This window comes from Actinosynnema sp. NPDC037264 (genome assembly GCF_055603705.1).
The window spans coordinates 1-42510 of sequence record NZ_JBVJVK010000065.1 but is presented as its reverse complement, the minus strand read 5'-3'; the positions used below and the strand labels follow the sequence as shown (position 1 = coordinate 42510).

Sequence of the window (42510 nt, the reverse complement as noted above, 5' to 3'; positions counted from 1 at the left end):
CCCCCCCCCCCCCCCCCCCCCCCCCCCCCCCCCCCCCCCCCCCCCCCCCCCCCCCCCCCCCCCCCCCCCCCCCCCCCCCCCCCCCCCCCCCCCCCACGGCCCGGGGGAGTTCCGTGCCCAGCATCTTCGACCCGCTGTCGGCCACGATGCTCGCCGACCCGCACACCGTCTACGCGCGGCTGCGCGACGAGGACCCCGTGCACCGGCACGACGGGCTCGGCGCCTGGGTGCTCACCCGGCACGACGACTGCACGCGCGTGCTCAAGGACACCGACTCGTTCGGTTCGGACCCCGCCGCGCTCGGCAGGCCGGTGCCCGAGTCGGTGCGCAACCTCCACGTGCTCGACCCGCCCGAGTCCACGCCCGTGCGCCACCTGTTCCTGGGCCTGCTGCGGTCGCGGGAGGCGTTGGTCGGGGAGTCCGTGCGGCGGTTGGCCGACGACCTCGTCGAGGACCTCGACGGCGTGGTGGACTTCGTGCACGACGTCGCCGAACCCCTTGCGCTGCAAGCGGTCGCGGACCTCTACGGCATCGGGTTCCCGGCCGACCACCAGCGCTACCGGGAGACCTCGCGCACGATGGTGCTCGGCATGGACTCCGGTCTCGACCCGACCCGGCTGGAGCCCGCCCTCGCCGCGCGCGGCGCCCTCAACGAGCTCATCGCGGGCTGGCGCGGGGGCGCGGCGGCCGGTGGCGTGCTCGACGCCGTGCGGCCGGGCGACGACCGGGTGCTCGTCAACTCGTTGCGCGCGGTGTTCGACGCGGGCTACTCCACCACCGGCGACCTGATCGCCAACGCCCTGCACTGGTTGACCTCGCGGCGGTCGTGGACCGGCGCCGAACTGGCCTCCCTGGACGGTCGGGCGGTGGACGAGCTGATCCGCCTGGCCGGTCCCGTGCAGGCGGTGAGCAGGCACTGCAAGTCCGATGTGGACCTGCGCGGCCGGCGGTTGCGCCGTGGTGACGTCGTGGTCGTCGTGCTGGCGGGCGCGAACCGCGACCCCCTGGTGTTCCCCTCGCCCGACGAGGCGGACTTCACCCGCTCGCCCAACCCGCACCTGGGCCTCGGCCGCGGTGTGCACGCGTGCTTCGGCGGGCCGTTGGGCAGGCAGGTGCTGCTCACCCTGTTCCGCGCCCTGGCCCGGGTCGGTCGGCTCGACGCGGCCGGCGAGCCCGTGCGGCGGCCGACGGCGACCCAGCGCGGCCTCGACCACCTGCCGCTCCGGGTGGCCTGACCCGGCGCGGGCCGGCGGCCGCGGGCGATCCCGTCCGGGCTACCGTGCACGCGTGGAGATCCGACGTGGCGACTTGGACGACCTGCCCGCCGTGATGGCGATGCTGGACGGCGCGGTGGCGTGGCTGGACGCCTCCGGTCGCACGGGGCAGTGGGGCAGCGAGCCCTTCTCCGGGCAGCCCGGCCGGGTCGAGGGCATCGCCGAGAAGATCCGCGAGGGCACGACGTGGATCGCCGAGGTCGACGGCACTCCCGCGGGCGCGATGACGCTCGCGCCCGGACCACCCCGGTACGTCGAGCCGGCCACCGAGCCCGAGGTGTACGTGAGCCTGCTGGTCGCGTCACGGTCGCACGCCGGCCTCGGCGTCGGCAGCGCGCTGCTGGCCCACGCCCGCGAGGAGACCCGACGCGCCGGCGTCGAGCTGCTCCGCGTCGACTGCTACGCCGGTTCCGCCGGCGAGCTGGTCGCCTACTACCGCCGCAACGGGTTCGAGCCGACCGAGTCGTTCACCGTCGGTACCTGGCCCGGACAGGTGTTGGCCCAGCGGGTCGAGGCCCGGGACCGCACTTCGTCGGAGTAGCGACCCGACCGGGTGGGCGGACCACCCGTTCGGCCGCGAAGCGACACCTCGCGACTCCGCACTTCCGCGCCTTCACCCGGGAATTCAGCGCATCCGGCGACGACTTGCCTCACCCCATCAGGGCGTTGGCCACGGGTTTGGGGCCGAGTACGGTCGGATTACCGAGGATGGCCACCTCTTCTGCCAAACAGTCCGCGGCACGACCGCGGGTACGACCGGGTGTAGGTGGTCTCGATGCCGTTGGATGCTCTCGACCTGCTCAAACAAGGGTTGCCGGACAGTTCCGCGCCACGGCGGCGGATCGTCGTCGTCGGCGCCGGGATGGCCGGCCTCACCGCGGCCATGCTGTTGAAGGACGCCGGCCACGAGGTGACGATCCTCGAAGGCCAGAACCGGTTGGGCGGGCGCATCCTCACCCACCGCGACTTCGCGGGCGACATGTACGGCGAGTTCGGCGCGATGCGGTTCCCGCACCAGCACCCGCTCGTCTCGTACCTGATCGAGGAGAAGTTCAAGCTCGCCACCAAACCGTTCCCCATGTACGACGAGGACACGTTCGTCTACCTCCAGGGGAAGGGCGTGCGGCGGCGCGACTTCAGCGCCGACCAGTTCTCGTTCGACCTGCAGCCCGGCGAGGCGGACCAGGCGCCGCACGACCTGCTGCGGCACACCGTGCAGCCGTTGATCGACATCATGGAGCAGGAGGACGAAGCCAAGGCGTGGCACCGCCTGCTCACCGACTACGACCGGTACACGCTGCTGGGCTACCTCAAGGAACGCGGCCTCAGCGACGGCGCGCTCGCCATGCTCGGGCCGCTGTTCAACCTGGAGGGTCGTTACCACTTCTCCCTCGTCGAGTGGTTCTCGCACTTCTACGAGGACGTCTTCGGCCACCTCGTGTACATCGTGGACGGCGCCGACTCGCTGCCGCGCGCGTTCGAGCCCGAGCTGATGGACGACATCCGGCTCGGCGCCCTCGTGCACGGCATCGACCAGGACGACACGGGGGTGCGCGTGCACTACCGCGCCGGCCGCCGCACGCAGACGGTCGCCGCGGACGAGTGCATCGTGACGGTGCCGTTCGCGAGCCTGCGCCACATGGAGATCCAGGGGCTCGACCCGGACAAGTGGTACGCCATCCGCAACACCTACTACGGCCGGGCGCACAAGCTCTTCATGCAGTTCAGCGAACGGTGGTGGGAGACCGCGTACGGCATCACGCACGGCCTCACGGTGACCGACCTGGCGATCCGCAACATCGTCTACCCGCCCGCGGGCCAGGACACCCGGTTCCGCAAGGGCGTGATGATCGCGTCGTACTGCTGGGAGCAGGACAGCATGCCGTACACGCCGCTGGCCGGCGAGGAGAGCGTGATGCAGGCGCTGGAGGACCTGGTCAAGATCCACCCGGAGGCGCGGGACACGTTCGAGTTCGGCGTCTACAAGGACTGGGCGCTGGACTGGTTCGCGTGCGGCATCGGCCCGCTGTTCCGGGCGTTCGAGATGAGCGAGACGTTCTACGAGGACGTGATCCGGCCGGTGAACCGGGTGTGGTTCGCCAACGACGCGTGCGACCGGCGGCACCGGCGGTGGGTCGAGGGCGCGCTCAAGGCCGCGGTGAAGAACGCCTACGCGATCCACGAAGGACTGCGCGACGAGATGCCCTGGAAGGACTGAGCCAGGCTCAGCGCAGCGTGGCGGAGGCCAGCGGCACCGGCGTCCCCTGACCGTCCCACGTGCCGGTCAGGACGGCGCCGGTGAGCTCGCCGCCGCTGTCGAGACGGCGGCGGACGGTCAGCTCGACGGTCTCCGTCACGACCAGCGTCGGATCGGCCTCGGTCACGCGCTCGACCGCACCCGCGGCGGGCGCACCGCCCGACCCGTGCCCGGTCACGGCGATGCCCATGTTGGGGTCGCGGCGCTCGAGCCGGTCCTCGTGCTGCACGAACTCCTCGACCTGGCCCGCTCCGGTGAGGATCGCCTCCGCGAGCGCCGCCACGTACACCGGGTCGCCGAACCCGTCGTAGACCCAGCGCTTGCCCAGCACCGAGTGCTCCGTGGTGCCGATCAGCCACTCGTCGCCACCGTCCAGCGGCGCGCCGCGGTAGGTGAGGGGCATCTGGAGCACCGGCCCGTCGCCGACCCGCACCAGCATGGTCTCGATCCCGACCTCGCCCGCCGGGTCGTCGAAGCGGTAGGCCGCCACCCGCAGCACCTCGCCGGTCGGCCCGGTGTACCAGTCGCGGCCGGGCAGCCAGCCGGCCAGCAGCTCGAGCTTGGTGGGGGTGACGGTCGCTTGGTGGATCAGGGCCATGCGGACATCGTAACGACCGTGATCGCCGCGTCAGCGCGCCAGGTGCGCGGCGTCGCGCAGAGCTTCCGCGACGCGGTCCGGCGTCCAGCCCAGCTCGGCGGCGAGCCTGTCCGCGCCCTCCGGGGTCACGGTGCGGACGAGCGCGCCCAGCACGGTCACCACGTCGGTGCTCGGACCGCCGGACATGTCGTCGGCGAGCTGCGCGAAGAACCGGCGCATCCGGTCCATCCGGACGCCCGCGGGCGTGGCGGGGTCGAGGACCTCCACCCCGCGTTCGGCCGTGCCGGCGAGCACCGCGTTGGTGCGCGCGCTCGTCAGCCACGTCCGCAACCACATGTCGTCGTCGATGAAGTACCGCTCCCGACGGCGGGCGTCGCGTTCGCGGCGCAGGAGTTCCAGGCCTTCGAGGTAACCGACCGCCTTGGACACCGACGCCGGGCTGACCCGCAGCCTGCCGACCAGTTCGGCGGCGGTCAGCGCGCCGGCGTCGGTCGTGACCAGGCTCGCCAGCACGCGGGCCGCCATGCGCGGCAGCCCCATCCGCACCATCTGCCCGGCGAACTCCTCCGCGAACGCCAGCACCGCCGCCGGGTCGCGGCCTTCCGCTCCGACGGCGGCGGGCGGCTCGTCGTGCGTGGCGGACCTGCGCCGGCGGGCACGTCGGAGCGTGGCCCGGTGGGCGCGCTCGGCCCGGTAGTCACGGGGACCGCCGTTGCGGCTCACCTCACGGGTGACGGTGGACGTCGGCCTGCCCAGCCGTCGCGCGATCTCGGCGTACCCCAGACCGCGGGTGAGCCCCGCCGCGATGTCACGGCGGTCCTCGTCGGTCAGCCTGCCACCCGGCATCGCCCGTCCCCTCTGTCCTCGGTGGGCCCAGTGTGCGTTCACGGGCAGCACAGTGCAACGAGCCCGGTCGGATCATTGCGTTCACCAGCACCACGGTTGCAATGATTGGAAGCTTCACACCAGCTAGAACGTGTCTGAAGCACTTTTCGGCCGTTGCCGGTCCACAAAACGCAACGTAGCTTTCGCTCCCTCTTGAAGATCGACCTGAACAGACAGGGGGAGGAATGGCGAGCGAGCAAGTCGCGCTCGACGTCGACGGCCTGCGCATGCGCTACGGCACCACCGACGTCCTGCACGACGTCACGTTCCAGGCCCGCCACGGCGAGGTGCTGGCCCTGCTCGGCCCGAACGGCGCGGGCAAGACCACGACGATCGAGATCCTGGAGGGGTTCCGGATGCGCTCGGCGGGCCGGGTGTCGGTGCTCGGCGTCGACCCGGCCCACGCCGACGAGCGGTGGCGCGCCCGCGTCGGCGTGGTCCTGCAGTCCTGGCGCGACCACGGCAAGTGGCGCGTCCGCGAGCTGCTGCACCACCTCGGCGTCTACTACTCGTGCTACGCCACCGACCGGGTCGCCCGGCCGTGGAACCCGGACGACCTCGTCGCGGCCGTCGGCCTGACCGCGCAGGCGGGCGCGAAGGTCCGCACGCTGTCCGGCGGCCAGCGGCGCAGGCTGGACGTCGCCGTCGGCATCGTCGGCCGCCCCGAGCTGCTGTTCCTGGACGAGCCGACCACCGGGTTCGACCCGGTCGCCCGGCGCGAGTTCCACGAGCTCGTGCACCGGCTCGCGGCCCGGGAGTCGACCACGATCCTGCTCACCACGCACGACCTGGACGAGGCCGAGAAGCTCGCCGACCGCATCGTCATCCTCGACGGCGGCCGGATCGTCGCCGACGGCACGGCCGACGAGCTGGCGCAGCGCATCGCGGGCGAGGACGAGGTCCGCTGGACCCACGCCGGGCAGCGGCACGTCCGGCACGTCCGCGAGTCCACGAGGTTCGTGCACGACCTGTTCCGCCGCCACGGCGACGGGATCACCGACCTGGAGGTCCGCCAGGCCTCGCTCGAAGACACCTACCTGTCGCTCGTGCGGCGGGTCGAGGCGGAAGGGGCGGGCCGGTGAACCCGACCACCACCGCGTTGCGCGCGGGCAGGCAGCGCGGCCTGATCGAGCTGCGGCAGTCGCTGACCAACGGCGCGGACCTGTGGAACCACGCGTTCTGGCCCGTGCTGATGCTCGTCGTCACGTTCTTCCTGCGTGACGTGTCGTTCGGGCAGACCGGGTTCTCCGTCGGCGCCCTGGCGCTGCCCAGCATCCTGGGCATGAACGCCGCGATGGCCATGGTCACCATGAGCCAGCTGCTCACCGCCGACCGCGAGGACGGCACGCTGCTGCGGGCCAAGGCCACGCCGAACGGGATGCTGGGCTACCTCGTCGGCAAGCTCGTGTCGGTGTCCGGCGGCCTCGTCGTGGACCTGGCGATCTTCCTGGTCCCCGGCATGTTCCTGGTCTCCGGCCTGGTCACGGGCAGCCTCGACGCGTGGCTCACCCTGGCGTGGGTGCTGGCGCTCGGCATGCTCGCCGCCCTGCCCATCGGCGCGGTGCTCGGCTCGGTGTTCTCCAGCGCACGCGCGCAGGGCCTGCTCGTCCTGCCGATCCTCGCCCTGATCGCGATCTCCGGCATCTTCTACCCGGTCACGGTCCTGCCGGGCTGGGTGCAGTGGGTCGCCCAGGTGTTCCCGGTCTACTGGCTCGGCCTCGGCATGCGCTCGGCGTTGCTGCCCGACGCCGCCGTGGCGGTGGAGATCGGCGAGTCCTGGCGGCACCTGGAAACCGTCGGCGTGCTCACCGCGTGGGCGGTACTGGGCCTGCTCGTGGCCCCGGCCGTGCTGCGCCGGATGGCCCGCCGGGAGTCCGGGTCGAGCCTGGCCGAGCGCCGGGAGAGGTCACTCCAACGGGTCAGATAGGGGAACGGCCCCCACCGAGCGCAACGAAAGGGCGGTTCCGTGCGACCAACCAGATGAGTGCAGGAGTGACGTGCCCCGGACCGGAGGGCGTGACCATGACCATCTTCGTCAGCTACACCCGTGCCGACGAGACCCTGGTGCGCGCCCTTCGGGACGACCTCGGCCGGATGGGGCAGCAGGTCTGGCTCGACCACGAGATCCACGGCGGCGAGCTGTGGTGGCGCGAGATCATCCGCACCATCCAGGCCGCCCGGGTGTTCGTGTTCGCGCTGTCGGAGGCGTCCTGGAAGTCGGTGCCCTGCCACGCCGAGTTCGACTACGCGCAGCAGCTCGGCGTGCCGGTGCTCCCGGTGCAGGTCGGGCCGCTGGACAACCTCCGCATCCCGATCATGGAACGGCAGCTGGTCGACTACCGGGAGCGCAGCGCGGACGCGATCGTGTCGCTGGCGGGCGCGCTCACCGAGCTGGCGGCCCAGAAGCGCGTGCCGCCGAACCCGATGCCCCCGCCGCCCAAGGTGCCGTTCGAGTACCTCTACCGCATCGCCGAACTCCTCGGGCCGCAGCCGATCGCGCCGGAGCGGCAGGAGATCATCATCGGCCAGTTGCGCCGGCACCTGCGGACGGAGCGGGACGAGATCGCCCGGGCCGACATCCTGAAGCTGCTGCGCGAGTTCCGCGAGCGCGGCGAGATCACCAACCTGAACTCGCGGGAGATCGACGAGATCCTGGCGGGCGTCGAGCCGGGGGAGGGCGAAGGGCTGCCCGAGGGCGTCACCTGGCTCTCGGCCGCCGACTACTGGCAGAAGAACCCGGTGGTGATCGGCCCACCGCCGGAGCCGGAGGGCACGGCCGGCACGTCGGCCGCGGCGGAGGCCGGGAACGCCGGGAACGCCGGTGCCGGTGCGACGCCGGCCTGGCTGCGGAACGTGATGGAGACCGAGGCGCGGCCGAATCCCGCCGAGCCGAAGCCCGCCGAGCCGGACACCGCCAAGCCGAATCCCGTCGGGCCGTCGACTCCGCAGTGGTGGCAGGGGGAGAAGCCGACTCCGTCCACAACGGAACCACCGCCGTCAGGCTCTCCCGAACCGCAGCCGCACGCGTCACACGCACCCGGCGCGGCCGAGCCGGATCAGTCCTGGCCGCGACCGCACGCGCCTCGGCAACCCGTGCCGCCGCAACCGGTCTCGCAACCGGGCACGCCGGAGCAGTCCACGCCGGAGCCGCCCACGCCGGAACCGCCCACCTCCCCGCCGTCGAACGACCGCTCGTTCCTGAGCGCGGCCCTGGGCGCGACCGGCATCCCGTTCCTGCTCCAGGCGGCGGCCGGCGGCTCGCCGGTCGCGTCGCTGGTCGGGGTGGCGGTCCTCATCGGCCTGGTCCTGGGCGTCGTGGCGATGAGGAAGCACGAGCCACGAGCCCGCCAGGCCCTGGTCATCGCGTCCGTCGGGCTGCTCGGCGTGGTCGTCTGCCTGGTGGCGGCCTAACCCGACCGGTTACGCCGGATCAACCCGACCGTGACCGCGAACAGCGCCGCCACCAGCCCCAAGAACACGCCCAGCCCCGCACCCGCGTCCGCCGTGGCGACCAGCCCCAGCAGGACGCCGATAGCGACAGCCACCACGGAGATGCTCGCCAGGGTCGGCCGCTTGTCCACCGGTTGCGGCGGCACGGGCGTGTTCCGCGGCGCCTGGTCCACGGCGGCCCACCAGTCGCCACCCGGCTGCTGCGGCCGGGTGGCCGGGGCGGCGTAGGGCTCGGCGATCGGCGGGCGCGGAGCCGGCACGGCGACCCGCTCGGGCCGCGCCACGACCACCGTGGGCGTGCGCTCCCACCACGGCTTGACCCGGGGGGCGAGCAGGTCGTCCAACGCCGAGTCGGCGACCCACCCGGGCGTGCAGCACTCCTGGAGCCGCTGAGCCACCTCGTCCACCCGCGGGTCGCCGATCGCGGCCAAGTGTGCCCACGCGGGCGTGGTGAACGGCGGCTGGAAGTCTTCGCGCCGCAACAGCAGGTTCTCGCCGGTGTAGCACGTCCGCCAGCCGGTCGGGTCCTTCGCCAGCGCCAGCAGCGACAGGTAGATGACCAGCCCGGAGAACGTGTCCATCCACCGGCCCCACGGCCGGTGCTCCGGCTGGTAGTTGCGGTGCCCGGTCTCGCTCGGCGCGAGCGCGCCGGAGAACCGGTCGATCCACGAGCAGTCGAAGTCCACCAGCCGCAGGCCGCCGTCCCGGTCGACCAGGACGTTGCCGTGCTGCAGGTCGCCGTGCGCGAACCCGGCCCGCTGGATCCGCGTCACCAGGGCGCGCCACGAGCCCGCCAACGCGGCCAACGACGAGGTGTCCGCCCGCTCCACCAGCTCGTCGACGTGCCGGTTGAGCGTGTGGCCCTCCACCCACTGCATCCGCACCGCGGGCCACGTGCGGCCGTTGACCCGGATGCCGTCGTCCACCCACCGGGGGAGGGCGACCACGCTCTCCAGCCCGCTCGACGTGAAGTGCGCGTGCAGCGCCCCGTAGCGCTCGCTGCTGGACACGTCGTCCCTGGTGAAGAACCGCAACGCCTGTGCCTGCCCGCCCGCCACGGCCTTGAACACGACGGCGCTGGTGCCCGCCGCCGGCATCGGTATCCCGTACAGGGGGTGCACGACGAGCTCCAGCCCGCGCAGCTCGTCGGCGACGAAGCAGTCCGGGTGCTGCACCGCCTTCGCGTACTCCTCGGGCGTCGGGTAGCGGATCACAGGCACACCACCAGGTGTTCGGCCGGCCTCCGGTCGAGCCGCACGCGCAGGAGGGTGACGTCGTCGTTGACCATCTCGCGCGCCGCCCGGCGGCCCGCCACGAGCGCGCGGAACGCCTCGGGGTGGTCCAGCGCCGCCAACGTCGTCCACAACGCCCGCGGGTCGCGCCGGTCGGCCGCGGCGACCCACTGGGCGAACGCGTCCGTGGCCAGGTACAGCAGGTCTCCGTCGGCGAGGTCGCCCTCGGCGAACGACGCCCGGCCGACCATGTCGGCCAGCCCGGCGGCGTGGGTCGGCAGACCGTCCGGGTTGGACCCGAACCCCTCCGGCGGGATCGGCGGGAACTGGGACACCACGCGGTGCCCGCGGACGTGGAACAGCACCGCGTCGCCCACCGCGACCGCCGTCCACCGCGGCCGCGGGCCGGCGAGGTCGCGGAGCTCGCAGCCGAGAAAGGTGGCGAACGAGCCGACCGTCGCCTGCTTGAGCCGTTGCAGGTCCGTCGCGCCGGCCAGGCGTGGGTCGTCGTGCCACCGGCCCTGCATGTCCGACGCCCAGCGGTGCAGGGCGGCGGCGGTCAGGTCCGGCGCCGCGCCCTGGTCGCCGACGAACCCGGCGACCAGTTGCTGCGCCCAGCGGGCGGAGCCGAAACCCTGCGTGGCGCCGTCCGCGACGGCGAACCTGGGGCCACGCCCGTCGCCGGCCGCGGGCGCCGCCGCCGCGCCGTCCTCCCACTCGGCCTCGGTGTTGCCGTGCTTCGGCGCGTAGAAGACGACCTGCCGGGTGTGGTTCACGGCGTGCCCCTACCTCGCGCGATCCGGCACTCTGGTGCCGATCTGCAGCACCCGCAGCAGGGTCGAGCGGCCCACGTTGAACGCCAACCCGCGCGCGCCCGGCCGGACGTCGTAGCCGTCGACCCTGGCGTTGTCGGCCATCGGCCGCGGCAGGGGGCTGCTCAGCGCGAACAGGTCCGGGCCGGGCGGTGGCAGGCCGCCCGGGTCGGAGGGGAACACGATCTCGGTGACCTCGAAGGGGGAGAGGAACACGTTGAAGAACAACGTCGCGCCGTCGTTGGTCTCGATCGACGTCAGCCGCCGCGCCCAGTCCTGGAGGGTCGCGCCGTCGTACGGGCTGTCGGTCACCATGCCGTCGGTGATGTTGACGACGATCGGCGGGAACGAGTCCGGGTGCGCGGCGGCCCAGTCGAACACGTGCGCGCCGGCGACCGCGATCGCCTGGCACATCGGCGTGCGGTGGCCGTGCAGCGGGTCGACCCAGACCGGCATCCGCGCGGCCACCGGCATCAGGTCGATGGACGGCTCCTCCCGCACCGCCATGGGGTGCTCGGCCAACTCCGGCAGCGGCACGAGACCGCGACCGGCCAGTGCGCCGCCGAACGCCGACTCCACGCCCTCGCCGGGTTCGGTCACGCGGGCGCCGTAGCTGAAGATGCCGACGTCGAAGTAGTGCCGCACCGGTGCGTTGACCTCGGTGGTCGCCTTGATGCACATGTCCAGCAGGATGTTGTTGACGGCCAGCGCGGCGCCGTCCGCGAGGGACGCCCCGGTGCGGCCCCAGGCGAGCTTCATCGAGTCCGAGCGGTCCAGCAGGATCACCACGCACCCCGGCGCGGACCGTGACACGGACTGCCGGTACTTCTCCACAGCGAACCCCCTCTTCGTCGGTCGTCACGTCAGCCGGTCAGGTTGCGGCGGACCACCGTGGTCGGCCACGGCGCGCCCGCGCGCCACTCCCACCGGTGGCCGCAGCGCGGGTTGCGGCAGTGGAAGGCGCACGAGTCGCCGTCCTGCTTCAGGTCCAGCCGGAAGTCGCCGCAGCGCGGGCACTGCGCCACCACCGCCCGGTCCACGTCGTACCCGTGCGCCACCACCGCTTGGTCCACGTGGTGGCCCTGCGGCGGCGACTCGTGTCGCGGGGGCGGCGCGGTCGTGGGCGTCTCGGTCCACCACGTCCTCGGCTTCGTTCCGGGCTCGGTGCTCGGGGCGGGCACCGGCTCGCGTTCCGCCACGGGGTGGCCGAGCCTGACCACACGGCGGTCGGTGGTCAGCAGCCCGAACGCGAGCACGACGCCGAGGAACGCGCCGACCAGCACCACCATCACCGACCGCCAGAGGTTCAGGTCCCACACCTGGAGGCCGGCCAGCGCGCCCGCCGTGGCGCACACCGCCGTCAGGACCAGGACGATCGCGTTCCGCGTGGTCATCAGGAGCCCTTCGGCGGGGTCACGACCAGCTCGACGCGGCGGTCGGCGTTGACCTCGGCGGTGTCGACCGACGACCAGCACCGGTACCCGTCGAGCTGGGCGGCGGGCGCGGGCGCCGACCACCTGTCCGGTAGCCGCACGCAGATGGTGAGCGGCTCACCCGACGCGGCGATGTCCACCTGGCCGCGGTCGTTCACCCTGACGTCCGACGGGTTCCGGGTGAGCACCTTGACCTCGGCGTCCGTCAACCCGGACACCGCGCGGGCCGACTGGTCCGAGACGAACTGGATGCCGACGGCCGCCGGGGGCGGCGCGGTGGGCTCGCGCGCCACGGCGCCGAGCAGCACGACCGCGAGGAACGAGGTCACCAGCGCGTAGACCGGCGCCAGCCGGCGGTCGCGCAGACGGCTCGGCGACGTGGACCGCGTGGCGGCGGCGCCTCCCGACGTGTGCACCTGGACCTCCGCCCGGAGTGGTGGCGTGTACTCCAGGTATCGCGGAGGATCATGCGCTCGTGTCGTCGTGTCCCCCGGACGGGCGAACGGTCAGGGCGCGGTCACGGCAGGTTGCCGGTGGTGGCCAGGAGCAGGGCGATGGCCGGCAGGAGGTTGTTGACCTGGTGGGCGACGACGCTCGCGAGCAGGTTGCCGGTGAGCAACCGGGCCAGGCCGATCGGGATCGACAGCACCAGCAGCAGCGGGGTGCGCAGCAGTTCCAGGTGCGCGATCGAGAACACCAGGCTGGTCACCAGGAACACGACCCACCGGTTCCAGCCCAGGTGCTCCAACGCGCGCCACAGCACGCCCCGGAACAGCACTTCCTCGGCCAGCGGCGCGACCAGCCAGACCGCCAGGAACACGACCACGGCCGCCGGCAGTCCCAGCTCCCGTCCGGCGAACGCGTCACCGACCGCCGAGCCGGCCTGGTCCTCACCGACCCACGCGGCCCACACCGCGGCCGCGGGCAGGGTCAGGGCCAACCCGCCCAGGCCGAGCCCCAAGCCGATGGCGATCTCCTTGGCGTTCCAGCGGAGCGCCAACTCGCGCGCCACCCGGCCGAGCCGCTGGCCGCCGCCCAACCAAGCCGTGCCGACCACCGCCACCACCGCGCCCAACGACGTGGGCAGGACCAGCAACGCGAGCAGGCGGCTGTCCTCGAGCAGCGCCACGTCCCCCGAGCCGTACGACAACAGCACGACCACGGACACCAGCAGCATCGTCAACTGCCCGACCACGAACACCGCGATCAACGACAACCCGGACCGCAGTTCCCGTGGTGGGGCGGGAGGGGCAGGGGCCGGGTGTGCCGCGAAAGGTCGGCCCTCGGCGGGTTGTGGCGCGGCGGGTTGTGGAGTGGCCGGGGGTGGTGCCGCCGGGGAGGGCGCGGTTGGTGGCGGCCCGGCCGGTGGTGGCGCGGTCACGTGGTCGTCGTGGGGCACCGGCCCGGGCTGGTCATCGCTCACAACCGTGGATAACCCGCGCGGACGGCGAGGTCAACTCGACCACCACCGTCGTGCGGCGATCGAGACCGACGACCGGTCACGTCGCGGTCCGGGCGGCAGGCGCCGGCCGCCACCGCCAACGCTGCTCGCCGTCGTCGCGGAACTCGCCGGTGGCGCGCATCCCGATGCGCCGAGCGACCGCCTCGCTGGCCGGGTGGTCGGGCGCGATGTGCGCGTGCACGTCCCGCACACCGCCGTCGACCAGCCACCCCACCACGCCCGCGGCGGCCTCGGTGGCGTAACCGCGGCCCTGGAACGGCACCCCGATCACCCACGCCACCTCGGCGGTCAGCCCGTTCGCGCCGGCCGCGGTCGTCGCCTGCACGGTGCCGACGGCGGTCCCGTCCTCAGCCCGCAGCACGACCCAGTTCAGCCGGCCCTCACGGCCGTCGTCCGACGTCGGCCGCTCCCAACGCCGGTACCGCGACGCGAGCTCGGCGGCACTGGGCGGCGCACCGCCGATGATCGCGTACAGCTCGGGGTCGCCCAACACCGCCGCCATCTCCTCGGCGTGCGCGACCCGCACGGGCTCCACCCGCAACCGCGCCGTCCGCACCACGGCCCCCTGCGGCCACGGCGCCGGCACCACCGGCGGCCGGTCCACGCCTACCACCGGCGCGGCCGGGCGGTCCGGCGTGCGGTGACGGATTCGCCCATGAGTCCCCCTCGCGTCACGTGCACAGTAGCCACTCGGGGGCCGGTACCGACCGGGATTTTCCGTGCGCCGGGACGCCGGCCGGCCGTTGCGGGATGATCGGGACGTGATCACCTCCCGCCGCGCCGACCACGAGCGGCTGTCGGCCGTCCTCGCCTCGTACCGCGACCGGGAGCTCGAAGCGGTCGTCGGCACGGACGACCACAGCGGCGTGGGCGGCGGCTCCTCGGTGCTCGACGTCGACGGCACGCCGGTGTTCGTCAAACGCGTCCCGCTGACCGACCGGGAGTTCGCCCGGCCGCACTCCACCGCGAACCTCTTCGACCTGCCGGTGTCCTGCCAGTACGGCATCGGCGGACCGTCGTTCACCGCGTGGCGCGAACTGGCCGCGAACCGGATCGTGACCGACGCGGTGCTCGCGGGCGAGACGGCGGCGTTCCCGCTGCTGCACCACTGGCGCGTGCTGCCCGGCCGCGCGCCCGTCGCCGCCGAGCACGCCGACGTGGACGAGGTCGTGGCCCTGATGGGCGGCAGCACGGCCGTTCGGGCACGCCTCGAAGCGCTGGCCGCCGCGACGCGCAGCCTCGTGCTGTTCTTCGAGTACGTCCCGCACCCCGTGGAGGGGTGGCTGGCCGAGGATCCCGCGAGCAAGGCCGAGGCGGTCGAACGGCAGTTCTCCGAGACCGCGGCGTTCCTGCGCGACCGCGACCTGCTGCACATGGACGCGCACCTCGGCAACATGCGCACCGACGGCGAGCGGATCTACCTGACCGACTTCGGGCTGGTCACGTCGCCGCGTTTCGAGCTGACGGCCGCCGAACGGGAGTTCGTCCGGCGCAACGCCTCGCACGACGCCGGTTACGCCGCCATGCGCCTGGTGAACTGGCTGGTCACCGACGTGTGCGGGGTGCGCGTGCCGCCCGGTGACGTCCCCACGGCCCGCAACGCCTACGTCCGCCGGTGCGCCGCCGGCGACATCCCGGACGACGTGCCGCCCGCCGTCGCCGCGATCCTGTCCCGGCACGCGCCCGCCGCCGCCCGGCTGAACGCCTTCTACTGGCGCCTGTTCGACGGCGAGGTCGACGCCGAGTACCCCGAAGCCGACGACGTCCCGCGCGGGTAGGCCCCTACTCCAGCGACGCGCAGTGATCGAGCACGCGGCGCAGGACGACCTCGGGCGGTTCGGTCGCGGAGTCCACCACGAGGTGCGGTTCGTCCCAGCTCTCCCACCGCTGCTTCATCCGCAGCACGTGGTCCCACGACACCGTCGCGGGCCAGCCGGGGATCCCGCGCGCCCGGCCCTCGACCCGGCCGCGCTGCACCGCCTCGTCCGAGCACACGCACTCCACGCCGACGAACACCCCGCCCAACCGCTCGGTGACCGACCGCCACCGCCGCCGCGCCTCCCGGCGGTGCCCGGTCGCGTCCACGATCACGTCGAGACCCAGCTGGAGCTGCCGCGCCACCGACGCGGTCAGGTTCAGCTCCGCCAGGTGCGTCGTGTTGTCCGTCCGCAGCCCGCCGAACGGCAGCAGCGCGCCCAGTTGCCAGTCCATCGAGAACACCGGCGCGGTGAGCCGCCAGGCCAGGGCCTCCGCCAGCGTGCTCTTGCCCGTGCCCGGCACGCCCGCCAGCAGGACCGTCCGGGGCCGCCGCACGGCGTCCGGGCGCGGGATCGGCCGCAGCGCCTCGTACTCGGCCTGCGCGCGTTCGGCCATCAACGCCTGCAACCGTTCACGCGCGACCTCCAGCGACGGCACGCCCGGCGGCCGTGCGCCACGCTCCTCGACCGCGCGCACCCAGCCCAGCACCACGTGCTCCGGCCGCACGACCACGTCACCGAGCCGTTCGGCCTCCGCCGACGCCGCCGCCGGCAGCACTCCTCGCTCCAGCACGTCGATTGCCGTGAGCCCCACCCGTGCCGCCAACTCGGCCGCGATCCCGTCCTTGGGGCCGCCCGGGTCCGCGAGCAGGTCGACGGCTGACGGGTGCACCGGGAGGTCGGCCACGGGACTCCGATCGGTGGTGGGACCACCATGATCGCGCGCCCGTCGGACACCGGGGGAAGCGGGCTCAGCCGGACGGAAGTTGACCCGTCCGGGTGAGCCGCTCGGCCAGGACGCGCAACTTCAGGTTGCTCTGCTGGCTGGCCCGCACGAGCACGGAGAAGGCCTGGTCGGCGGTGAGCCGGTGCCGTTCCATCAGGATGCCCTTGGCCTGCCCGATCAGGTCCCGCGTCTGCACCGCGTCGGCCAGGTGCTCGCGCTCCTGGGCGGTGGCCAGCGCCACGGCGGCGTGCCCGGCGAAGAGCAGGCCCACGTGCTCGGACTCCTCGTCGAACGCACGCGTGTCCGGCGAGTACAGGTTCAAGGCGCCGAGGTCGTCACCCTCCACGTACAGGCGGAACGACAGCATGCTGGCCACGTCCAGCGCCCGCGCGCGCTTGGCGAACAGCGGCCACCGCGTCTCCGCGGCCAGGTCGGGCGCGGAGACGATCTTCTGCTGGTAGAGCGCGGACAGGCACGGTCCCTGGCCTGTGTCGAACTGCACCTGGTCCACGTCACGCGGCACGTCGCTGGTCGTCGCGACGGTCCGGACGTCGCGCTTGCCCACGATCGTCATGATCCCGGCGTGCCAGGCGCCGGGGATGGTCTCCACGGCCGCGCGCACGATCTCGTCCAACGTGTCCTGGGCGCTGTCCTGCCGGTGCAGGGTGCGGGCGACCTCGTTCAGCCTGGCGGCCAGGTCGTCGCCGGTCGTGTCGTCCGTCACCAGCCACCTCCGCTGAACTCGTCGTCCGAACCGTGCGACAGCACTTGGGGTGTGCCCCGTCACGCCCACGCCCACACCGCCATCTCGGCTGGAATACGAGCCGGAACCGTTCCGTTGGAACGTGCGTCGGCCCTGCCCGAGGTGCGCGGGGCGAAAGTCGTCCGAAGCCGTCAGACCGGCGGACGGCCCTCGAAATCCCCAGGAACCCCGCATGTCACCCGTGCGCGGGTGCGATCCGGCAAGGAGACGACCATGTCGTTGACGGTGGAGATGCCCCGCCAGACCCGCCCGACCCGCGAGCCGCGCGAGCCCCGCCCGACCGCGACCGTGCGCGAGGGTGCGCGCGAGGCCGACCTCGTCGGCCGCTACCTGCGCGAGCTCACGGCCACGCCCCTGCTCACCGCCGACGAAGAGGTCGTGCTGGCCAAGCGCATCGAGGCCGGCGTGTACGCGGCCGAACTGCTGCGCAGGTCCGACGAGGGCGACGGCCCGCCGCCGGACGCTGAGCGTCACCGAGCGCTGCGCACCGTCGCCGAACAGGGCAGGCGTGCCAAGGACCACATGATCCGGGCGAACCTGCGCCTGGTGGTGTCGGTGGCCAAGAAGCACTCGTTCCGCGGCCTGCCGATGCTGGACGTGGTCCAGGAGGGCAACCTGGGCCTGATCCGCGCGGTGGAGAAGTGGGACTACGCCAAGGGCTTCAAGTTCTCCACGTACGCGGTCTGGTGGGTCCGCCAGGCCATCGAACGCGGCCTGGCCGAGCAGACCAGGACGATCCGGCTGCCGATGCACGTCCACGAGGAAGTGGGCAAGCTGCGCAAGGCCGAGCAGCGGCTGCGCCTGGAGACCGACCGCGAGCCCACCCCGGACGAGATCGCCGAGGCGGCGAAGATGCCGGTGACCAGGGTCGTCGAGCTGATGGCCGCCAGCCGCACCGCCCTGAGCCTGGAAACGCCGATCGGCGACGACGGCGGCGCGTCCGTGGCCGACCTGATCGAGGACGTCGAGGCCGTGGACGCACAGGAGGCGGTCGAGCAGCAGGAGCTCTCCGAGGAGCTGCGCGCCCTGGTGCGCACGCTGCCCGAGCGGCAGGCACGGATCCTCACCGAGCGTTACGGGCTGGCCGACGGGCGGCCCCGCAGCCTCCAGGAGCTGGCCGAGGAGCTCGGCCTCACCCGGGAGCGCGTGCGGCAGCTGGAGAAGGAGTCCATCCGCCTGCTGCGCGACCCCGAGCGCAATCGGAGCCTCCTCGCCCTGGCTGGGTGAGCAGGGGACGAGCGGGCCCCCGGGCCAGGTTTTGCGGCCCGCGCCCGGGGGTAGCAGGCTCGGTGGTCTCCGACCGCGAGGAGCGTTCGCCATGACCGAGCCCGCCCACCACCTGACCACCACCGAACTGGACCGCGGCATCCTGCTGGTGAACCTGTCCGGCGCGCTCGACGCCGCCACGCACCAGCCGGTCGTGGCCGAGCTCGACGCCGTGTTCGAGTCGCGCCCGCCGGGGGTGGTGCTCGACCTGGGCGAGCTCGAGTTCATGGGCTCGGTCGGCATCGCGATGCTGGTCAACTCCCACCACCGGGCGAACCGGCTGCGCATCCCGTTCGCCGTGGTGGCGAACACCCGGGCCGTGCTGCGGCCGTTGCAGATCAGCCAAGTGGACGGGGCGCTGCCGCTGCACGCGTCCGTGGACGAGGCGGTCGCGGCCGTGCGGCTGGTGTCGACCTGACCGCTCGCCGGGCCCGCGACCACCGGAGCAGGCCGAGCGCCGCGAGGACGCCGAGGAAGGCCAGCCCGAACGGCCGCAGCGTCTCGTTCCACGGCCAGGCCGACCCGCTGAGCGCGAGGTGGTCGGTCGGGTACTCCAGCACCCTCGCCGTCCACGTCGCCGTGGCCACGTCGGTGGTGCGCGCGAGGTCGCGCAGCACGCCGTCGAACGGGAAACCGCCCTCTTGGTGCAGGTAGACCGGCTCCAGACCGGCGTACCGGTCCGCTGCCTGCCGTCGCGCGGCACCCTCACCGGGCACGACCAGGCGGTCCAGGCCGCCGGCTGCGGTCGGGTCCGCCCTCGGCGCGAACGTCAACCCGTGCCGCGACCGCACCGGCTCGCCACCGGGCGTGACGGCCACCGTGCGGACGGCCAACGACTGGCCGTAGGTGTCGAAGACCGACGCCAGCTCGATCTCGCCGACGCCGTCGGTGAGCAGCACGCCGGTCCGGTCGCGGTCCCAGCCGAACGCCGTGTTGAACGCCACGACGGCGTCGGCCGGCCGCACGTCAGCCTGCGCCATCGAGGCCGGGACGCCCCGGTGGTAGTGCGGCCAGCCGGTCGCCTCCGCCGCCTCGGCCGCGGCGTCCGGCCCGACCAGCCGTTCGACCACGCGCAGCGTGCCGTCGACACCGGACAGGATCCCGGCTGTCGTGATCACGTCGCCGTCGTCCACGTACCGCGTGCCGCGGGCCCAGTCGACGGCCGGGTAGTCGTCCTCGAACGCGTCCAGGCGCAGCCAGTGCGCGGTGGCGTCACGGCCGTCGAGCAGGCCCGCCGAGGCGAGGATCCCGGACCCGTTGCACACGCCGAGCAGCAGCGCGCCGCCGGCCGCCTGCCCCTTCACCCAGTCCGTGACCGGCTTCGTCGTGCTCTCGCCGAGGTCCGGCATCGCCGGCACGACCACCACGTCGGCGGCCTCGTCCCCGAGCAGGTCGGCCAACCCGGCGAACGTGAGGTCCGGCACCAGGTCGAGGCCGCCGGTCAGCGGCGCCGGGCGGCCGGACGGCGCGACCGCGTAGACGTTGAACGCCCCGGTCGTGGCCAGGATCTCGTAGGGGGCCAGCGTGTCGGACACGACGGCGCCGCGGTCGCCGACCACGACGACGGCGGTCGGCTTGGCCGGGTCGTGCGCCACCGGTGCGGGCGGTGGCGCGGCGCCGTCGGCACGCGGCGCGTTCAGGTCGTCGAACGCGGCGCGGACGGTCGGTGCGCCGAACGCGGTCGGCAGGGCGAGGGCGGCGAGCAGGACCACCAGCGCGGCGCCCGTGATCCGTGGGAGGGTGCGCATGGCCGGTCAGCACCCGTAGTCGTGGCGGCGGCGCAGCATCGCGACCAGCATCGCCGGGACCATCAGCACGTGACCGGCGGTCATCAGCGCCGAACCGGACAGGGCGTCGGCCCAGTGGAACGGCAGCAGCACCACGTACGGCACGTACATCGCGGCCGACATCTCGGCGATGCCCGCCCACCCGTGCCGGCGGATCCGCATCCACAGCGCCATGCCCAGCGACATGTCGGTCGCCATCACCAGCACGTGCGCGGTGACGTTGTCGGCCAGGCCCGGCCAGGCGAACGACCAGACCGGTTCCAGGGCCACCATGCCCACCACCATGGCGACGGCCATCTCCAGCGCGTGCCGGGCGAAGCGCAGCACGGCACCGGTCCGCTTGGCCCTCCGACCGGTGGTGATCGTCTGTTCCGAACTCATCACGGCTCCTCCGTTGCGATTGCCTGTGCGCAACAGAGATCCTGGGCCGCCGGTGCGGCGCGGTCAGGTGCCGAAGGTCATGCGTGAGGTCACATGACCTCAGCAGAGCCCGAGCTCGCGCGCCCGCAGGGCGGCCTGCGTGCGGTCGCGCACCTGGAGCTTGGCCAGCACGCCGGTGACGAGGTTCTTCACCGTGCCCTCGGCCAGGAAGAGGCGGCCGGCGATCTCGCGGTTGCTGCGGCCCTCGGCGAGCAGCCGGACGACGTCGAGCTCGCGCTCGGACAGCGGCACGGGCGGCTGACGGGGCGGCACGTCCTCGTGCGGCAGTTGCGCCACCCGCGCCACGAGCTTCGCCGCCACCGACGGTTGCAGCACCGATTCGCCGCGCCGCGCGGCGACCAGGGCTTCGACCAGCCGGGCCGACGAGACGTCCTTGAGCAGGTAGCCCAGCGCACCGGCGCGCAACGCCGCGAACACGTCGGCGTCGTCGTCGAACGTGGTCAGCGCCAGCACCCGCACCCCGGGCTGCTCCACCCGCAGCCGGTTCGTGGCCGCGATGCCGTCCAGCACCGGCATCCTCAGGTCCATCAGCACCACGTCGGGCCGCAGCTCGGCGCACCGCCGCACGGCCTGCTCGCCGTCGCCCGCCTCGCCGACCACCTCGATCTCCGGCTGGACCTCGAGCAACGTCGCCAGCGCCTCCCGGAACAGGGCCTGGTCGTCCACGATCAGGACGCGGACGGGCGGGTCGGGCGTCGTCATGCCGGCACCTCGACGGTCAGCGTCACGCCGTGCCCGGCGGTCGAGTCGACCGACACCCGGCCGCCGAGCCCGGCCACCCGTTCCTCGAGCCCGACCAGCCCGAACCCCTCACCGGACCGGTCGACCACCCCGCGGCCGTCGTCGCGCACCTCCAACCGGACCAGGTCCTCGCGCTCGTAGTCGAGCACGACGGTCGCGGCGGTCGCGTCGGCGTGCTTGCGGACGTTGGTCAACCCCTCCTGGGCGGCCCGGAACAACGACTCGTCGACCTCCGCGCGGCCGGCCCGGGCCGCGCCGCGCACCTCGAACCCGGTCGGCACCCCCGCCTCGGTGGTCTCGGACGCCAACGCGCGCAACGCGTCCACCAGCGGCTCGGACCGGGGTTCGCGCAGCGCGGCGACCGAGCGGCGCACCTCGGCCAGCGCCTGCTTCGACTGGTCCTGCGCCTTGGCCAGCATCGCGTCGAGCCGCTCGGGCTCGGCGGTGCCGATCACCGCGCGTGCCGCCTGCAGGAGCATCTGCACGACGGTCAGGTGGTGGCCGAGGCCGTCGTGGATGTCGCGGGCGACCCGGTTGCGCTCCTGCGTGGTCGCGAGCTGCTCGGCCTGGGCGGCGTACCCGCGCAGCCGCTCGTTGGCCACCGCGAGTGCCGCGCGGGCGCGTTGCTCGCGCACCAGCAACTCCGTGATGACGACCGTGAACGCGGTGACGGCCAACGTGCCCAGCCCTTCGCGCAGCCCGGCGGGCCACTCCATCTCCACGTGGATCAACGGGATGACCGCGGCCACCGCGGCGGCGACCGGCAGCGGCAGCAGCAGCACGCTCTGCGCGACCAGCACCACCAGCAGCAGCACCGACCCGACCGCCGCGCCGGACAGCGCGAACAGCACGAACCCCAACGGCAGCTGCACCAGGACGTACGCCGCCGCGAACACCCGGCCCCGCCGTTGCGCGAACGGGAAGCCGAAGACCGCCAGCGCGCCGTAAACCGAGCCGACGAGCAGCGTCGGCACGAGCAGCTGCTCGAAGCTCTCCGACCCGAGCGGCAGCGTCACGTACGCGAGCACGGTCAGGATGCTCAACGCCCTTTGCACGCGACCACTGTGCTCGACCCCGAACGCCATGGTCAACCCGGTGGTCTGGATCGAAACAGTACCTCCAGCGGGTTCGGCTCTCACCCGGACGGGGTAACTGCCCAGTGCGTCAAACAGTCGGCGCGTCGACACCCCGAGTGGTCGGGAGAAGGCGGCGATGCGCGATGGAACTGGACTTCGACGACGCGTTGATGTGGGGCCTGCGCGGCTACGTCCGGCTGGTCACCGAGGAACTGGGGCTCAGCGGCGAGTGCTCGTACGTGCAGGCGGAACGGCCCGCCGGCGCATACCTGGCGCTGGACGGCAGGCTGCCCGGGTTCCCCGACCGGGACGTGGCGCTGCTCTGGGACGAGGAGCGCGGGTGGTCGGCCGCGGTGGAGACGCACAGCGGCGAGGACGTCATCGTCCAGGCGCGGTTCGGCCCGGACGTCGTGCCGCCGCCGAAAGCGGTCGCCCGCTGGGTCCGCGGCCTGTTCCGCGGCGACCGGATGCCCGTGCCCCGAGCGGAGAGAGCTCCCGACGACCTGCTCCGCACCCTGACGCCCTACACCGCCGCCGCGCTCGTGCCGGTTCCACGCCGAACCTGACCGTCCACTGAGGACCGCGGTGTCGGCCGCACGGCGACCGGGTACACCGTCGCCATGACTGCTCAGCCGTACGTGGCGGCATCGAGCCAGTGGGTCGACGAAGAGGGCGTCCGGCAGCCGTCCGGCGACGTGCACGCGTGGGCGCCCGGAGCCAACCAGACGCTGTGCGGCCAAGCCCTGAGCCGCAGCCGCCTCGGCCGGTTCCGGCACGTGCCGTGGCCGGACGCGGTCTGGCTCTCCCGGACCGCCGAGCCGAACCTGTGGCTGTGCCCCCGCTGCGTCGCCGCGACCACCCCGCGCGCCGAGCGGTCGGGGCGCAAGTGGACCCGCCACCGCCCGCGCCCGTAGCCGATCGTTCACTCCGGTGGCCTGACCGCCGTTGCCGCTGTCGGTGGTAGCCAGTCGTGGTCGGCGGTGCCACGCTGGGTGCGGACGACGGGAGGCTGACGATGGCTGACGGGAAGCCCGCGAACCGGACCGACGTCGACAAGGCCCTGCTCGGTCACTCGACCTACCGCGGTCTCGCGGAGCAGCGGCTGTCACCCGCCGAGGAGAGGTTCGAGCGCGGTCGCCGGACGGTCGGGTTGTGGCTCGCCCCGCTCGTCGCGGTCGTGTTCCTGGCCCTGCCGCTGGACATCCCGGGCAACCAGCAGACGCTCGGCGGGATCCTGCTCGGCGTCATCGTGCTGTGGATCACCGAGGCGGTGCCGATCCCGGTCGGCGGCCTGATCGGGGTCGCGTTCATCGTCATCCTGAACGTGGTGCCGCCCGACACCGCGCTGCGCCCGTTCGGCTCGTCGACGATCTTCACGTTCATCGGCGCGTTCATCCTGGCGCAGGCGATGCTCAAGCACGGCCTCGCGCGCCGGTTCGCGTTCCGGATCCTGTCCCTGCCCCGGGTCGGCGGGTCGACCACCGGGGTGATCGTCGCGTTCGGCGGCATCACCTGCGTGCTGTCCGCGTTCGTGTCCAACACGGCCACGGTGGCGATGCTGCTGCCGACGGCGCTGGGCATCCTCGGCGTCATCGCGAAGCTGTTGCAGGACCGGGGCCTGGTGGCGGCCGACTTCGACCCGCTGCGGCTGCGGGTCGGCGCGGCGATCATGCTCATGCTGGCCTACGGCGCGAGCGTGGGCGGCCTGCTCACCCCGGTCGGCACGCCGCCGAACCTGATCGGGCGCGGCCTGATCGAGGAGGCGACCGGCGAGCGGATCTCGTTCGCCCAGTGGACGGCCACCGCGCTGCCGATCTGCGCGCTCATGTTCGTCGCGCTGGCGGTCGTCCTGCTGCTGCTCAACCGGCCGGAGATCCGGCGCATCGAGGGCGTCGCCGAGTACGTGGCGGGGGAGCGGGCCGCCATGGGCCCGCTGTCGCGCGCGGAGAAGAACACCCTGATCGCGTTCGGCGTCACGGTGACCCTGTGGATCGTGCCCGGCGTCGTCGCGCTGGTGGCGGGCAACGACTCGGACGTCTACGCCGCGATCAGCGACCGGCTCGACGAGGGCATCGTGGCCGTGCTCGGCGCGTCCCTGCTGTACCTGCTGCCGACCGACTGGCGGCAGCGCGAGTTCACGCTGCGCTGGCGCGACGCCGCGCAGATCGACTGGGGCACGATCCTGCTGTTCGGCACCGGCATCGTGTTCGGTTCGCTGCTGGCGAGCACCGGCCTGGCCGAGACCCTCGGCGAGGCCGCGTCCGGCGCGCTCGGACTGACCAGCGTGGTGCCCATCACGATCTTCGCCGTCGTGCTCGCGATCGTGGTGTCGGAGACGACCAGCAACACCGCGTCGGCGGCCGTGGTCGTCCCGATCGTCATCCCGATCGCGGTGGCGGCCGGCGCGGACCCGTTCGTGCCCGCGCTGGCCGCGACGTTCGCCGCGTCGTTCGGGTTCATGCTGCCGGTGTCGACACCGCAGAACGCGGTCGTCTACGGCTCCGGCGTGGTGCCGATCACCAAGATGATCAGGTCCGGCGTCTCGTTCGACGTGCTCGGCGCCGTGCTGATCCTCCTCGGCCTGCCGGTCATGGTGGCGTTGCTCGGGATCGGTGGCTGATGCCCGCGACCACGCACCGGATCGCGGTCATCCCCGGCGACGGCATCGGCCCGGAGGTGATCGGGGCGGCCCGGGAGGTGCTCGACGCGGTGTCGGCGCGGCACGGCGTCGGACTGTCCTGCGTGGAGTTCGACTGGTCGTGCCGGCGCTACCTCGCCGAAGGGGCGATGATGCCGGCCGACGGGCTCGACGCCCTGCGCGGCTTCGACGCCGTGCTGCTCGGTGCGGTGGGGTGGCCCGACGTGCCCGACCACGTGTCGCTGTGGGGACTGCTCATCCCGATCCGGCGCGCCTTCCGGCAGTACGTCAACCTGCGGCCGATCCGGGTGTTCGACGGGCTCGACAGCCCGCTGCGGCACGTCCGGGCCGGCGACGTGGACCTCGTGGTCGTGCGGGAGAACGTGGAGGGGGAGTACAGCGAGGTCGGCGGCCGGCTCAACCGCGGCTTCCCGGACGAGCTGGCGATCCAGGAGTCGATCTTCACCCGGGCCGGGGTGACCCGGGTCGTCGACTACGCGTTCCGGCTCGCCGCCGGTCGCCGCGGCCTGCTCACCTCCGCCACCAAGTCCAACGGCATCGTGCACACCCTGCCGTTCTGGGACGAGATCGTCGCCGAACGGGCCGCCGAGCACCCGGACGTGCGGTGGGACCAGGAGCACGTCGACGCGCTGGCGGCGAAGTTCGTGCTCCAGCCGGAGCGGTTCGACGTCGTGGTCGGCTCGAACCTGTTCGGCGACATCCTCAGCGACCTGGCCGCCGCCGTGGCCGGCAGCATCGGCATCGCGCCGTCGGCCAACCTCGACCCCACGCGCACCCACCCGTCGATGTTCGAGCCGGTGCACGGGTCCGCGCCCGACATCGCGGGCCGTGGCGTCGCCAACCCCGTCGGCGCGGTCTGGTCGGCCGCGCTCATGCTCGAGCACCTGGGCCACCCCGACGCCGCGGCGGACGTGATGGCGGCGATCGAGGCCGTGCTCGCCCGCCCCGCCACCAGGACGGCCGACGTCGGCGGCACGGCGTCCACCCGGGAGGCGACCGACGCGCTGCTCGCGCACCTGGCCTGACCCTCCGGCCGTCGACGGGTGGGATGATCGTCGCCGACGGTGGGAGGGGACGCGTGGGGGATTCGCCCGTGCAGCGCGTGGCGGTGCGGTCGGACGTGCCGGGGATCGCCGCGCTCATGCGCCGGTCGGTGCTGGAGCTGTTCCCGCGCTTCCACGACGAGCGCGAGACCGCCAGTGCGGCCCGCTACCTCACCGAACCCGACGTGGTGCTGATCGAGGACGGCACCTACTTCGTGCACGAGGTGGCGGGGGAGGTCGTGGCCTGCGGCGGGTGGAGCAAGCGGGACAAGCTCTACACCGGCTCGGGCGACCGGCCCGCCGACGGCCGCCTGCTCGACCCGGCCGTCGAGCCCGCCCGCGTGCGGGCGATGTTCGTCCGCGCCGACTGGACCCGCCGTGGGCTGGGCCGCGCGACGCTCGCCGCGTGCGCGCGGGACGCCCGTGCCGCCGGCTTCCGGTCGCTGGTGCTGATGGCCACGCTGCCCGGCGTGCCGCTGTACCGGTCGTTCGGGTTCCGGGAGGTGAACCGCACTCGGGTTCCGCTCCCCGATGGGGTGACGTTGGCCGGGGTCGAGATGGACTACCCGCTCGACTGAGCGAAGCGCCTCTCCCACTGCAGGGTGACGCTCCGCCACGTTCCGGTGACGGAGCCGTCGCCCCACTCCGCCGCTTCCTACGCTCGGCAGATCCCCCGCGCGTAGAGAGCTGATGATCGTCATGACCGGGTCAACCATCCTCATCGCCACCGAACGGGCGGCGGAGGACAACACCGTGCCGGCGGCGAAGGTGGAGCAGGTCTGCGCCCACCTGCGCGAGTGCGGGCACGACGTGATGGTCGTGCACTCCGCGACCGACGCCGCCGCCGCGATCACCGCGCAGGCCGACCTCGCCGCCGCCGTCGTGAGCTGGGAGCTGGCCGGCGCCACCCTCCGGCCACCCGACACGGGCCCGGCCGTCGAGGGCGGCGTGCTGCGGATGCTGCTGGACCGGTTCTCCTCGCGGCTGCCCGTGTTCCTGCTGACCACCGGCGACTACAGCGACGAGACGCCGCTGTGGGTCTCCGAGGTGATCAACGGCTGGATCTGGCTGCTGGAGGACACGCCGGACTTCATCGCGGGCCGGATCGACTTCGCCGCGCGCACGTACCTCGACCACATCCTGCCGCCGTTCTTCCGCGAGCTGTGCCGGTTCGACGACACGCACCCGTACTCGTGGCACACGCCGGCGCACGCGGGCGGCATCGCGTTCCTCAAGTCGCCGGTCGGGCGGGCGTTCTTCGACTACTTCGGCGAACGGCTGTTCCGCACCGACATCTCGGTGTCGGTCGGCGAGCTCGGCTCGCTGTTCGAGCACACCGGCCCGGTCGGCGAGGCCGAGCGCAACGCCGCCCGCATCTTCGGCGCCGACGAGACCTACTTCGTGCTGCACGGCACGTCCACGTCGAACCGGATGATCATCCACAGCGCGGTGGCCAACGACGAGATCACCCTGCTGGACCGCAACTGCCACAAGGCGATCAACCACGGCGTCACGCTCACCGGCGCGCGCCCGGTCTACCTCGTGCCCACGCGCAACGGCTACGGGATCACCGGGCCCATCCCGCCGGAGCGGTTGACCGCCGAGGCGGTGCGCGCGCAGGTCGAACGCACGCCGATCGCCCAGGGCGCGGTGAGCCGGGACGCGGCGTACGCGGTCGTCACGAACTCCACCTACGACGGGCTCTGCTACGACACCGTGCGGGTGAACGAGCTGCTCGGCGCGTCGACCAGGACCCTGCACTTCGACGAGGCGTGGTTCGCCTACGGCCGGTTCAACCCGCTCTACGCGCGCCGCTACGGGATGGCGGTCGACGGCGACGGGCTGCCGGACGCGCAGCGGCCCACCGTGTTCGCCACGCACTCCTCGCACAAGCTGCTGGCCGCGCTGTCCCAGTCGGCGATGGTGCACGTGAAGTCCGGCGGCAAGGCGCCGTTCGACCGGTCCCGGTTCAACGAGACGTACATGATGCACGGCACCACGTCGCCGCTGTACCCGATGATCGCGTCCTGCGACGTCGCGGCGGGCATGATGGACGGCCCGGCCGGGAACTGGCTGACCACCGAGGCGATCACCGAGGCGATCCGGTTCCGGCAGGCCATGATCCGGCTCGGCAGGCGGCTGGCCGACGCGGGCGACCGGCCGCCGTGGTTCTTCGGCGTCTGGCAGCCGACCGACGTCGCCGACCCGGCCACCGGCGAGCGGGTGCCGTTCGACCGGGCGCCGCTCGACCTGCTGCGCACCGAACCGGGCTGCTGGACGTTGGAGCCCGACGCCGCGTGGCACGGCTTCCGCGACCTCGAACCCGGCTTCTGCCTGCTCGACCCGGTCAAGGTGACGATCACCTGCCCCGGCGTGGACGCGCTGGGCGACGTGTCGGCGTTCGGCATCCCGGCCCGGGTCGTCACGGCGTACCTGGAGACCCGCCGGATCGTGGTGGAGAAGACCGACGTCTACACGTTCCTCGTGCTGTTCTCCATGGGCATCACGAAGGGCAAGTGGGGCACGCTGCTCGACGCGCTCACCGACTTCAAGCAGCTGCACGACGAGCAGGCGCCGCTGGGCGAGGTGCTGCCGGACCTGGTGAAGGCGCACCCCGAGCGGTACGGGCGGCTGACGTTGCCGCAGCTGTGCGACGAGATGCACCACAGCCTCGCCGACACCAAGGTCGTGCAGCTGCTGAACGAGGCGTTCACCAGCCCCACGCCGCCCACGGCGGTGATGACGCCGGCCGAGGCCTACCAGCGCTTCATCCGCGGCGAGACCGAGCTGGTCGGCCTGGACGACCTGGCCGACCGGGTGGTGGCCACCCAGGTCACCACCACGCCGCCCGGGATCCCGGTGCTGGTGCCCGGCGAGCGCGTCGGCTCACCCGACGGCCCGCTGCCCCGGTACCTGCGCGTGCTGGAGGCGTTCGACCGGCGGTTCCCGGGTTTCGCGAGCGAGACCCACGGCGTGCACCACGAGGGCGGCAAGTACTGGATCTCGTGCGTCACCGAGTGATGGACCCCGTCACCCGCCCGACCGGGTGACCGCGGGAAGCACGAGGTCGTCGATCGCCGTACGCCTGGGCGGTGAGCCGGGCCGACCGGCTCGACCGACGGGAGGGTGGGCCATGCGCTTCGGCAACACCAGGGTGGAGTTCCTGGGCGGTCGTTCCGGTTGCCTGACGATGCTCGTGGTGTCGATCCTGGTGTCGGTGCTGCTGACCGTGCTGCTCAACGCCCTGCTGTGAACGGCGGCGCGGCCGTGTAGTGGTGGGCCCGGGAAGCGGTGGCCGCCGAGTCGCCCAGGTGGATCACGACCCGGCAGCCGGGGTCGCCCACCGCGATGCGCTCTTCGAGCGTGACGGCGGCGCGGCCGGTGTTGCGGGCGGCGATCCCGCCGAACACGGCGGTGGTCATGCGGCACAGCGACGGCGACTGCCGCACCTCGGGGCCGAACGGGCACTGACCGTTGACCAGCACGATCCGCTCGTCGGTCACGTCGACCACGCGGAAGGTCCCACCGATCGCGGCCTTGAGCCGGATCACGCAGTCGGCGATCCGCTGTGCCGACAGCGAGGCGTCGGTGGTGCCGGTGGCCTGCCGGAACTCCAGCTCCACCTGGCCGCCGATGTCGACGGCGACCTGGGCGATGGCGCGTTGCGCGGCCTCCGGTCCCTGCTGCGCCTCGACGGCGTTGGCGAGCTGGACGACCAACGCGCGCAGGAAGCTCTCCCGGCCGAAGCCACCGCTCGGACCGGCTTCGGACAGGTGCGGCAGCGGGTTGACGGTGTGCCGGGGCGGGTCGAGCGGTTCGACCGGGCGGGTGACCGGCAGGACGGATTCGACGGCCTTGCCGACCCGGCGTGCGGCGACGGTGAACTCCGGCGCGAGCTGGGAGATCAGCCAGAGCCCGCGGCCGCGGGGCTGCGCGGTGTCCGGGACGTGGTCGGGCAGGGCGAAGGTGGCGCCCATGTCCCGCACGGTCAGCACCGGGTGGGCCTGGGACCACTCCAACGACACCCAGATCGGGCCGTCGCTGTGGTCGATGGCGTTGGCCAGCATCTCCTGCGCGATCAGCTCGGCGTCGGCGAGCTGCTCGGGTCCGGCCTCCGCGTGCCGGGCCAGGTAGTCCCGGATGTCGCGGCGCAGTGCGGATGGCACCCGCCGGTCGTGTCTGTCCAGGAACCAGTCCACAGGCCGCACGTCTTCCGTTGTCGGCGTCCCGCGGGACGCGGGGCGCACGGCACCAGACGATAATCCGTCGCCGGCCGGGTGTCAGCCGACAAGCGGCTGACCACTACCGCAGGCGCAGCAGCACGCGCACGGTGGTGCCGTCCGCGCTGGTGTGGACGCGCACGAGGTCGGCGAGGTCGTTGACGAGCAGCAGGCCGAGCCCGGACGCCCGACCGGCCTCCGGTGGCCGACGGCCGGCGAGCGGGTCGGTCAGCCGGCCGCCGTCGCGGACCTCGCACACCAGGTGGCCGTCCTCGGCCCAGACGCCGAGCCGGCACGGGCCGGAGGTGTGCTGGAGGCTGTTGGTGACGAGTTCGCCCGCGATGAGTTCGAGGTCGGCCAGCCGTTCCTCGGGCAGGCCGGCCCGGCGGGCGCGATCCGCGGCGAACCGGCGGGCCGGGGACACGTCGGCGGGTCGGCTGACCGGGAACGCGCGGTCGGCGGCGTCGGGCAGCGGCGCGTTGTAGCGGGCGACCACGCGGTCCGGGGCGTACTGGTCGCTGGCGTACCGCCGGTCGGCCTCCCAGACCACCGGGTGGGTCTGCCTCGCGTCCGCGATCGCCGTGGCGTCCAGCGCGGAGGTGTCGTAAGGGCAGAGGATCGTGACGTCACGGCCGGTGAACGCGGCGTTGATCAGCGCTTCGTGCTGCGCGCACGCGGGGTACTCCGCATCCGATCGGCTCGCCCAGATCGGCTCGCCGACGATGCGCACGTGGCCGCCGGCCCGGGCGTCGGCGAACCCGCGCAGCACCCTGGCGATGATCCGGCCGGGGTTGCGGCCCTCCTCGGCCATGTCGAGCATCGTCACGTGGCGGGCGGTGTCGCCCAAGGCGTCGCGCAGCAGGTCCAGCCGCTCGCCGGGGACGGCCACCGCGACCGGTTGCTCGCGGGCCAGGCCCTCGGTGACGAACGGGACGAGGGCCGCCAGGTACTCCGCGTCGGAGCGGTAGAACAGGGCGGGGTGGACGAACCGGGGATCCGGCCGGGTGTCGGTGGCGTTCACGGGACCGGCTCCACGCGGACGCCGGGCAGGTCGAGCAGGCCCGCGATCCGCGCCGCACCGGGGAACTCGGTGCGCAGGACCAGCGTGGTGCCCCGGCTGCGGGCGTACTCGTCCAGGCCGATCAGGCCGCGGTGGTCGATGAACGTCAGATCGGAGCCGTCGAGCACGAGCCGCCCGTCACGCGTGGGCGGGCGGGCCCGGTCGAGCACCTGCTCCAGCACCTCCCGGTTGAACATGTCGATCTCCCCGCTGAGTTCGGCGCTGTGGCCCGGTCTGGCCGAGGCGTGCAGCCGGAACCCGACACCCGGCAGGTTGGCGCTCGGGTGCACGCTGGCCAACTGCTCCAGCGCCTGCTCGCTGAGCCGCGTCCGGTCGTAGGCGCACAGGGCGGAGAACGGGTGCCCGGCCATGTACTGGTCGACCAGGTGCTCGTAGTGCAGGAACGCGGTCAGCTGGGCTCGGCCGCGCACCAGCGGCGTGGCCTCGGCGGCGACCCGGAGCCCCCGGTACCCGGCCGCCACGGCCTGTTCGGTGGCCGCCGAGTAGGCCCGGAGCTGGACTTCCGGGTCGACGAGCCCGCCACCGGGGTAGAGCGCGTCCAGCGAGGTGACCCGCGCCGCGCCGGTGGCCAACGCCGCCTCGATCCCGTCGACCCGGTGCACCGCGTCGACCAGTCCCTCGGCGTCCCCGTGGCCGACGTACAGGACCTGCTGCCCCCGCGTGAGGCCGTCGAGGAGGAACTCGGCCACGCGCAGGCCGACGTCCGCACGGTCGTCGTACGACCAGCACACGTGGTCGTGACGCCCCAGGTCCCGGGTGTGCAGCACAAGGCCCGAACTGCGCATGCGACCAACTTAGCGGTGCGGCCGGAGCACGACATCTGCCAGGTGGCACTGGTGCGTGCGGAGGAACGCCGGCGTCCACCCGGAACGGACGTCGAGGAGCGTGACGCCGACGGTGCTGCCGTCGGGCACGCGGTAGGTGCGCCGTTCGCCGGGTGAGCGCCGTGCCCTGGTTCGGCGGTGCCGTCGTCGGGCGGGTCCTCGCCGACGACCGCGCTGCGGCTCGGCTCGGCCAGTTCCGCCCGGAGGTGTTCGTGGGCGTGCGACGTCAGCCGGATCGGCCGGTGTCGGTCATGGTGGCCTTCGTGGGTGGGTGCCGTCAGGGCGGCCGGCGGGAGGGTGGGCCGCCCTGACGGCGGGGTGTCCGCGGTGCCGGGTGGTGCAGCGGCGCCGGCTCCCCGGACGGGGTGGTTGGCTCGTGGCGATCAGCCGTGCGCGCGCAGGCGGAGGATCGCGTCGACGTCGTGGGCGTAGCCGGTGGCGACGTGCGTCAGGATGTCGAGCTGCACGCGCAGCAACGCGTTCTCGGCGCGCAGCCAGTGCAGCTCGGCCCGCTCGTCGGGGGAGAGCGGGTCGCGGTTGCCGTCCATGCGGGCGCTCAGCGCAGCGGGTCGAACGGGCGCAACGCGTCCGGCTGCTTGCCGGTGGTGATCTGGTCGGCGAGCAGCCTGCCGGTGACCGGGCCGTGGGCCAGACCCCACATGCCGTGCCCGCCGGCGACGTACACACCGCGGGCGAGCACCTCGCCGATCAGCGGCCGACCGTCGGGGGTGATCGGACGCGGGCCGACCCACACGTCACGGCGCTCCGCCCAGCGCACGCCGTCGAGCAGCGGGCGGACCGAGGCGATGATCGCCTCCAGCCGTGCCACCACACCGGGCGCGTCCGGGTCCCGGAACTCCATCGTGCCCGCGACCCGGAGCGCTCCCTGGTAGGGCGTGCACGCCACCCGTGCGGCGGGCAGGTAGACGGGGCCGGGCACCGGGCGGTCGACGGGCACGGTGAACGAGTAGCCGCGGCCCGCGCGCACCGGGACGCGCACACCCCACCTGGCCGCGAGCCGGGACAGCCACGCGCCGGTGGCGACGACCGCGACGTCGGCCGACAGCGACTCGCCGCCACGGGTGCGCACCGTGACGCCCTGGCCGGTGGAGTGGACGTCGACGGTCTCCAGCACGCGGAACGCCGCACCGCGCGCCTGCACCGACCGGGCCAGCGCGTGCACGAAACCACCGGGGTCGAGGTGTCGCTGGCCGTCGATCCGCACGCCGGTCGTCAGGGCTCCCGACGCCAGCGGCACCAGCTCGCGCAGCTCGTCGCGATCGAGGTCGGCGTGCTCGACCGGCTGGCCCGCGTCGGCCATCCGCCGCAGCTCGTGCCGCAGCCCCTCGGCCTGCCGGTCGTCCTCGAACCCGGCGGTGATCGGCGCGGCGATCGTCGGCGCCTCGACGCCGTTGGCGGTCAGCACGTCGAACGCCTCGACGCACTCCGCGTTGAGCGCCCGGTTCGCGCGCACCGCCCGCGTCCAGGACGACCACCGGCAGTTCGCCGCGAACCGCGCCAGGAACGACCACAGGCCCGGGTCGACGGACAGCGGGATGTGCAGCGGCGCGGTCGGGTTCAGCACCGACCGCAGGCCGTAGCGGAGCACGGACGGCTCGTTGAGCGGGATCGTCAGGCCCGGCGAGAGCCACCCGGCGTTGCCCCACGACGCGCCCGCGGCCACCCCGGTGCGGTCCACCACGGTCACCTCGACGCCGCGCTCCTGCAGGAACCACGCGGTCGACAGGCCGACGATGCCCGCGCCGACCACGACCGCGGACCTCGGCCCGCCGGCACTGCGCCCGACGTCGACCATGACCACCTCCACACCCGAGCGGAACTGCTGTCGAACCCAGCATCGCCCGGACGTCCCACCAGGCCGTTGTCGGTTGCCGACAATTCGAGCACGCGATCTTGTCGGGAATCGACAGCTACTCCGTCGCGGCCAGGTCGATGATCATCGCCAGCCGCTTGCGCGGGTCGTCCAGGTCCAGCGGCGTCACCTCGACCATCTTGCGCAGCCGGTAGCGGATGGTGTTGGGGTGCACGCCGAGCCGTTCGCCCGCTCGCGCGAGGTCGCCCTGCGCCTCCAGCCACGCGCGCAGGGTCGGCACGTAGTGGGTGGCGTGGTCGTCGTCGTGGCGGCGCAGCTCGGCGACCGGTCCCCGCGCCGGGGTCCGGCCCGCCCGTGCGGCGGCGCGCAGGCGTTGCAGCAGGATGTCGTCCCACGACTCGTCGTACGCGGGCGGCACGGCCTCCGGCGTGCGCGCCTCGTGCAGCGCCAGGCACTCGTCGGCCTCCTGCCTGCTCGCGGGCAGGTCGGCCGCCGCGGCGGTCGCGCCGATACCGGCGGTCACCGTCACCCGGTCCGGCAGCGCGGCCCGCAGCAGGGCCACCCACTCGCGGGCCGCGGTCACCTGCTCGCCCGGCAGCACGGTGTAGAGCGTGTTGCCCGACAGCGTGCTGCGGCCGGGCCGCGACCAGCCGAAACCGGTCGTGGCGCGTTCGAAGGCCAGCAACAGCGCGGCGTGCCGCTCGTCGGCGATGTGCGCGCGGACCGCGATGACCCGCAACGGCCCCTGCGGCAACCCGAGCCTGCTGACCACCGTCGCCGCGTCCGCCGTGCCCTCCAGCAGCCGGATCACCAGGTCGGACTCCACCTGGCGCTCCAGGTCGGCGCTGGCCCGGGAGCGCAGCAGGTGCAACGCCACCGTGCGGGCGCCGTCGGCCAGCGCCGTGCAGCGGACCCCGGTCAACGGCACACCGCACGTCACCCACACCGAACCCAGCACCTCGCGGCCCGCCCGCACGGCCACGACCATCCGCCCGGTCAGGCCGTGCTCCGGGTCCGCCTCGACGAACAGCGGCTCGTCGTAAGCGGCGAGGTAGGAGAACACGCCGCGCCGCTCGAACGCCTCCCGCAGCCGCGGCGGCGCCTGGCGGCCCAGGATCGTCTCCAGCCGGGCCGGGTCGGCGCCCTGCTGCGAGCTGGAGTACGCCAGCACGTGGGAGAGCCGGTCCTCGATGGTCACCGAGCCGCCGACCGCGCCCGCGAGGCTGTCGGCCAGCGCGAACAGGTCCGTCGGCCCGCGGCCCGACTCCGTCTCCCGGCCCTCCAGCACCAGCCCGTAGACCACACCGGCCAGCTGGCTCCACGACACGGCCGGGTCGACCAGCATCACCGCGACGCCCTCCGCCGCGCCGATCGTGGCCGCCTCGCGCTCGGCGTCACCGTGCAGCAGCACCACGGCCGCCTTCGCCGCCACCGCCCACCCCACGGCCTGGGCCACCGACTCGGCGCCGACGGCCAGGAACACGTCGCCGCCGACCGCCCGCGCGTCACTGGCCTCGCGCATCACCACGCTGCGCAACTGCGTCGACCGGGGCACGGGGCAGCACGCCAACCGCACGCCGTAGCCACCCAGCACGTTCACCAGGCGGTCCAACCTGATCATGGGCAAACCTCTGTTCGGAGCCGACAGCACACCGTAACCGCCGGTCGCGTCAGCGCTCCTCGACCTCGTCCCGCCGCCGGATGGTGACCAGCTCGCTCGCGTCCTCGCGGCGCAGCCTGCGGATCATGGACCAGGCGATCCGCTCCGCCTGCGACTTCGCCAGGTCCGCCTTCTCACCCGCGAACAGCTCGTCGACGGTGTCGGCCCACAACGCCAGCCACCGGGTGAAGTGCGCCGTCGTCAAGGGGGAGCGCTCGTGCAGGTCGAGGTGCACGCGCAGCAGGTTCCGGCGGTACGTTCCGGCGCGGAACAGCACCGTGTCCCAGAAGTCGGCGATCACGGGCAGGTGGGTGGCGAGGTCGAGCCGGGCCACGTCGCGGAAGACCGGGCCGAGCAGCCCGTCGTCGAACGCCCGCCGGTAGAACTCGGTCACCACGGCCAGCGCGTCCTCCCGGCCGGTCAGGTCCCTGGCCGCCGTCACGGTGTCGAGCCCGGACGCCGCGGCACCAGGTCGAGCAGCACGGGGCCCGCCGGTTCGCTCACCAGCGCCCGCACGGTCACGTCGTCCAGCACGGCGAGGAACGCGAGTTGGGCCGCGCGCAGCGCGCCGCGCAGGTGGCAGCCGCCGCGCAACGGGCACGGGGGTCCGTCGCAGTCCACCACCTCGCGGTCGCCCTCCAACGCGCGCACGACGGCGCCGACCGAGGCGTCCAGCGTCGCGGCCGGCACCCCGACCCCTCCGGTCCGGCCACGCGCGGTGGTCGCGAAACCGTGCCGCTGCAAGCGCTGCACGACCTTGGCCATGTGGTGGCGCGGCACGTCCAGCGCGTCGGCGAGCTGGTCGACGGTGAGCCGACCGCCGTCGGTCGCCAGGAGCATCACCACGCGCAGCGCGATGTCCGTGGACCGGATGAGGTGCATGGTCGGCAACGGTAGCAAAAGCGGTATTCTCGGTTCCTGTTTCGGGTCGGGCCAGGTCGGGAGCGACGGTGGAGTCGGACGAGAACGGCGTGCCGGAGCCGGCGGGGGACCCCGTGTGCTGGTTGTCCCTCGTGTGCCCGGAGTGCGGCTCGATGGCCGAGGGGCCGGTGTCTTCCGCGTGCGACCGGTGCGGCGCGGAACTGCCCGAGCGCGAAGGCGAGCGCTGATTTCCTTATTGGTTCATTGCCTGTCCTTTTGTTCACGAGTGTGACCCGGGCCGGGCGATTCTGTTCACGAATATGACCGCCCGTATTTGACGGACCGGTGGGGTTGAGCGCCGGAACCGTCCATCACCTCGGCGTTCGACGGTATTCGACACCTGCGCGCCCAATCCTCGGGAAAACCGTCGTTGACCTGCCGTCGGGTGGCCTCTAACATCCCGCTGGAAAGCGGTTTCCCTCATTGCCGCCACGCTTGTCCAAGTGCGGGAAACGGCGCTTTCGAATGACTGGCCGCCGACCTCGGCGTCCCGTGAAGTGAGAAGTGGAGTAGTTCATGAGCACAGCGGATCACCGTCGATCCACGCGGCCCGCGCCACCGCGTGGCGCACGATGGCGGACGGGTCTGGCCGCCGCGGCGGCGGCCACGGCACTGGCCGCCACCTTCACGATGTGGTCGACCGCCACGACCGCGCAGGCGGCCGTCGGGGCGGGCACCTACACCATCAAGAACGCGGGCAGCGGGCAGTGCCTCGACGTGCCCAACGCCAGCGCGGCCAGTGGCGTCCAGCTCCAGCAGGCGTCGTGCGGCAGCGCCGGCAGCCAGCAGTGGACGTTGGCGGCGGTCAGCGGCGGCTTCCGGATCACGTCGGTCTCCAGCGGCCTGTGCGTCGGCGTCCAGGACGCGTCGACCAGCGCGGGCAAGGCGATCCAGCAGCAGAGCTGCACGGGCGCCGCGAGCCAGACCTGGTCGTTGACCGCGAGCGGCAGCAACTACCGCGTGGTCAACACCAACGGCGGCAAGTGCATGAACACCAAGGACAACTCCACCGCCGCCGGCGCGCCGGTGCAGCAGAACTCCTGCGACAGCGTGGCCACCAAGCAGTGGACGTTCACGCCGACGAGCGGCGGCCCGACGTCCACGTCGACCTCCACGACCACCAGGACCACGACGACCGCCACCACGGGCAACCCCGGCGGTGGCGACGGCAGCGGCCCGTGGCCGAGCGACACCGGCAGCGTGCACCAGACCACGACGCGCAACGTGGGCACGTACTTCAACGGTGGGATGAAGAAGTACTACGGCATCGGCGACGGTGGTCAGGGCGAGAGCCAGGACCCGATGTTCGTGGTGGCCAACGGCGGCACGATCGAGAACCTGTTCATCGACGCCCCGGCCGGCGACGGCATCCACTGCGAGGGCTCCTGCACCATCCGCAACGTGTGGTGGAACGACGTGGGCGAGGACGCGGCGACGTTCAAGGCCTCCAGCTCCTCGGCGACCTACCTGATCGACGGCGGCGGCGCGCGCAAGGCGTCGGACAAGGTGTTCCAGCACAACGGGGCGGGCACGTTGACCATCCGCAACTTCCAGGTCGACGGCGCGGGCAAGCTGTACCGGGCGTGCGGCAACTGCGCCACGTCCTACCAGCGGCACGTGGTGATGGACGGCGTGACGGCGCGCAACACCAGCGTGCTGGCCGGCATCAACACCAACTGGGGCGACACGGCCCGCTTCACCCGGATCACCGTGTACGGCGACACCACGATCTGCGAGAAGTACCAGGGCGTGCCGAAGGGCTCCGAGCCGAAGAAGATCGGTGAGGGCGCGGACGGCAAGAACTGCTTCTACTCCGCGTCGGACATCACCCAGCGTTAACGACGTCCGCACGGCACGGATCGAGGTCGCGGCCCACCGGGTCGCGGCCTCGATCCCGTTCGGCCCGCGGCGGTATCGCCCGGTTCCCCGGCGTCGCGGTCGAGTTCGGCTACGGTGTGGGACGACCGGGCGGCTTGGCGTGAGCGGGGCGAGGGGCAACTACGGTGACCAGCTGGATCGACGTGATCAACTACGTCCGGACGCGCTACGAGGTGTTGGAGGAGACCGACAGCTGGCTGCGCTTCCGGCTCGACCTCGGCGAGAGCCGGACCCAGCAGGTCTCCGTGCACCACGTGCCGGAGTCGGACGGCGTGGCGTGGGTGGAGATCTCCTCGCCCGTCGGCCGCGCCGACGCGATCGACCTGAAGCGGCTGCTCGTGCTCGCGGGCACGTCGGCCGTCGGCGGCGCCGCCGTGGTGGACGACGTCGCGCTGCTCAAGCACACCGTGCCGCTGGAGGACCTCAGCGTGCGGGAGGAGTTCGAACGCCCGCTGATGCTGCTGGTCACCGCCGCCGACGCGTTCGAGCACGAGCTGACCGCGACCGACGACTTCTGACGGCGACCGTCACGCCGGCAGGCCGATGACGGTCCGGTCGCCGTGCTCCCAGACGGGGACCATGGTCACCGCGCCGATCCGCCGGCCGCGACCGGTGCGCACGAGCCGGTAGTCGTACCGGCCGCCCAGCGTGTAGAGCCGGCCACCCGCCAGCGGACCGTCCCGGTGCGCGGCCTGGAAGTCCGCGGTGACGGTGGCCCGCGCGCCCTCGACGTGCGCGGTCTGGTTGCCGAGCAGGTGCTGGGTCGCCGACAGGTGGCCGAGGTTCGCGCGCCGGCCCGCCACCAAGTCGGTCGCGGCCACCGCGCCGGGTTCGCCGCCGACCAGGCCGGTGTAGTCGACCCACACCCGTGCGGCGAACACCTCCTGCAGCAGGTCCCACTGCTTCAGGTCGAACCGGACGGCCATCTGGACGGTGACCGCGATCGGGTCCTGGTCGGCCGCCGGCGCCGCGGCCGCCTGCCCGCTCGCCAACGCCGAGCCGATCGAGGCGCTCGCGCCGACGAGCACCGTCCGACGGGTCAGTCGGTCAGCTGTTCTCTCGCTCATGGTCGGCGATCGTCGCGCGGCGGGCGCGGCGGCGTCCAAGACCCGCTGCCATGACCAGAACGCATGACTCCCGACGCCGACGCGGGTTTCGCGACCGGGCCCCTCGCCGATTCGGAGTTGTAGGGTGAACACCACCGTGCCGCGACGGAGGAACGCCATGACGGCTGAACGGCTCGAAGGCCACCTGGTCCGTGACCCCCGCACCCTGCGCGCCGACGTCGAAGCGCAGCTGGACCACGCCGCGGAGGAGGTCAGCAGGCGGCTCGGCGGCAAGGTCGACTACCACGTCGTGCGCGCGGCCGTGTCCGACGCCTACCAGCGGCTCGCCGACAAGGCCAAGTTCCCCAACTTCCTGCCGATCCTGGCCGCCCGGTCCGCTCAGCGGAACCTCCAGGTGACCTGACGTCACGACAGGGGCAGCTCGGCCCACACCGTCTTGACGTCGGCGCCGAGGTACGTGCCCCAGCGGCGCCTCGACAGGTGGTCGACCATGATCAGACCCCGGCCGCGGAACGCGCCGAGGCGCGACGTGCCGACCACCGGGACGTGCTCGGGGCTGCCGTCGTCCACCTCGATCCGCAGGGCGTCCCGATCACGCGCTCGGTGCACGCGCAGCCTGCGTGGCGCGCACGCGTGGTCGTAGGCGTTGGACACCAGCTCCGTGCAGATCAACATCAAGTCCTGCAACAAGTCCTCGGTCAGCTCGGACAGGACGGTGGCCAGCCACTGCCGGATCTGCGCCAGCGGCGGGACCGGCATGGTCAGGTCGACGCTGATTCTGGCGGCGAGCGCGTTCTCCGATGACGTCATGTGAGCGTCCCCCCAGGCCACTCGGCCGCTCTGCCTGGTCACAGCGGCCTCGGCCCGGTGGGGTACCCCGCCGCCCCGGCGTGCACACATCGTGTCCGGCCGGTGCGCTGAGCACATGCCGCGCTACGGATCGTGATCTACCCTTGCTTTCCGTGACAGAGGAAAAGGTTCCGGTGGACGATCCGGTGGCGGTGCTGCGCGTGGCGGTGGACGCGGCCGTGCAGGCCGTGCTGCGCCTGGATCCTCACCACGCCGACGCCCGGCAGGAGATCGTCCGCGTGCTCGCCGGGTTCGCCGCCGCCACCGCCCCGGTGCGGGATCGCCTGCAGGAACTGGCGACGCGGACGCCGAACGGCCCGGTGTCGGCCACGCTGGGCTTCCTGCGCGACGCCGGCGACCAGGCCGCCGGTGGCGACGTCCAGGCCGCTCGCGTCTTCCTGCTCGCCGGCCGCACCGCGTTGTTCCGCCTCGCCCGGGCGGGGCCGACCGACGGCTGATCACGCGGTCGGCTCACGTGCTCAGCTCATGCGGTCAGCTCACGCGGTCAGCCGGAACGGCCCGCCGGGCCACGTCTCCGAGCCGGACAGGGTGTCGCGCGCCAGCTGCTCCAGCACGTCGGACATCCGTCCCGCACGGGCGAAGGCGCGCCGCTGCCGGTCCGCGCCGCCGCCGTCCCGGTCCAGGGTGGACACCAGTTCGCGCACGAGACCGGCGTCGTCGAGCTGGTCGCCGACGCGGTGCAGGAGCCGGTCGAGCAGCAGGCGTGCGGGCACGAGGCGGCCGGACAGCACGTCCAGCGACAGGCCGGTGATGCCGTCGCGCGCGGCCCGCCAGGTGGCGGCGCGCAACACCTCCGTGGGCACGGGCGAAGCCCGCAGCCCCCGCCGGAGGTCGGCCAGCGCCGTGCGGACGAGGGCGTGCACCAGGGCGGCCAGCAGCACGGCCTCGTCCACGGTGGCCGCGACGTCGGCGACCCGCACTTCCACGGTCGGCAGGTGGGCGGAGGGCCGGACGTCCCAGTAGATCATCCGCCGGTCCCGGGCCGTGCCGGCGGCGAGCAGCATGTCGCAGGTGGACTCGTAGTGCGCCGCCGACTCGAAGTACGGCGGCGGACCGGCGCTCGGCCATCGCGACCACACCATCGCGCGCCAGCTCGCGTAGCCGGTGTCGACGCCGTGGGCGAAGGGCGAGTTCGCGGTCACCGCCCCGAGCACCGGCAACCACGGCCGCAGGTGGTTGCACACCTGCACGGCCGTTTCCGGGTCCGGCACGGCGACGTGCACGTGGCAGCCGCAGATGGACTGCTCGGCGGCGAGCTGCCGGTAGTCCTCGGTGAGCCCGCGGTAGCGGTCGCGGTCGGTGGTCGAGCCGACCGGTCCGCCCACCGGCGGCACGCCGACCGCCAGCAGCCGGTGGCCCAGGGCTTGGGCGGTCTCGACGGCGACCAGCCGCAGGCCGTGCAGCTGCCGGCGCACGTCGGCGACGTCGTGGCACACCGGGGTGCGGGTCTCCACCTGGGCTTCGGTGAGTTCGACGTCGAGTTCGACGCCGAACCGCCGCCTGGCCGCGTCCACCACCTCGGCGCCGTGCGGCGCGGGCTCACCCGTCCGTGCGTCGACCAGCAGGAACTCCTCCTCGACGCCGAGCGTGGGGGCCGCGCCGTCCGCCAGACTGCCCATCGCGCCTCCGATGGCTGTTCGGCCAGGGCTGTCGGGATACCCCCGGTCGGACGCGTCAACCCGTCCGGGCGGACGGGTCACGAGGCCTGGCTTGATGGTCCGATCGGGTGAACTGCCGCTGGACCGCTCAAGTCAACGGGCTGTGGTGCCGAAGAGAGTGGTGAGCGCCGGAGTCCAGTACGCGGACCCGGCGCTTCGTCGTGTCGCCGGCCTTGTCGTGCCAGTGCCAGTCGGGGAGCCAGCCGCAGTCGGAGTCGATGGACCCGTCGCCCTGGGCGGGATTGGCCCCGCGTGGAGCATTGAAACTTTCTGCTCCACGCTCCTGGGTGATGACTTTCTCGGTCAAGTAAGGCGCAGGTCTGTGCGGTTTGCGGCAATCGCCAACTGAGACTGACCAGGGGTATCCGGGCATCCGGAGCATTGACATGTTTCGTGGAGCAGATCGAAACTTTAGGTCACTGTTTCGGTCATCGGTCCGTGTTGCCCACCACCCTGTCTCAAAGGAGAGCCCTGGTGATCATCAGTTCAGGCCGCTTGAGAGTCCGCGCGGCGGTGCTCGTGTTGGCGATAGCGACGTTGGCGCTGGCCGGGACGTTGACGGCGGTGGCGCGGTCGACGACCGCGACCGCGGCGGCGTCGGGTGATGTGGTGGCG

47 protein-coding genes are annotated in these 42510 nt (G+C 73.1%); 21 read left to right on the top strand and 26 right to left on the bottom strand.

Annotated elements, in window-relative coordinates; genetic code table 11:
- Window positions 1-113: 113 nt before the first annotated feature.
- The 3 genes from ACZ7GX_RS38860 to ACZ7GX_RS38850 all read left to right on the top strand — a co-directional run bounded on the left by ACZ7GX_RS38860 (window position 114) and on the right by ACZ7GX_RS38850 (window position 3492).
- Window positions 114-1235 carry a cytochrome P450 gene (locus ACZ7GX_RS38860; RefSeq protein ID WP_498784587.1) on the top strand — a complete coding sequence of 374 codons (1122 nt, stop codon included), beginning with the start codon at window positions 114-116 and terminating at the stop codon, window positions 1233-1235.
- Window positions 1236-1287: 52 nt separating this feature from the next.
- Window positions 1288-1815 carry a GNAT family N-acetyltransferase gene (locus ACZ7GX_RS38855; protein WP_498784585.1) on the top strand — a complete coding sequence of 176 codons (528 nt, stop codon included), beginning with the start codon at window positions 1288-1290 and terminating at the stop codon, window positions 1813-1815.
- 234 nt (window positions 1816-2049) lie between these two features.
- The gene (locus ACZ7GX_RS38850; protein ID WP_498784583.1) at window positions 2050-3492 is read left to right on the top strand and encodes a flavin monoamine oxidase family protein; all 1443 of its coding nucleotides are present in this window, start codon (window positions 2050-2052) and stop codon (window positions 3490-3492) included.
- A 7-nt stretch (window positions 3493-3499) separates the two neighbouring features.
- Here the strand turns inward: ACZ7GX_RS38850 and ACZ7GX_RS38845 are convergent, their stop codons facing one another.
- The gene (locus tag ACZ7GX_RS38845; protein ID WP_498784581.1) at window positions 3500-4129 is read right to left on the bottom strand and encodes a CG0192-related protein; all 630 of its coding nucleotides are present in this window, start codon (window positions 4127-4129) and stop codon (window positions 3500-3502) included.
- Window positions 4130-4159: 30 nt separating this feature from the next.
- Window positions 4160-4975, bottom strand: coding sequence for a GbsR/MarR family transcriptional regulator (locus ACZ7GX_RS38840; RefSeq protein WP_498784579.1), 816 nt, complete (start codon window positions 4973-4975; stop codon window positions 4160-4162).
- A gap of 224 nt (window positions 4976-5199) precedes the next feature.
- On the opposite strand from ACZ7GX_RS38840, the gene ACZ7GX_RS38835 reads away from it, so the two are divergent.
- The 3 genes from ACZ7GX_RS38835 (at window position 5200) to ACZ7GX_RS38825 (ending at window position 8425) form a co-directional block, all read left to right on the top strand.
- The gene (locus ACZ7GX_RS38835) at window positions 5200-6096 is read left to right on the top strand and encodes an ABC transporter ATP-binding protein (protein ID WP_498784577.1); all 897 of its coding nucleotides are present in this window, start codon (window positions 5200-5202) and stop codon (window positions 6094-6096) included.
- Window positions 6093-6941 carry an ABC transporter permease gene (locus ACZ7GX_RS38830; protein WP_498784574.1) on the top strand — a complete coding sequence of 283 codons (849 nt, stop codon included), beginning with the start codon at window positions 6093-6095 and terminating at the stop codon, window positions 6939-6941. The genes ACZ7GX_RS38835 and ACZ7GX_RS38830 overlap by 4 nt, the downstream gene beginning before the upstream one ends.
- Window positions 6942-7036: 95 nt before the next feature.
- Window positions 7037-8425: a toll/interleukin-1 receptor domain-containing protein gene (locus ACZ7GX_RS38825; RefSeq protein ID WP_498784572.1), complete on the top strand. Its 1389-nt coding sequence runs from the start codon at window positions 7037-7039 to the stop codon at window positions 8423-8425.
- Here ACZ7GX_RS38825 and ACZ7GX_RS38820 read toward each other — a convergent pair.
- The 7 genes from ACZ7GX_RS38820 to ACZ7GX_RS38790 form a co-directional block, all read right to left on the bottom strand.
- Window positions 8422-9678, bottom strand: a complete 1257-nt coding sequence (locus ACZ7GX_RS38820; protein ID WP_498784570.1) for a protein kinase family protein — start codon at window positions 9676-9678, stop codon at window positions 8422-8424. The genes ACZ7GX_RS38825 and ACZ7GX_RS38820 overlap by 4 nt on opposite strands.
- Entirely contained in the window at window positions 9675-10472 is a 798-nt protein-coding gene (locus tag ACZ7GX_RS38815; protein WP_498784568.1) for a hypothetical protein, read from the bottom strand. The genes ACZ7GX_RS38820 and ACZ7GX_RS38815 overlap by 4 nt, the downstream gene beginning before the upstream one ends.
- Window positions 10473-10481: 9 nt before the next feature.
- Entirely contained in the window at window positions 10482-11321 is an 840-nt protein-coding gene (locus ACZ7GX_RS38810) for a hypothetical protein (protein WP_498784566.1), read from the bottom strand.
- 50 nt (window positions 11322-11371) lie between these two features.
- Window positions 11372-11902, bottom strand: coding sequence for a hypothetical protein (locus ACZ7GX_RS38805; RefSeq protein WP_498784564.1), 531 nt, complete (start codon window positions 11900-11902; stop codon window positions 11372-11374).
- Window positions 11902-12357, bottom strand: a complete 456-nt coding sequence (locus ACZ7GX_RS38800) for a hypothetical protein (RefSeq protein ID WP_498784561.1) — start codon at window positions 12355-12357, stop codon at window positions 11902-11904. The genes ACZ7GX_RS38805 and ACZ7GX_RS38800 overlap by 1 nt, the downstream gene beginning before the upstream one ends.
- Before the next feature lie 101 nt (window positions 12358-12458).
- Window positions 12459-13157 carry a CPBP family intramembrane glutamic endopeptidase gene (locus ACZ7GX_RS38795; RefSeq protein WP_498784559.1) on the bottom strand — a complete coding sequence of 233 codons (699 nt, stop codon included), beginning with the start codon at window positions 13155-13157 and terminating at the stop codon, window positions 12459-12461.
- Window positions 13158-13440: 283 nt separating this feature from the next.
- Window positions 13441-14007 carry a GNAT family N-acetyltransferase gene (locus ACZ7GX_RS38790; protein WP_498784557.1) on the bottom strand — a complete coding sequence of 189 codons (567 nt, stop codon included), beginning with the start codon at window positions 14005-14007 and terminating at the stop codon, window positions 13441-13443.
- A 157-nt stretch (window positions 14008-14164) separates the two neighbouring features.
- Here ACZ7GX_RS38790 and ACZ7GX_RS38785 point away from each other — a divergent pair, with 157 nt between their 5' ends.
- Entirely contained in the window at window positions 14165-15181 is a 1017-nt protein-coding gene (locus tag ACZ7GX_RS38785; RefSeq protein ID WP_498784555.1) for a BUD32 family EKC/KEOPS complex subunit, read from the top strand.
- 4 nt (window positions 15182-15185) lie between these two features.
- Here ACZ7GX_RS38785 and ACZ7GX_RS38780 read toward each other — a convergent pair whose 3' ends face one another.
- Both ACZ7GX_RS38780 and ACZ7GX_RS38775 read right to left on the bottom strand, forming a co-directional pair.
- Entirely contained in the window at window positions 15186-16067 is an 882-nt protein-coding gene (locus ACZ7GX_RS38780; RefSeq protein WP_498784553.1) for an AAA family ATPase, read from the bottom strand.
- Window positions 16068-16131: 64 nt separating this feature from the next.
- Window positions 16132-16830 (bottom strand): GAF and ANTAR domain-containing protein, encoded by a 699-nt coding sequence (locus tag ACZ7GX_RS38775; RefSeq protein WP_498784551.1) that lies wholly within the window; start codon window positions 16828-16830, stop codon window positions 16132-16134.
- Window positions 16831-17082: 252 nt separating this feature from the next.
- Here ACZ7GX_RS38775 and ACZ7GX_RS38770 point away from each other — a divergent pair, with 252 nt between their 5' ends.
- Entirely contained in the window at window positions 17083-18096 is a 1014-nt protein-coding gene (locus ACZ7GX_RS38770) for a sigma-70 family RNA polymerase sigma factor (RefSeq protein ID WP_498784549.1), read from the top strand.
- A gap of 91 nt (window positions 18097-18187) precedes the next feature.
- Entirely contained in the window at window positions 18188-18553 is a 366-nt protein-coding gene (locus ACZ7GX_RS38765; RefSeq protein ID WP_498784547.1) for an STAS domain-containing protein, read from the top strand.
- Here the strand turns inward: ACZ7GX_RS38765 and ACZ7GX_RS38760 are convergent.
- The 4 genes from ACZ7GX_RS38760 to ACZ7GX_RS38745 form a co-directional block, all read right to left on the bottom strand.
- Complete coding sequence (locus ACZ7GX_RS38760; protein WP_498784545.1) at window positions 18474-19883, bottom strand: DJ-1/PfpI family protein; 1410 nt, start codon at window positions 19881-19883, stop codon at window positions 18474-18476. The genes ACZ7GX_RS38765 and ACZ7GX_RS38760 overlap by 80 nt on opposite strands.
- Window positions 19884-19889: 6 nt before the next feature.
- On the bottom strand, window positions 19890-20303 hold the full coding sequence (locus ACZ7GX_RS38755; RefSeq protein WP_498784543.1) for a hypothetical protein: 414 nt from the start codon (window positions 20301-20303) through the stop codon (window positions 19890-19892).
- A gap of 99 nt (window positions 20304-20402) precedes the next feature.
- Window positions 20403-21065, bottom strand: a complete 663-nt coding sequence (locus tag ACZ7GX_RS38750) for a response regulator (RefSeq protein WP_498784541.1) — start codon at window positions 21063-21065, stop codon at window positions 20403-20405.
- Entirely contained in the window at window positions 21062-22159 is a 1098-nt protein-coding gene (locus ACZ7GX_RS38745) for a sensor histidine kinase (RefSeq protein ID WP_498784539.1), read from the bottom strand. The genes ACZ7GX_RS38750 and ACZ7GX_RS38745 overlap by 4 nt, the downstream gene beginning before the upstream one ends.
- A gap of 164 nt (window positions 22160-22323) precedes the next feature.
- Here ACZ7GX_RS38745 and ACZ7GX_RS38740 point away from each other — a divergent pair, with 164 nt between their 5' ends.
- The 6 genes from ACZ7GX_RS38740 (at window position 22324) to ACZ7GX_RS38715 (ending at window position 28903) form a co-directional block, all read left to right on the top strand.
- Window positions 22324-22746 (top strand): DUF6292 family protein, encoded by a 423-nt coding sequence (locus ACZ7GX_RS38740; protein ID WP_498784537.1) that lies wholly within the window; start codon window positions 22324-22326, stop codon window positions 22744-22746.
- 54 nt (window positions 22747-22800) lie between these two features.
- Complete coding sequence (locus tag ACZ7GX_RS38735; protein WP_498784535.1) at window positions 22801-23094, top strand: hypothetical protein; 294 nt, start codon at window positions 22801-22803, stop codon at window positions 23092-23094.
- Window positions 23095-23195: 101 nt separating this feature from the next.
- The gene (locus ACZ7GX_RS38730) at window positions 23196-24800 is read left to right on the top strand and encodes an SLC13 family permease (protein WP_498784533.1); all 1605 of its coding nucleotides are present in this window, start codon (window positions 23196-23198) and stop codon (window positions 24798-24800) included.
- Window positions 24800-25864, top strand: coding sequence for a tartrate dehydrogenase (locus tag ACZ7GX_RS38725; protein ID WP_498784531.1), 1065 nt, complete (start codon window positions 24800-24802; stop codon window positions 25862-25864). The genes ACZ7GX_RS38730 and ACZ7GX_RS38725 overlap by 1 nt, the downstream gene beginning before the upstream one ends.
- A 53-nt stretch (window positions 25865-25917) precedes the next feature.
- Window positions 25918-26460, top strand: a complete 543-nt coding sequence (locus ACZ7GX_RS38720) for a GNAT family N-acetyltransferase (protein WP_498784529.1) — start codon at window positions 25918-25920, stop codon at window positions 26458-26460.
- Window positions 26461-26581: 121 nt separating this feature from the next.
- The gene (locus tag ACZ7GX_RS38715) at window positions 26582-28903 is read left to right on the top strand and encodes an Orn/Lys/Arg family decarboxylase (protein WP_498784527.1); all 2322 of its coding nucleotides are present in this window, start codon (window positions 26582-26584) and stop codon (window positions 28901-28903) included.
- 215 nt (window positions 28904-29118) lie between these two features.
- Here ACZ7GX_RS38715 and ACZ7GX_RS38710 read toward each other — a convergent pair whose 3' ends face one another.
- The 3 genes from ACZ7GX_RS38710 to ACZ7GX_RS38700 all read right to left on the bottom strand — a co-directional run bounded on the left by ACZ7GX_RS38710 (window position 29119) and on the right by ACZ7GX_RS38700 (window position 31968).
- On the bottom strand, window positions 29119-30048 hold the full coding sequence (locus tag ACZ7GX_RS38710) for a methanogen output domain 1-containing protein (protein WP_498784525.1): 930 nt from the start codon (window positions 30046-30048) through the stop codon (window positions 29119-29121).
- Window positions 30049-30184: 136 nt separating this feature from the next.
- Window positions 30185-31123 (bottom strand): anti-sigma factor RsbA family regulatory protein, encoded by a 939-nt coding sequence (locus tag ACZ7GX_RS38705; RefSeq protein WP_498784523.1) that lies wholly within the window; start codon window positions 31121-31123, stop codon window positions 30185-30187.
- Window positions 31120-31968 carry an MEDS domain-containing protein gene (locus ACZ7GX_RS38700; protein WP_498784521.1) on the bottom strand — a complete coding sequence of 283 codons (849 nt, stop codon included), beginning with the start codon at window positions 31966-31968 and terminating at the stop codon, window positions 31120-31122. The genes ACZ7GX_RS38705 and ACZ7GX_RS38700 overlap by 4 nt, the downstream gene beginning before the upstream one ends.
- A gap of 152 nt (window positions 31969-32120) precedes the next feature.
- On the opposite strand from ACZ7GX_RS38700, the gene ACZ7GX_RS38695 reads away from it, so the two are divergent.
- On the top strand, window positions 32121-32318 hold the full coding sequence (locus ACZ7GX_RS38695; RefSeq protein WP_498784519.1) for a hypothetical protein: 198 nt from the start codon (window positions 32121-32123) through the stop codon (window positions 32316-32318).
- A 72-nt stretch (window positions 32319-32390) separates the two neighbouring features.
- Here the strand turns inward: ACZ7GX_RS38695 and ACZ7GX_RS38690 are convergent, their stop codons facing one another.
- The 5 genes from ACZ7GX_RS38690 to ACZ7GX_RS38670 form a co-directional block, all read right to left on the bottom strand.
- On the bottom strand, window positions 32391-32555 hold the full coding sequence (locus ACZ7GX_RS38690) for a hypothetical protein (RefSeq protein WP_498784518.1): 165 nt from the start codon (window positions 32553-32555) through the stop codon (window positions 32391-32393).
- Window positions 32556-32563: 8 nt separating this feature from the next.
- A complete protein-coding gene (locus ACZ7GX_RS38685) occupies window positions 32564-33823 on the bottom strand; it encodes an NAD(P)/FAD-dependent oxidoreductase (protein ID WP_498784515.1) in 1260 nt (419 codons plus the stop codon).
- Between the two features lie 115 nt (window positions 33824-33938).
- Window positions 33939-35462: a PucR family transcriptional regulator gene (locus tag ACZ7GX_RS38680; RefSeq protein ID WP_498784513.1), complete on the bottom strand. Its 1524-nt coding sequence runs from the start codon at window positions 35460-35462 to the stop codon at window positions 33939-33941.
- Window positions 35463-35511: 49 nt separating this feature from the next.
- Window positions 35512-35943, bottom strand: a complete 432-nt coding sequence (locus ACZ7GX_RS38675; protein ID WP_498784511.1) for a group III truncated hemoglobin — start codon at window positions 35941-35943, stop codon at window positions 35512-35514.
- Window positions 35940-36383, bottom strand: a complete 444-nt coding sequence (locus ACZ7GX_RS38670; protein ID WP_498784509.1) for an RrF2 family transcriptional regulator — start codon at window positions 36381-36383, stop codon at window positions 35940-35942. The genes ACZ7GX_RS38675 and ACZ7GX_RS38670 overlap by 4 nt, the downstream gene beginning before the upstream one ends.
- A 68-nt stretch (window positions 36384-36451) precedes the next feature.
- Between ACZ7GX_RS38670 and ACZ7GX_RS38665 the strand changes: the two genes are divergently transcribed.
- From ACZ7GX_RS38665 to ACZ7GX_RS38655, 3 genes are all read left to right on the top strand, one after another.
- A complete protein-coding gene (locus ACZ7GX_RS38665) occupies window positions 36452-36610 on the top strand; it encodes a hypothetical protein (RefSeq protein WP_498784507.1) in 159 nt (52 codons plus the stop codon).
- A gap of 328 nt (window positions 36611-36938) precedes the next feature.
- Window positions 36939-38261, top strand: a complete 1323-nt coding sequence (locus tag ACZ7GX_RS38660) for a pectate lyase (RefSeq protein ID WP_498784505.1) — start codon at window positions 36939-36941, stop codon at window positions 38259-38261.
- Window positions 38262-38425: 164 nt separating this feature from the next.
- The gene (locus ACZ7GX_RS38655) at window positions 38426-38818 is read left to right on the top strand and encodes a hypothetical protein (protein WP_498784503.1); all 393 of its coding nucleotides are present in this window, start codon (window positions 38426-38428) and stop codon (window positions 38816-38818) included.
- 9 nt (window positions 38819-38827) lie between these two features.
- Here the strand turns inward: ACZ7GX_RS38655 and ACZ7GX_RS38650 are convergent, their stop codons facing one another.
- The gene (locus ACZ7GX_RS38650) at window positions 38828-39367 is read right to left on the bottom strand and encodes a nuclear transport factor 2 family protein (protein WP_498784501.1); all 540 of its coding nucleotides are present in this window, start codon (window positions 39365-39367) and stop codon (window positions 38828-38830) included.
- Between the two features lie 157 nt (window positions 39368-39524).
- On the opposite strand from ACZ7GX_RS38650, the gene ACZ7GX_RS38645 reads away from it, so the two are divergent.
- Window positions 39525-39770 (top strand): three-helix bundle dimerization domain-containing protein, encoded by a 246-nt coding sequence (locus ACZ7GX_RS38645; RefSeq protein WP_498784499.1) that lies wholly within the window; start codon window positions 39525-39527, stop codon window positions 39768-39770.
- Window positions 39771-39772: 2 nt separating this feature from the next.
- Here ACZ7GX_RS38645 and ACZ7GX_RS38640 read toward each other — a convergent pair whose 3' ends face one another.
- Window positions 39773-40177, bottom strand: coding sequence for an ATP-binding protein (locus tag ACZ7GX_RS38640; RefSeq protein WP_498784497.1), 405 nt, complete (start codon window positions 40175-40177; stop codon window positions 39773-39775).
- A 152-nt stretch (window positions 40178-40329) separates the two neighbouring features.
- Here ACZ7GX_RS38640 and ACZ7GX_RS38635 point away from each other — a divergent pair, with 152 nt between their 5' ends.
- A complete protein-coding gene (locus ACZ7GX_RS38635; RefSeq protein WP_498784495.1) occupies window positions 40330-40674 on the top strand; it encodes a hypothetical protein in 345 nt (114 codons plus the stop codon).
- Window positions 40675-40713: 39 nt separating this feature from the next.
- Here the strand turns inward: ACZ7GX_RS38635 and ACZ7GX_RS38630 are convergent, their stop codons facing one another.
- On the bottom strand, window positions 40714-41856 hold the full coding sequence (locus tag ACZ7GX_RS38630; RefSeq protein ID WP_498784493.1) for a carboxylate-amine ligase: 1143 nt from the start codon (window positions 41854-41856) through the stop codon (window positions 40714-40716).
- Window positions 41857-42510: the final 654 nt, after the last annotated feature.

What these genes read in the sequence shown, in the direction of transcription:
- ACZ7GX_RS38725 (WP_498784531.1), top strand. Translation starts at nt 24,800, where the DNA reads ATGCCCGCGACCACGCACCGGATCGCGGTCATCCCCGGCGACGGCATC.
- ACZ7GX_RS38845 (WP_498784581.1), bottom strand. Translation starts at nt 4,129, where the DNA reads ATGGCCCTGATCCACCAAGCGACCGTCACCCCCACCAAGCTCGAGCTG.
- ACZ7GX_RS38680 (WP_498784513.1), bottom strand. Translation starts at nt 35,462, where the DNA reads ATGATCAGGTTGGACCGCCTGGTGAACGTGCTGGGTGGCTACGGCGTG.
- ACZ7GX_RS38760 (WP_498784545.1), bottom strand. Translation starts at nt 19,883, where the DNA reads ATGCGCACCCTCCCACGGATCACGGGCGCCGCGCTGGTGGTCCTGCTC.
- ACZ7GX_RS38735 (WP_498784535.1), top strand. Translation starts at nt 22,801, where the DNA reads ATGACTGCTCAGCCGTACGTGGCGGCATCGAGCCAGTGGGTCGACGAA.
- ACZ7GX_RS38840 (WP_498784579.1), bottom strand. Translation starts at nt 4,975, where the DNA reads ATGCCGGGTGGCAGGCTGACCGACGAGGACCGCCGTGACATCGCGGCG.
- ACZ7GX_RS38715 (WP_498784527.1), top strand. Translation starts at nt 26,582, where the DNA reads ATGACCGGGTCAACCATCCTCATCGCCACCGAACGGGCGGCGGAGGAC.
- ACZ7GX_RS38850 (WP_498784583.1), top strand. Translation starts at nt 2,050, where the DNA reads ATGCCGTTGGATGCTCTCGACCTGCTCAAACAAGGGTTGCCGGACAGT.
- ACZ7GX_RS38700 (WP_498784521.1), bottom strand. Translation starts at nt 31,968, where the DNA reads ATGCGCAGTTCGGGCCTTGTGCTGCACACCCGGGACCTGGGGCGTCAC.
- ACZ7GX_RS38750 (WP_498784541.1), bottom strand. Translation starts at nt 21,065, where the DNA reads ATGACGACGCCCGACCCGCCCGTCCGCGTCCTGATCGTGGACGACCAG.
- ACZ7GX_RS38670 (WP_498784509.1), bottom strand. Translation starts at nt 36,383, where the DNA reads ATGCACCTCATCCGGTCCACGGACATCGCGCTGCGCGTGGTGATGCTC.
- ACZ7GX_RS38825 (WP_498784572.1), top strand. Translation starts at nt 7,037, where the DNA reads ATGACCATCTTCGTCAGCTACACCCGTGCCGACGAGACCCTGGTGCGC.
- ACZ7GX_RS38645 (WP_498784499.1), top strand. Translation starts at nt 39,525, where the DNA reads ATGACGGCTGAACGGCTCGAAGGCCACCTGGTCCGTGACCCCCGCACC.
- ACZ7GX_RS38740 (WP_498784537.1), top strand. Translation starts at nt 22,324, where the DNA reads ATGGAACTGGACTTCGACGACGCGTTGATGTGGGGCCTGCGCGGCTAC.
- ACZ7GX_RS38730 (WP_498784533.1), top strand. Translation starts at nt 23,196, where the DNA reads ATGGCTGACGGGAAGCCCGCGAACCGGACCGACGTCGACAAGGCCCTG.
- ACZ7GX_RS38630 (WP_498784493.1), bottom strand. Translation starts at nt 41,856, where the DNA reads ATGGGCAGTCTGGCGGACGGCGCGGCCCCCACGCTCGGCGTCGAGGAG.
- ACZ7GX_RS38765 (WP_498784547.1), top strand. Translation starts at nt 18,188, where the DNA reads ATGACCGAGCCCGCCCACCACCTGACCACCACCGAACTGGACCGCGGC.
- ACZ7GX_RS38685 (WP_498784515.1), bottom strand. Translation starts at nt 33,823, where the DNA reads ATGGTCGACGTCGGGCGCAGTGCCGGCGGGCCGAGGTCCGCGGTCGTG.
- ACZ7GX_RS38650 (WP_498784501.1), bottom strand. Translation starts at nt 39,367, where the DNA reads ATGAGCGAGAGAACAGCTGACCGACTGACCCGTCGGACGGTGCTCGTC.
- ACZ7GX_RS38755 (WP_498784543.1), bottom strand. Translation starts at nt 20,303, where the DNA reads ATGAGTTCGGAACAGACGATCACCACCGGTCGGAGGGCCAAGCGGACC.
- ACZ7GX_RS38835 (WP_498784577.1), top strand. Translation starts at nt 5,200, where the DNA reads ATGGCGAGCGAGCAAGTCGCGCTCGACGTCGACGGCCTGCGCATGCGC.
- ACZ7GX_RS38640 (WP_498784497.1), bottom strand. Translation starts at nt 40,177, where the DNA reads ATGACGTCATCGGAGAACGCGCTCGCCGCCAGAATCAGCGTCGACCTG.
- ACZ7GX_RS38660 (WP_498784505.1), top strand. Translation starts at nt 36,939, where the DNA reads ATGAGCACAGCGGATCACCGTCGATCCACGCGGCCCGCGCCACCGCGT.
- ACZ7GX_RS38805 (WP_498784564.1), bottom strand. Translation starts at nt 11,902, where the DNA reads ATGACCACGCGGAACGCGATCGTCCTGGTCCTGACGGCGGTGTGCGCC.
- ACZ7GX_RS38690 (WP_498784518.1), bottom strand. Translation starts at nt 32,555, where the DNA reads ATGGACGGCAACCGCGACCCGCTCTCCCCCGACGAGCGGGCCGAGCTG.
- ACZ7GX_RS38770 (WP_498784549.1), top strand. Translation starts at nt 17,083, where the DNA reads ATGTCGTTGACGGTGGAGATGCCCCGCCAGACCCGCCCGACCCGCGAG.